Annotated in this window: 60 protein-coding genes (1 of these 60 running past the window's edge); 23 read left to right on the top strand and 37 right to left on the bottom strand. The window is 62.7% G+C overall.

Translation table 11 applies throughout. The features are described 5' to 3' along the window. Positions 1–86 precede the first annotated feature (86 nt). The 6 genes from IB277_RS32715 to IB277_RS32740 form a co-directional block, all read right to left on the bottom strand. Positions 87–509 carry a formyltransferase family protein gene (locus IB277_RS32715; RefSeq protein ID WP_192372762.1) on the bottom strand — a complete coding sequence of 141 codons (423 nt, stop codon included), beginning with the start codon at positions 507–509 and terminating at the stop codon, positions 87–89. A 452-nt stretch (positions 510–961) separates the two neighbouring features. Further along, positions 962–1,498 (bottom strand): OmpA family protein, encoded by a 537-nt coding sequence (locus tag IB277_RS32720; protein WP_192372764.1) that lies wholly within the window; start codon positions 1,496–1,498, stop codon positions 962–964. A 13-nt stretch (positions 1,499–1,511) separates the two neighbouring features. Continuing rightward, the gene (locus tag IB277_RS32725; RefSeq protein ID WP_034793947.1) at positions 1,512–2,189 is read right to left on the bottom strand and encodes a L,D-transpeptidase; all 678 of its coding nucleotides are present in this window, start codon (positions 2,187–2,189) and stop codon (positions 1,512–1,514) included. A gap of 260 nt (positions 2,190–2,449) precedes the next feature. Then, positions 2,450–2,764 carry a hypothetical protein gene (locus tag IB277_RS32730; RefSeq protein ID WP_051659302.1) on the bottom strand — a complete coding sequence of 105 codons (315 nt, stop codon included), beginning with the start codon at positions 2,762–2,764 and terminating at the stop codon, positions 2,450–2,452. 228 nt (positions 2,765–2,992) lie between these two features. Continuing rightward, positions 2,993–3,463, bottom strand: coding sequence for an aminoacyl-tRNA deacylase (locus IB277_RS32735; RefSeq protein ID WP_034794215.1), 471 nt, complete (start codon positions 3,461–3,463; stop codon positions 2,993–2,995). Positions 3,464–3,527: 64 nt separating this feature from the next. Further along, positions 3,528–4,088, bottom strand: coding sequence for a dTDP-4-dehydrorhamnose 3,5-epimerase family protein (locus IB277_RS32740; RefSeq protein ID WP_034794218.1), 561 nt, complete (start codon positions 4,086–4,088; stop codon positions 3,528–3,530). 191 nt (positions 4,089–4,279) lie between these two features. Here IB277_RS32740 and IB277_RS32745 point away from each other — a divergent pair, with 191 nt between their 5' ends. The 9 genes from IB277_RS32745 (at position 4,280) to IB277_RS32785 (ending at position 13,167) form a co-directional block, all read left to right on the top strand. Next, entirely contained in the window at positions 4,280–5,032 is a 753-nt protein-coding gene (locus IB277_RS32745; RefSeq protein WP_060518869.1) for a cephalosporin hydroxylase family protein, read from the top strand. A gap of 94 nt (positions 5,033–5,126) precedes the next feature. Next, positions 5,127–5,852: a WbqC family protein gene (locus tag IB277_RS32750; RefSeq protein WP_090298147.1), complete on the top strand. Its 726-nt coding sequence runs from the start codon at positions 5,127–5,129 to the stop codon at positions 5,850–5,852. Next, positions 5,849–6,706, top strand: a complete 858-nt coding sequence (locus IB277_RS32755; RefSeq protein ID WP_089045611.1) for a phytanoyl-CoA dioxygenase family protein — start codon at positions 5,849–5,851, stop codon at positions 6,704–6,706. Before IB277_RS32750 ends, IB277_RS32755 begins: the two co-directional genes overlap by 4 nt. Then, complete coding sequence (locus tag IB277_RS32760; protein WP_090298151.1) at positions 6,703–7,854, top strand: methyltransferase domain-containing protein; 1,152 nt, start codon at positions 6,703–6,705, stop codon at positions 7,852–7,854. Before IB277_RS32755 ends, IB277_RS32760 begins: the two co-directional genes overlap by 4 nt. Before the next feature lie 102 nt (positions 7,855–7,956). Next, a complete protein-coding gene (locus tag IB277_RS32765; protein ID WP_110819322.1) occupies positions 7,957–9,066 on the top strand; it encodes a DegT/DnrJ/EryC1/StrS aminotransferase family protein in 1,110 nt (369 codons plus the stop codon). A gap of 99 nt (positions 9,067–9,165) precedes the next feature. Next, complete coding sequence (gene rfbF, locus IB277_RS32770) at positions 9,166–9,933, top strand: glucose-1-phosphate cytidylyltransferase (RefSeq protein WP_034793969.1); 768 nt, start codon at positions 9,166–9,168, stop codon at positions 9,931–9,933. Continuing rightward, positions 9,930–10,997 (top strand): CDP-glucose 4,6-dehydratase, encoded by a 1,068-nt coding sequence (gene rfbG, locus IB277_RS32775; RefSeq protein ID WP_090298158.1) that lies wholly within the window; start codon positions 9,930–9,932, stop codon positions 10,995–10,997. Before rfbF ends, rfbG begins: the two co-directional genes overlap by 4 nt. An 8-nt stretch (positions 10,998–11,005) precedes the next feature. Then, the gene (locus tag IB277_RS32780; RefSeq protein ID WP_090298161.1) at positions 11,006–12,238 is read left to right on the top strand and encodes a class I SAM-dependent methyltransferase; all 1,233 of its coding nucleotides are present in this window, start codon (positions 11,006–11,008) and stop codon (positions 12,236–12,238) included. A 191-nt stretch (positions 12,239–12,429) separates the two neighbouring features. After that, on the top strand, positions 12,430–13,167 hold the full coding sequence (locus tag IB277_RS32785; RefSeq protein ID WP_226020614.1) for a hypothetical protein: 738 nt from the start codon (positions 12,430–12,432) through the stop codon (positions 13,165–13,167). A 69-nt stretch (positions 13,168–13,236) separates the two neighbouring features. On the opposite strand, the gene IB277_RS32790 is transcribed toward IB277_RS32785, so the two are convergent. From IB277_RS32790 to IB277_RS32815, 6 genes are read right to left on the bottom strand one after another with little or no spacing between them, the layout of a single operon-like run. Continuing rightward, complete coding sequence (locus IB277_RS32790; protein WP_034793978.1) at positions 13,237–14,004, bottom strand: ABC transporter ATP-binding protein; 768 nt, start codon at positions 14,002–14,004, stop codon at positions 13,237–13,239. Next, positions 14,001–14,834, bottom strand: a complete 834-nt coding sequence (locus IB277_RS32795) for an ABC transporter ATP-binding protein (protein ID WP_034793982.1) — start codon at positions 14,832–14,834, stop codon at positions 14,001–14,003. The genes IB277_RS32790 and IB277_RS32795 overlap by 4 nt, the downstream gene beginning before the upstream one ends. Beyond that, on the bottom strand, positions 14,831–15,763 hold the full coding sequence (locus tag IB277_RS32800; RefSeq protein WP_090298164.1) for an ABC transporter permease: 933 nt from the start codon (positions 15,761–15,763) through the stop codon (positions 14,831–14,833). The genes IB277_RS32795 and IB277_RS32800 overlap by 4 nt, the downstream gene beginning before the upstream one ends. Beyond that, positions 15,760–16,821 carry an ABC transporter permease gene (locus tag IB277_RS32805; protein WP_034793987.1) on the bottom strand — a complete coding sequence of 354 codons (1,062 nt, stop codon included), beginning with the start codon at positions 16,819–16,821 and terminating at the stop codon, positions 15,760–15,762. The genes IB277_RS32800 and IB277_RS32805 overlap by 4 nt, the downstream gene beginning before the upstream one ends. A 42-nt stretch (positions 16,822–16,863) precedes the next feature. Then, positions 16,864–18,504, bottom strand: a complete 1,641-nt coding sequence (locus IB277_RS32810) for an ABC transporter substrate-binding protein (RefSeq protein WP_090298167.1) — start codon at positions 18,502–18,504, stop codon at positions 16,864–16,866. Positions 18,505–18,552: 48 nt separating this feature from the next. After that, positions 18,553–19,608 (bottom strand): dipeptidase, encoded by a 1,056-nt coding sequence (locus IB277_RS32815; RefSeq protein ID WP_034794001.1) that lies wholly within the window; start codon positions 19,606–19,608, stop codon positions 18,553–18,555. A gap of 345 nt (positions 19,609–19,953) precedes the next feature. On the opposite strand from IB277_RS32815, the gene IB277_RS32820 reads away from it, so the two are divergent. Further along, a complete protein-coding gene (locus tag IB277_RS32820; protein ID WP_371589992.1) occupies positions 19,954–21,228 on the top strand; it encodes an alpha/beta hydrolase in 1,275 nt (424 codons plus the stop codon). On the opposite strand, the gene IB277_RS32825 is transcribed toward IB277_RS32820, so the two are convergent. The 6 genes from IB277_RS32825 to IB277_RS32850 form a co-directional block, all read right to left on the bottom strand. Continuing rightward, positions 21,225–22,268, bottom strand: coding sequence for a Gfo/Idh/MocA family protein (locus IB277_RS32825; RefSeq protein ID WP_090298331.1), 1,044 nt, complete (start codon positions 22,266–22,268; stop codon positions 21,225–21,227). The genes IB277_RS32820 and IB277_RS32825 overlap by 4 nt on opposite strands. Before the next feature lie 5 nt (positions 22,269–22,273). Then, complete coding sequence (locus tag IB277_RS32830) at positions 22,274–23,065, bottom strand: ThuA domain-containing protein (protein ID WP_089045619.1); 792 nt, start codon at positions 23,063–23,065, stop codon at positions 22,274–22,276. A 108-nt stretch (positions 23,066–23,173) separates the two neighbouring features. After that, positions 23,174–24,202, bottom strand: coding sequence for an ABC transporter ATP-binding protein (locus tag IB277_RS32835; protein ID WP_090298172.1), 1,029 nt, complete (start codon positions 24,200–24,202; stop codon positions 23,174–23,176). An 11-nt stretch (positions 24,203–24,213) separates the two neighbouring features. Next, positions 24,214–25,044, bottom strand: coding sequence for a carbohydrate ABC transporter permease (locus IB277_RS32840; RefSeq protein ID WP_060582429.1), 831 nt, complete (start codon positions 25,042–25,044; stop codon positions 24,214–24,216). Next, a complete protein-coding gene (locus tag IB277_RS32845; protein WP_034794007.1) occupies positions 25,044–26,027 on the bottom strand; it encodes a carbohydrate ABC transporter permease in 984 nt (327 codons plus the stop codon). The genes IB277_RS32840 and IB277_RS32845 overlap by 1 nt, the downstream gene beginning before the upstream one ends. 116 nt (positions 26,028–26,143) lie before the next feature. Then, a complete protein-coding gene (locus tag IB277_RS32850; RefSeq protein ID WP_051659303.1) occupies positions 26,144–27,406 on the bottom strand; it encodes an ABC transporter substrate-binding protein in 1,263 nt (420 codons plus the stop codon). A 363-nt stretch (positions 27,407–27,769) separates the two neighbouring features. Here IB277_RS32850 and IB277_RS32855 point away from each other — a divergent pair, with 363 nt between their 5' ends. Continuing rightward, complete coding sequence (locus tag IB277_RS32855; protein WP_110819520.1) at positions 27,770–28,789, top strand: substrate-binding domain-containing protein; 1,020 nt, start codon at positions 27,770–27,772, stop codon at positions 28,787–28,789. Positions 28,790–28,810: 21 nt separating this feature from the next. Here IB277_RS32855 and IB277_RS32860 read toward each other — a convergent pair whose 3' ends face one another. Together IB277_RS32860 and IB277_RS32865 are read right to left on the bottom strand one after the other, a co-directional pair. Beyond that, positions 28,811–29,152, bottom strand: a complete 342-nt coding sequence (locus IB277_RS32860; RefSeq protein ID WP_034794243.1) for a multidrug efflux SMR transporter — start codon at positions 29,150–29,152, stop codon at positions 28,811–28,813. A gap of 119 nt (positions 29,153–29,271) precedes the next feature. Continuing rightward, positions 29,272–29,832: a TetR/AcrR family transcriptional regulator gene (locus IB277_RS32865; protein WP_110819519.1), complete on the bottom strand. Its 561-nt coding sequence runs from the start codon at positions 29,830–29,832 to the stop codon at positions 29,272–29,274. A gap of 141 nt (positions 29,833–29,973) precedes the next feature. Here IB277_RS32865 and IB277_RS32870 point away from each other — a divergent pair, with 141 nt between their 5' ends. Together IB277_RS32870 and IB277_RS32875 are read left to right on the top strand one after the other, a co-directional pair. Then, entirely contained in the window at positions 29,974–30,366 is a 393-nt protein-coding gene (locus tag IB277_RS32870) for a group II truncated hemoglobin (protein WP_034794012.1), read from the top strand. Positions 30,367–30,368: 2 nt separating this feature from the next. Beyond that, positions 30,369–30,737 carry a DUF423 domain-containing protein gene (locus IB277_RS32875; protein WP_060582456.1) on the top strand — a complete coding sequence of 123 codons (369 nt, stop codon included), beginning with the start codon at positions 30,369–30,371 and terminating at the stop codon, positions 30,735–30,737. 89 nt (positions 30,738–30,826) lie between these two features. Here the strand turns inward: IB277_RS32875 and IB277_RS32880 are convergent, their stop codons facing one another. From IB277_RS32880 to IB277_RS32900, 5 genes are all read right to left on the bottom strand, one after another. Then, entirely contained in the window at positions 30,827–31,141 is a 315-nt protein-coding gene (locus tag IB277_RS32880) for an antibiotic biosynthesis monooxygenase (protein WP_110819518.1), read from the bottom strand. A 157-nt stretch (positions 31,142–31,298) separates the two neighbouring features. Then, positions 31,299–31,568, bottom strand: a complete 270-nt coding sequence (locus IB277_RS32885; protein ID WP_034794016.1) for a hypothetical protein — start codon at positions 31,566–31,568, stop codon at positions 31,299–31,301. 29 nt (positions 31,569–31,597) lie between these two features. After that, on the bottom strand, positions 31,598–32,011 hold the full coding sequence (locus IB277_RS32890) for a DUF2325 domain-containing protein (protein WP_034794019.1): 414 nt from the start codon (positions 32,009–32,011) through the stop codon (positions 31,598–31,600). A gap of 202 nt (positions 32,012–32,213) precedes the next feature. Continuing rightward, the gene (locus IB277_RS32895; RefSeq protein WP_060605125.1) at positions 32,214–33,119 is read right to left on the bottom strand and encodes an energy transducer TonB; all 906 of its coding nucleotides are present in this window, start codon (positions 33,117–33,119) and stop codon (positions 32,214–32,216) included. A gap of 78 nt (positions 33,120–33,197) precedes the next feature. Beyond that, positions 33,198–33,635, bottom strand: coding sequence for a hypothetical protein (locus tag IB277_RS32900; RefSeq protein WP_034794025.1), 438 nt, complete (start codon positions 33,633–33,635; stop codon positions 33,198–33,200). A gap of 251 nt (positions 33,636–33,886) precedes the next feature. Here IB277_RS32900 and hemP point away from each other — a divergent pair, with 251 nt between their 5' ends. The 7 genes from hemP to IB277_RS32935 all read left to right on the top strand — a co-directional run bounded on the left by hemP (position 33,887) and on the right by IB277_RS32935 (position 39,033). Next, complete coding sequence (gene hemP, locus IB277_RS39030; protein WP_034794249.1) at positions 33,887–34,024, top strand: hemin uptake protein HemP; 138 nt, start codon at positions 33,887–33,889, stop codon at positions 34,022–34,024. A 10-nt stretch (positions 34,025–34,034) separates the two neighbouring features. Next, entirely contained in the window at positions 34,035–35,096 is a 1,062-nt protein-coding gene (locus tag IB277_RS32910; RefSeq protein WP_162731805.1) for a hemin-degrading factor, read from the top strand. Between the two features lie 22 nt (positions 35,097–35,118). Continuing rightward, positions 35,119–36,069 carry a hemin ABC transporter substrate-binding protein gene (locus IB277_RS32915; RefSeq protein ID WP_113079589.1) on the top strand — a complete coding sequence of 317 codons (951 nt, stop codon included), beginning with the start codon at positions 35,119–35,121 and terminating at the stop codon, positions 36,067–36,069. Continuing rightward, positions 36,056–37,174 carry an iron ABC transporter permease gene (locus IB277_RS32920; protein ID WP_060605132.1) on the top strand — a complete coding sequence of 373 codons (1,119 nt, stop codon included), beginning with the start codon at positions 36,056–36,058 and terminating at the stop codon, positions 37,172–37,174. Before IB277_RS32915 ends, IB277_RS32920 begins: the two co-directional genes overlap by 14 nt. 8 nt (positions 37,175–37,182) lie before the next feature. Next, a complete protein-coding gene (locus IB277_RS32925; RefSeq protein ID WP_034794256.1) occupies positions 37,183–37,974 on the top strand; it encodes a heme ABC transporter ATP-binding protein in 792 nt (263 codons plus the stop codon). Positions 37,975–38,150: 176 nt separating this feature from the next. After that, positions 38,151–38,519 (top strand): DUF883 family protein, encoded by a 369-nt coding sequence (locus IB277_RS32930; protein WP_034794036.1) that lies wholly within the window; start codon positions 38,151–38,153, stop codon positions 38,517–38,519. A gap of 109 nt (positions 38,520–38,628) precedes the next feature. Continuing rightward, positions 38,629–39,033: a hypothetical protein gene (locus IB277_RS32935; protein ID WP_371813738.1), complete on the top strand. Its 405-nt coding sequence runs from the start codon at positions 38,629–38,631 to the stop codon at positions 39,031–39,033. A 52-nt stretch (positions 39,034–39,085) separates the two neighbouring features. Here the strand turns inward: IB277_RS32935 and IB277_RS32940 are convergent, their stop codons facing one another. The 3 genes from IB277_RS32940 to IB277_RS32950 all read right to left on the bottom strand — a co-directional run bounded on the left by IB277_RS32940 (position 39,086) and on the right by IB277_RS32950 (position 41,542). Continuing rightward, positions 39,086–40,588, bottom strand: a complete 1,503-nt coding sequence (locus IB277_RS32940) for a sensor histidine kinase (RefSeq protein ID WP_034794041.1) — start codon at positions 40,586–40,588, stop codon at positions 39,086–39,088. Between the two features lie 196 nt (positions 40,589–40,784). Continuing rightward, entirely contained in the window at positions 40,785–41,339 is a 555-nt protein-coding gene (locus IB277_RS32945) for an RNA polymerase sigma factor (RefSeq protein ID WP_034794051.1), read from the bottom strand. A gap of 8 nt (positions 41,340–41,347) precedes the next feature. After that, a complete protein-coding gene (locus IB277_RS32950) occupies positions 41,348–41,542 on the bottom strand; it encodes a NepR family anti-sigma factor (RefSeq protein WP_034794063.1) in 195 nt (64 codons plus the stop codon). Between the two features lie 153 nt (positions 41,543–41,695). Between IB277_RS32950 and IB277_RS32955 the strand changes: the two genes are divergently transcribed. Then, positions 41,696–42,490 (top strand): response regulator, encoded by a 795-nt coding sequence (locus tag IB277_RS32955; RefSeq protein WP_034794073.1) that lies wholly within the window; start codon positions 41,696–41,698, stop codon positions 42,488–42,490. A gap of 458 nt (positions 42,491–42,948) precedes the next feature. Here the strand turns inward: IB277_RS32955 and IB277_RS32960 are convergent, their stop codons facing one another. The 9 genes from IB277_RS32960 to IB277_RS33000 all read right to left on the bottom strand — a co-directional run bounded on the left by IB277_RS32960 (position 42,949) and on the right by IB277_RS33000 (position 52,978). Next, the gene (locus IB277_RS32960) at positions 42,949–44,532 is read right to left on the bottom strand and encodes an FGGY-family carbohydrate kinase (RefSeq protein WP_110819514.1); all 1,584 of its coding nucleotides are present in this window, start codon (positions 44,530–44,532) and stop codon (positions 42,949–42,951) included. A gap of 148 nt (positions 44,533–44,680) precedes the next feature. Next, on the bottom strand, positions 44,681–45,349 hold the full coding sequence (locus IB277_RS32965; RefSeq protein ID WP_060518898.1) for an HAD family phosphatase: 669 nt from the start codon (positions 45,347–45,349) through the stop codon (positions 44,681–44,683). A gap of 6 nt (positions 45,350–45,355) precedes the next feature. After that, a complete protein-coding gene (locus IB277_RS32970; RefSeq protein ID WP_192372766.1) occupies positions 45,356–46,840 on the bottom strand; it encodes a mannitol dehydrogenase family protein in 1,485 nt (494 codons plus the stop codon). Positions 46,841–46,880: 40 nt separating this feature from the next. Continuing rightward, a complete protein-coding gene (locus tag IB277_RS32975) occupies positions 46,881–47,654 on the bottom strand; it encodes an L-iditol 2-dehydrogenase (RefSeq protein WP_034794082.1) in 774 nt (257 codons plus the stop codon). Continuing rightward, positions 47,651–48,652, bottom strand: coding sequence for an ABC transporter ATP-binding protein (locus IB277_RS32980; RefSeq protein WP_034794095.1), 1,002 nt, complete (start codon positions 48,650–48,652; stop codon positions 47,651–47,653). The genes IB277_RS32975 and IB277_RS32980 overlap by 4 nt, the downstream gene beginning before the upstream one ends. Before the next feature lie 11 nt (positions 48,653–48,663). Continuing rightward, positions 48,664–49,494 carry a carbohydrate ABC transporter permease gene (locus IB277_RS32985; RefSeq protein WP_034794097.1) on the bottom strand — a complete coding sequence of 277 codons (831 nt, stop codon included), beginning with the start codon at positions 49,492–49,494 and terminating at the stop codon, positions 48,664–48,666. Between the two features lie 5 nt (positions 49,495–49,499). After that, a complete protein-coding gene (locus IB277_RS32990; protein ID WP_060518902.1) occupies positions 49,500–50,372 on the bottom strand; it encodes a carbohydrate ABC transporter permease in 873 nt (290 codons plus the stop codon). A gap of 142 nt (positions 50,373–50,514) precedes the next feature. After that, positions 50,515–51,825: a sugar ABC transporter substrate-binding protein gene (locus IB277_RS32995; RefSeq protein WP_060582418.1), complete on the bottom strand. Its 1,311-nt coding sequence runs from the start codon at positions 51,823–51,825 to the stop codon at positions 50,515–50,517. A gap of 199 nt (positions 51,826–52,024) precedes the next feature. Then, positions 52,025–52,978: a sugar-binding transcriptional regulator gene (locus IB277_RS33000; RefSeq protein WP_060518905.1), complete on the bottom strand. Its 954-nt coding sequence runs from the start codon at positions 52,976–52,978 to the stop codon at positions 52,025–52,027. 311 nt (positions 52,979–53,289) lie between these two features. On the opposite strand from IB277_RS33000, the gene IB277_RS33005 reads away from it, so the two are divergent. Beyond that, positions 53,290–54,651, top strand: coding sequence for an NAD(P)-dependent oxidoreductase (locus IB277_RS33005; protein ID WP_034794104.1), 1,362 nt, complete (start codon positions 53,290–53,292; stop codon positions 54,649–54,651). 20 nt (positions 54,652–54,671) lie between these two features. Further along, positions 54,672–55,238 carry the 5' portion of an NAD-dependent dihydropyrimidine dehydrogenase subunit PreA gene (gene preA, locus IB277_RS33010; RefSeq protein WP_034794108.1) on the top strand. 747 nt of this gene lie beyond the right edge of the window, so 567 of the gene's 1,314 nt are visible here — the first part of the coding sequence; its start codon is at positions 54,672–54,674; the stop codon falls past the right edge of the window.

The raw sequence follows: 55,238 nt of genomic DNA on the forward strand, positions 1-55,238 counted from the left end.
GCCGCCGTCAAAACCTCGAATGTTCGTGGCTGATTCACACTGTCGCTCATAGGATTCTCCGCATGATTCATGCACAAAATCCCCGATCAGCGCGCCAAATGATACGTGGGGGTCCCTACGCGCTTACGATGAAGCGAACAGCCGAGCAGGCGAGCCTTCGCTTCATAGGCGTCCTCCACGCCTCTCAACCCCTTGAACGCCGGCAAGGCTGCCGGATGGATGTTGAACGTATCGACGCTATCAAACAGTTCGCTCGAAACCAGACGGTCAAAGAACAGCAGTATATTGTTGACGCGCAGGTCTTGAAGGGCTGCGGCCACCTTGCTGGAAAACAGCTTCCTGTCTCGCTCTTCGATGCGGATGTGCTTCGCGTTGACGCGGCCGGCAACCACCTCCGCCCCACACCCTCTATCAGTGATCACCGTGAAATCGACGCCGTCGTGTCGAACAATGCGAGCCACCTGTTCAAACGCTGCCCCACCAGAAGATACAAGGACGGCGAGTTTCATGTCTTGCGCTCCGTAGATATTTTACCGCCCCGAGGAATGCCCCGACATGGCGCAGCTACCGCGTCGCACGTCTGGTGAGACGCTGAAAGCACTGTAGGTTTTCGAACTGCCACACTTTCCATCCGTGTGGATGCCATGAAAGGACGCATGACGCAGAGGCAGGCAGACGGAAGTATCAGATCACCCCCTGCTTTGAGAAGACTATGGCACTTGCGCTTCAACCGATTGATGCGGCGGCCGCCGTGCTCTGTCGTTCCGCGAAACACAGGGCAACATATTCGTCGACCGATGGGCCAACGAGAAAAGTACCGGGCTGCGCATAGCCACGCCCGCCCGTTGGTGGCTATGCGCCCTGGTCTTCTGTGCTGAACGACGCGCTGATGGCCAACACATGTAGTCCATTCCGCGTTGGCGGAAGCGACCGCCCACGGTCGTTGGAAGCCGCCGCCCGCTCAAGTCGCGTCGCGTTCCGTCCTGAGATTGGAGACGACGCGGCGGTTCTGGACCTTGCAGGAGCGCTCGGTGCAGTCGCGCACCTCGCGGTCGTCGCCGTAGCCTTTGGCCCACAAGCGATTGGGGTCCACACCCTTGGACACCAGATAGGCCATTACCGCATCGGCGCGTTTCTGAGACAGCGTTTCCATCTTGGAAACAGAGCCGCTGTCGTCGGAGAAGCCCTGTAGCTTGACCAGCCAGCGCGGGTTGCTGTTAAGCCAGATCGCCTGCTTGTCGAGTGTCGCCTTGGCGACGCTGTCGAGTGCGGAGGAATCCTGGGTGAAGTAGGTCCGGCGGCCGACATTGAGGATAAAGTCCTCTTCGGTACCGACCGATACGGTTTCGAAGCCGGGTGCCGGGTCGTCGGTTTTTCCGGTCATCGGCACGGCTGCGGGCTCTTCGACTGCGGCCATCTCGGTGGTGTTGCAGGAAGCAAACGTCAAGAGAATGGCGGCCGCGGAAAGCAGCCTCGTCAATCCGGTCATAGCGGGCATCGGGTGATATTCCTCATTCGACCGGAGTTGCGACCGGGGTTGCTTGGCTGACCTCGGGGGCCTTTTCGGCGATATGCGGCAGCACCTGCACCGCCGTGCCGATGGGGCAACGCTGGTAAAGGTCGATCGCATCCTCGTTGAACATGCGGATGCAGCCGCTGGAGGCATCCTTGCCGATGCTGCCCGGCTCCAGCGTGCCATGGAAGCGGTAACCGGTATCGACGCCGTCGCGCAGCAGGTACATGGCGCGGGGGCCGAGCGGATTTTTCGGCGAACCGCCCTCGACGAACTCAGGCAGTTCGGGGTGGCGCTCACGCATCTCCGGTGGCGGCGTCCAACGCGGCCACAGCGATTTCCTGTCGATCGTCGCCCGGCCGTACCATTTGAAACCCTCTTTCCCGACGCCGACGCCGTAGCGGATGGCCGTCTTGTTCTCCATGATCAAGTAGAGAAAGTGGTGCCTGGTATCGACGACGACGGTGCCGATCGGCTCGCTGCTGAAATACTTGACGACCTGGCGCTGCCATTTCCTGTCAATGTTGGCGAAATTGGTGCTCCGGTATGTCACGCCGTTGTCCACGGCCGGGCCGGAAAAATAGGCTGTCGCCTTTGCCAGTGCCGGGCTCTGAAGCGCATTGGCGCCAAGCAGCGCCAAACCACCAAGCATAGTCTCCCTGCGGGTCCACACCATCGGCAATATCCCCCGAAAGCCAATTAGCGAGGCTGCAGTAAATCAGATTTTTGAACTGCTACAACAGAAAATTCTCAAGCATCGATTCTTTCGCGACGACCGGACAATAGATTGGATCTTCTCGGCGTTCGTCGCAAACGAAAAGGCGGCAGACATCGCCAGCCCACCGCGGACGTGCCTTCGCCCGCCTCGCCGTTGCAACTGCGCGGCGCCGGCCGCGGCGCAAGCGTCAGCTGCGTTTACCGGCAATATGCGGCGAACTACTTGATATCGCGTGCCTGACCTGACGCCCTGAGCTCCGCGAGCGTCTTTCCAAGGCAACTCCCGCCGGCATCAGAGCCAACCGCCTTGGCCGCGCCGTCCAGAGTGATCGTACCGGCGAAGTTGTCAGAAGCCTGATAGGTTGCGGTTCCATCCGCCGTCACCTTGGACAAATAGAAGGCGTGCTGGGTGCCCTTGTATTCGCAGGCAACGGCAAACGGAAATTGATCGAACAGGACGCCTTCGGCACGTGCCGAGGTACCGAAGGACTGAACGCTGGTCGCAACCAGCAGCACTGCCAGAGACTTGGACATATTCGCAGAGCGTATGCGCACCATCGATCCCCCAACCCAGTTAGATAAAGGTATCCGTCGAGCGCGATGGTGCCGCCTAGCATGCGCTTTGACAAGCCCGACTGGCAGATTCAAGCACAGCAAATATCGACCAGCGGTTGGCCGCTCCTTCCCGCTTCAAGCGGATGGCGCCAAGGAACAGGCGGCAGGCGTCACGCCAGCGCAAACAAGATCGTTCTGAACGGCCAGTCACGCCGGATGGCTGAAGCGGGCGATCTGCGCGCCCCGCATCAGGTTGCGGAAATTCGCGCCGCTCATGTGCACCAGCGTCCGGTGATCGCCGCCTTCGAAATAGACGTCGCTGACATCGCCGAGGCTTTCGTCTAGCAGCACCGGCACGTCATAGGCCGAACCAACCGGCGGCACGGCGCCGATGTCGCAATCGGCAAAGAGATTGCAGACCTCCTCTTCCGAAGCGAGGCCGAGGCGGCGGTCCATTACGTCCTGCAGGGTCGAGAGTTCGACCCGGTGCGTGCTCGGCACGACGGCGAGCACGTAGCCCATTTCGTGGTGAACGACCACGGATTTGGCAAGCCGGCTGCCCGGCACATGCGCCGCCCGTGCCGTCTGGCTGGTGGTCGCGGTGCGGTGATGGTCGACGGTGTCATAGGCGACACCCGAACCGTCGATATAGTCCTGAAGTTTTCTGGCGATCGTCATCGTCGACACCCCTTCTCTCTCGTGGTGGCGCGGAGAGGTTATTGTCCTCCCATCCCTCACGAAGTCAACGACGGGCGGCGACGATCCTGTTCGGCAGCAAAGGGAGCGCCTGGTCGCGCGGCGACATTTGCGAGACCGGCAACGGCCAGGCGATCGCGAGCCCCGGATCGAGCGGGTTAAGCCCGCCTTCGGCCTCGGGCGCATAGGGCTTGTCGTGCAGATAAATCAGCTCGCAATCCTCGGTCAGCGTCTGGAACCCGTGGGCAAAACCGCCAGGGATCATCATCGAGCGACCATTGTCCGCACTCAGCACCTCCCCGTGCCATTGCAGATAGGTCGCAGAATCCGGCCGCAGGTCGACCGCCACATCGAAGACAGCGCCGGAAAGGCAGGAGACGAATTTCGCCTCGTCGTGCGGCGCCTGCTGGAAGTGCAGGCCGCGGATCGTGCCTGCTGCCTGCGTCAGGGTATGGTTGATCTGCGCGATCTTTCCATCGCCGCCGAAATCGGCCAGCGCCTCGCGACAGAAGAAGCGCGAGAAGAAACCGCGATCATCGCCCCTGCGTTGCCGCTCGACGACGATGAGACCCGCTATGGGTGTAGAAATTCGATCGAATCGCGACATGGTTCCTTCCGCCAGAGACCAAGGACTACCCGTCTTTTCGCCCTTAAGAAACCGGCCTTGACCGTATTTGCAATTGCCGACATGAAAGCGTTCACAGGAAAGCGTTGCGAATCGGCGAAAGCGCCAGGGATCGCGATTCGCGGTCGAGAGCGTATCCATAGGTTGTATCCGAAGAAGGGCATCAGACAGCAATGGCAGTGGAAGACGATCGTCTCGCATTCGAAGCCCACAAGACCGAAATGGCCCTTGCGCTCGGCAAGGATCAGGGCGCTTTCCAGCAGGCACACGACACTGTGGTAGCGCTCGACAAGTACGACTACTCCTATCTCTGGTCCTTCATGGGCGTGCCGATCATACAGATGCCGGCTGACGTCATGGCGACCCAGGAAGTCATCTGGAACACGAAGCCGGACATCATCATCGAGACGGGCGTTGCCCGCGGCGGCTCGATGATCTTCATGGCCGCAATGCTGCAACTGATCGGCAAAGGCAAAGTCATCGGCGTCGATATCGATATCCGCGCCCACAATCGTGACTCGATCGAAAACCACCCGATGTCCTCGCGCATCACGCTGATCGAGGGGCCGTCGACGACGGCCGAAACGCTGGCGAGGGTCGCGGCCGAAATCCCAGAGGGTGCTTCGGTCATGGTGGTACTCGACAGCGACCACAGCCGTGATCACGTGCTGGACGAATTGCGGAACTACGGACCTCTGGTGACCGAAGGGCAATATCTCGTGGTCGCCGACACGCTGCTTGGCTATGGCGACGCGTCTCAGACACCTACGAAGCGCTCGAAAATCTGGCATCCGGGCGATGAGCCCTACGCCGCGCTCAACGCCTACCTCAAGGAAACGGATCGCTTCGAAACGGACCCGGTTCTCAACGGCAAGCTTGTGCTTTCGAGCTCCCCCGGAGGCTATCTGAAGTGCGTGCGCAACTAGGAACCGGAGATATCCCAAGCGCGCTGTTCGAGGGTCCTTGCCACGACACGGATGGAGACCTCGACACCATCTTCGCGCCGGACGAGCCCCACGTATGACCGCCGTCGTCATCTCCCAGCCGATGCTTTTTCCCTGGCCGGGCTTTTTCGAACAACTGGCGCTTGCCGACGGCTACATCTACCTCGACGATGCCCAATTCTCGAAAGGCAGCTTCACCAATCGCATCCAACTCCTGAAAGGCAACGATCGTTGCTGGATGACGATACCGCTTGCGGGAAAAGGAAGCTTCCAGAAGATCCAGGATCTTTCGGCGACCGCCGACAACTGGCGCGCCAGCCATCGCTCGTTGCTGCGCCAGTCGCTTGATGGCGCGCCCTACATCGATGACGCGCTGGCAATCTTAGACGAGGTCTACGCCAACGACGGCCTATGTGATCTTCTGATTGCGAGCACCGAGGTCCCGGCCCGCTATCTCGGCATCGGCTTCGAACGCATCATCCGGCGCTCCTGCGACATGGCTTCGAATGGAACGTCCTGGCAGCGCGTGCTCGACCTGGTGCTTGAGGCGAACGGAACGCGCTATCTGACCGGACACGGCGCTGCCAACTATCTCGATCATCAGGCCTTCGAGGCTGCCGGTGTTTACGTCGAATACATGAATTACAGCTGCACGCCGTGGCCCCAGCCCCGCGAAACCTTCACGCCTTATGTTTCCGTCCTGGACCTCATTGCGCGCACTGGGCCCGATGCGCGCAAGCATTTGTTACCAAAAACCATTTCGTGGCGGGAATTCCTGAAGGAGGAAGCAAGCGTATCATGAAGAACGGCACCATCATTTCCGAAAGCGCGCGCCAGGAATTCGAGACCAAGGGTTATCACGTCGTACCCGGCTTCTACGACATTCAGTCAGAGATTGCCCCGATCCACGAAGGCATCCGCCAGACCCTCGAACTGATCTGCAACAAGTACGGCGTCGACGCCCCGACCGACACGGCGCACGAGGCGATGACGATCGCCTATCGCAAGCTGATTGCGGTCAATCGCTCCTGGGGCGGTGAAGTCTATGATGCGATAAAGCAGATTCCTGCCTTCATGCGGCTCGTCAGCTCGGCTGCCAACGACGAGGTCTTTAAGGCACTTCGGCCCGGCAGCATCCCGGGCATCGCAGCTGGCGGCTACGGCATGCGCATCGACAATCCCGGCGAAGAAAAGTTCCGCGCGCAATGGCATCAAGAATTCCCCTCGCAACTGCGCAGTGTCGACGGCATCGTTTTCTGGACGCCGCTTTTGCCGGTCACCGAAGACATGGGTCCGGTCCAGATTGCCGAGGGGTCGCAGGCCGAAGGTCTCGTTCCGGTCTATGAAGACGACGCCGGCGCTGGCAAGACCGGCGCCTATGCGTTGCATCTTCACAAGGGTGAAGAGCGACTTGCCCGCTACAAACACGTTGCTCCCTTGAGCAGGCCCGGCGATCTGATCCTGATGGACTTCCTGACCTTGCATCAGTCGGGTCACAACGTTTCGCAGACGCCGCGGTGGAGCATCCAGTTCCGCTATTTCAACTACGCCGAGCCGCTCGGCATCCGCATCGGCTGGAAGGGCTCGTTCGCCGCAGGCGTAAAGTTCGCCGAGGTTCTGCCGGAGCTGGTTGCACCGCAGGGAGAATTGGCATGACGAACTGCCGTGTGTGCGGCGGCCACATTGGCGCACCGACCTACGACGTGCCCGCGCCGGCGCTGACCTCGATCATGACGCTGCTCGACGTACCGACACGCGTCTTCGTCTGCGGCGCTTGTGGACATGCCCAAAGCGACGATATTCCCGATATCCAAGCCTTCTACGACACCGGCTACCGGATCTCGCTGACCAGCGAAAATCATGATCAGATCTTCGCGGTCGCAACCGATGGCACGATCACCTATCGCACCGATCACCAGGCCGCACTGGCGCTGCGGTTGCTCGATCTGCCCGAGGGCGCCTCAATCCTCGACTATGGTGCAGCAAAGGCAGTGACACTGCGCAAGATGGTTGCGAACCGCAGCGACTTGCGTCCGCACGTCTTCGACGTCAGTGCCGATTATGCGGCCGCCTGGCAGGGCTGGGTGCCGGAAGCGGCCCAGGCCACCTACGCCGCGCCCGAAGGCTGGCAGAACAAGTTCGACGCCGTCATGAGCCACTTCGTCATCGAGCACGTGGCCGATCCCGTCGGCTTCATGCGCGACGTGCGCAACCTCCTGCGGCCGGGCGGCAGCTTCCTGTTTTCCATGCCCGATGTCGCCGGCAACCCGGGCGACATGGCCGTCGCCGATCACGTCAACCATTTCAGCGAAGCCTCGCTTGCCCATGCCCTGGCAAGCGTCGGGTTCGAACTGCAGGTGATCGACTCGACCTCGTTCCCTGGCGCCTTCTTCGTCGTTGCAAAGCGCGCGGAAGCGACCGTCGAGGCCGCCCACACGTCGAAATCCGCCGCCGATGCGGCCAAGGAAGCCCGCGACATCTGCGCCTTCTGGGATCGGGCGTCGGAAACGCTCGCGAGCGGGGCAGATCGCTACGCCAAGCGCAAGGTCGCGATCTACGGCGCCGGTTTCTACGGAAGCTGGATCTACTGCCGGATCGGCCAGGCCGTCGATGTCGTGGCATTCCTCGACCGCAACGAGAACATGAAGGGCGCCACCCATTTCGGCATCCCGGTGCTTTCGCCTGAGGACCTGCCAGCGGAAGCCGAAGCACTGTTCATCGGTCTCAACCCGCTGAAGGCCCGCGCTGCGATTGCCGCGCAACCCTGGCTGCAGCGGCCTGGGCTCGACCACGTCTGGCTCTGACAAGAGCACACAGCAAGAAGCCGGAGCGGGACGAAATCTCGACAAAATCCCGCCCGGCATCCACGCCCCTTTCGAACTCCCGGTTCTCACCAAGCGCTCCCCATGAAACCCCGCATCCTCTACACCAAACCTTCGATCACCGACCGTGAAGTGACCTATGCGACCGATGCGGCGGCCAATGGCTGGGGCGAGCGCTGCTACGACTACATCAACCGCTTCGAGGCGGCCTTCGCCGCGCATCTCGGCACGACGCACGCGATCTCGACATCGAGCTGCACCGGCGCGCTGCACATGGGGCTTGCGGCACTCGGCGTCGGAGCCGGCGACGAAGTGATCCTTGCGGACACCAACTGGACGGCGTCTGCCGCGCCGATCGTTCACCTCGGCGCAAAACCGGTCTTCGTCGACGTGCTTGCCGACAGCTGGTGCATCGACCCGGAAAAGGCGGAGGCAGCGATCACGCCAAGAACCAGGGCGATCCTTGCGGTTCACATCTACGGCAATCTCTGCGACATGGACCGGTTGCTTGAGATCGGCGCCCGGCACGGCATTCCTGTTGTCGAGGATGCGGCCGAAGCGCTCGGATCCGAGTGGCGCGGCCGCAAGGCCGGATCGCTTGGTGCCTTCGGCGCCTTCTCCTTCCACGGCACCAAGACTGTGACGACGGGCGAAGGCGGCATGTTCATCACCAGCGACGAGACGCTCTACGAAAAGGTGCTGACGCTCTCCAATCACGGCCGCGCCCGCGGGCAAAAAAAGCAGTTCTGGCCGGACGAGATCGGCTTCAAATACAAGATGTCGAACCTGCAGGCCGCCGTCGGCCTCGCGCAGATCGAGCGCGTCGGCGAGCTGGTCGATCGCAAGCGAGAAATCTTCTACGCCTATCGCGAGCAGCTTGCAGGCGTGAACGCCATTGCCATGAACCCAGAGCCGGAGGGAACGAAGAACGGCTTCTGGATGCCGACCGTCGTCTTTGCGCCGGAAACCGGCGTCACCCGGGAGGCTTTGCAGAACGCCTTTGCGGCCGAGAACATCGACGCCCGTGTCTTTTTCTGGCCGCTGAGTTCGTTGCCGCCCTTTGACGAGGTGCCAGCGAACACCGTGGCCTATGACCTGCCCGGCCGCGCGATCAACCTGCCGAGCTATCACGACATGACATGCGACGAGATCGGCCGCGTGGTCGAGGTCCTGCGGGGCTGCCTCGCCGCCTGAGAGCAGGCGCGCGCAGACCACCTCCGCGCAAGGTCGCCAGGATATTAGGACTTTGCAATGCGCCATGCCGAGTGGCCGGCGCAAATACGGGGCGGTCGCATGAAAATCGTCATTCTCGCCGGTGGCTACGGCACGCGGATCTCGGAGGAGAGCCATCTCCGGCCAAAACCGATGATCGAAATCGGCGGGCGGCCGATTCTCTGGCACATCATGAAGATCTACAGCCACTACGGCTTCTCGGATTTCGTGATCTGCCTCGGCTATCGCGGCTACATGATCAAGGAATACTTCGCCAACTACGTGCTGCATTCCTCCGACGTCACCTATTGCATGGCGACGGGTGAAACCCTGTTCCATTCGAACAAGGCCGAGCCCTGGCGCGTGACGCTCGTCGATACCGGAACGGACTCCATGACCGGCGGGCGCCTGAAACGCGTGGCCGACCATCTCGGCGATACGTTCTGCCTCACCTATGGCGACGGCGTCGCCGACATCGATATCAAGGCGCTGACCGACTTCCACCGCCATCACGGCCGCCAGGCGACGGTCACCAGTGTGGTCCCGCCCGGCCGCTATGGCGCGCTTGCTGTCAGCGACGGGCGGGTCAGAAGCTTCATCGAAAAGCCGGCAGGCGACAACGGTCACATCAATGGCGGCTTTTTCGTCCTCAACCGTTCGGTGCTCGATCGCATTGAGGGCGATCAGACGCCGTTCGAAGCGGAGCCTCTGGAAGGTCTCGCCGCAGACGGCCAGTTGATGGCCTTCGAACACGCCGGTTTCTGGCGCCCGATGGATACGTTGCGCGACAAGAACCAGCTCGAAGACCTCTGGCAGAGCGGAGCGGCCCCCTGGAAAGTCTGGGCATGAGCAGGCTTGCGAACCCGTTCTTCTGGGCCGGAAAACGGGTGATGCTGACTGGTCACTCCGGCTTCAAGGGAAGCTGGGCCCGCCTGTGGCTGACACAAATGGGCGCTGAGGTGACCGGATACGGCCTGTCACCGGCGGCCACCCCCTCGCTGCACGCACTGCTCGGATCGGAATCGGCCACCAACGAACATTTCGCCGACATCCGCGACGGCGACACGCTCGCATCCGCCGTCCGCACTTGCGACCCGCAGATCGTCCTTCACATGGCGGCCCAGCCTCTGGTTCGCGAAAGCTACCGGACGCCGGTCGAAACCTTCGACGTCAACGTCATGGGCACGGCGCGCCTGCTGGAGGCAACACGCGCAGCCCCTGCCCTCAAGACCGTCCTTGTCGTCACCACCGACAAGGTCTACCGCAACGACGAAAGCGGCCGGCATTTTCCGGAAGACGCCGTGCTTGGCGGCCATGATCCTTATTCCGGTTCGAAGGCCGCCTGCGAGCTGGTCGTTTCGACCTGGCGGGATTCCTATCTGCGTGAGCGCGGCATAAGGGTGGCAACCGCCCGTGGCGGCAACGTGCTCGGCGGCGGCGATTTTTCCGCGGACCGGCTGGTTCCGGATATCGTTCGCGCTGCCCTTACGGGCGAGACGCTGGACATCCGCAGCCCGATGGCGACACGTCCCTGGCAGCACGTGCTCGACTGCCTCAACGGATACTTCGTCTATGCCGAGGCGCTTCATGGCGGCCAGACCGATGTGGCGGCGCTGAATTTCGGCCCGGCTCCGGACGAGCGACAGATCCCGGTTCGGGACGTTGCCGCCGCCATCCAGACCGCAATGGGCTTGCCCACGCGATGGCGTGACGCGTCATCCGAGGACCAGCCGCACGAAATGAAGACGCTCGGCCTCGATCCGGCACTTGCCGGACGGACGTTGTCATGGGCAACCCGTCTATCGCAGGACGAGGCGATCGCCTGGACCGCCCACTGGTATGACGGCTGGCGCCGCGGCGCTGACGCCCGTGATCTGACACTCGGCCAAATCGACGCATTCATGAGAGGCTAACGACTTCGATGTCCCACAACTGCCGTTTCTGCTCGACACCGCTCAAGACCGTCGTTGCCGACCTGGGCTCCACGCCCTGGTCCAATTCCTTTCTCGAACCGACGAAGGAAGCCATCGCCCGCGAGCGATCGTTTCCGCTGAAGGCGATGGTCTGCTCCGAGTGCCTGCTGGTGCAGACGACGGAAAACGTGCCGGCCGATGAAATCTTCACCGACGGCTACGCCTACCTCTCTTCCTTCTCCACAAGCTGGCTCGAACACGCACGCCGCTACGCCGAGAGCATGACCGAACGCTTCGCGCTCGATGACAATTCACAGGTCGTCGAGATCGCCTCGAACGACGGCTATCTGCTGCAGTATTTCGTCGCCAAGGGCATCCCGGCGCTCGGCATCGAACCGGCCGCCAATGCCGCGCGACTGGCCGAGGAGCGGCAGGTCCCGACCGAGGTCGCCTTCTTCGGACGGGAGACGGCAACCGAACTCGTCAAGCGTGGCATTCGCGCCGACCTCACGGCGGCCAACAACGTGCTCGCCCATGTGCCCGATATCGCCGACTTCGTCGGCGGCTTCGCCATCCTGCTGAAGCCCGATGGCGTTGCGACGTTCGAGTTCCCCCATCTGCTGCGTCTGATGGAAGGCGTGCAATTCGACACGATCTACCACGAGCACTATTCCTATCTGTCGCTGGCGGCCGTCGAACGCATCTTCGAAAGCTCAGGCCTCAAGGTCTTCGACGTCGAGGAACTGCCGACCCATGGCGGTTCGCTGCGCGTCTATGCGCAGCTGAGGTCCGGCGTGCGCGAGACCACGCTGGAACTCGAGCGGTTGCGAGCGACTGAGGCGCTTGCCGGGCTGATGCGGATGGAGACCTACACGGCATTCGACGACCGCATCGCCGCCGTCTGCAAGGATTTTCAGAATTTCCTGGCGAACGCCAAGGCGGAGGGAAAAATCGTAGCCGCCTATGGCGCCGCTGCGAAAGGCAACACGTTCCTCAATGTCTGCGGACTGTCGCCCAGCGAAATCGCCTTTGCCGTGGACCGCAATGACCTGAAGCAGGGCAAGCTTCTGCCCGGTACCCATATTCCGGTGCACGCGCCGACGGTCATCGAGGATGCAAAGCCCGATTATCTCGTCATCCTGCCCTGGAACCTGAAGACGGAAATCGTCGCCGACAACGAGGCGATCCGTGACTGGGGCGGCCGCTTCGTCGTCGCCATTCCGAAGCTGAGCGTCTTCTAATCCTAGACGCCAGGAAGTGTGGACAGTCCTCAACCAGATCGCGTTGAGCCGCCCAAAATCGACTTTATTGATCGCCTTAGGTCGCTTTGCCGTAAATTCGGTGACTTTGCCGTAAATTCGGCACGATCTAAGTGAACGTCAGGGTTGGCGTGGGTATTGACGGTTGAAAAAAATGCACCCAAGGAGGTGCTATGTCCACGATTGACCTATGCCTTGTCGCCACCCGGCGCCCGGACCTGCTTGCCCAGACGCTGGCGAGCTTCCGGGACAAAATCTTTTCCAGGCTCGACCTGCGCGGCGCCTATCTCAATCTCGATCCGGTTTTCGGATCGGAGGAGGATCATCGCGCCTGTGTCGAGATATTCCGCAACCATTTCCCCGACGGAACCGTGTTCCAGCCCGAGAGCCCGGGCTTTTGTGCGGCCGTCGCGAAACTCTGGTCGGCCACCAGCGCCGACTACGTCTTCCACCTGGAGGACGACTGGATCTCGCTGAGGGACATGGGCGAAGAACTGCTGGCGCCCTTCGCGGACCCGGCGATCAGCCAGGTCTCGTTCCACACGGCGGACCAGAACTGGAATATCCGCCGCAAGGGCCATTTCCATCGGCGCAACGAATACGCGTATCTGTTCGGGATCAAGATCCCGTTGTTTCGCACTTTCCCGAAATTCACGACGTCGCCGTCGATCCTTCGCGGCGACTTCGCGCGGCAATGCGCCGGCCTGATGGACCTCTCGCGTGATCCGGAAAAGCAGTTCTATTCGGGCGTCAACCCGGCGATGGAGGCCTATGTCGCCAGTCGCCGCAACTATATCTTCTCGCCCGAGGCGCAGCCGGTCATCAAGGATATGGGCCGGGAATGGCGCGAGCAACGCCGCATCCAGAAGGTGATCACCGACTCGACCTCGGTCTGGCGGCAAAGCGCCTAAGCGGCCGGACCGGATGGCTCGAAACGAAGCGATACAAGCGGGACGATGGCCCCGCTTGTATCGGTACCGTCACGCAGTCACGGCAGCGTCCTTGCGCTGAAAGCCCTTGCTCGCGACCATAAGGCTGCGCGTGTAATCTTCACCGATACGCCCGGCGACGAGGTCCGCCGAGGACAGGCGTTCGACGACACGTCCACCCTGCATCACCGCCAACCGATCGCACATATGGGTGACGACACCGAGATCGTGGCTGACCATGATGAAGGTCAGCTTATGGTCGCGCCGGACCTGTTCCAGGAGATTCAAGACTTCCGCCTGGACCGAGGCGTCGAGCGCCGAAGTCGGCTCGTCGAGCAGCAGGATCGATGGTTCGAGGATCAGCGCCCGGGCGATCGCAACGCGCTGGCGCTGACCGCCCGACAGCTGGTGCGGATAACGGAAGCGGAAACCCGACCCGAGACCGACCTCGTCAAGCGCCTTCAGGATGCGCCGCTCGCCGTCGGCCACGCCGTGGATCGCCAGCGGCTCCAGCAATTGCCGGTCGATCGTCTGGCGCGGGTGCAGCGAGCCATAGGGATCTTGAAACACCATCTGCACGGCGCGGTAGAAGGCCTTGTCGCGCTTTGCCCCCTGCAGAACACGATCGTGCACGCGAATGGTGCCGCCCGTGACGGGCGCGAGACCGGCGATCGCCCGAAGCAAGGTCGACTTGCCCGATCCGGACTCGCCGACGAGCCCGAAGGATTCGCCCGGCGCAATCTCGACGCTGACGTCGTTCAGCGCCTTGAACTCGTCATAGGTGACGGAAAGGTTCGAAACGGAAACGGCTGAGGTCATTGGGCCCACTCCGGCTTGCGGTCGAGAACCGGCAGAGGATGACGATCGGATCCGATCGCCGGCATGCAGTTCAGCAAACCTTGGGTATAGGGATGCTTGGCATTGGCAAGCTCGGACGCCGCCAGTTCCTCGACGATCCGGCCGGCATACATGACGATCACGCGGTCACAGAAGGACGACACGAGCCGCAGATCGTGCGACACGAAGACCAGACCCATGCCTCGATCGGCGACGAGCTTGTCGAGGATGCCAAGCACTTCGAGCTGTACCGTCACGTCGAGCGCCGAGGTCGGCTCGTCGGCGATCAAGAGTTCCGGCCCGGCAACCAGCATCATCGCGATCATCGCGCGCTGGCCCATGCCGCCCGAAACCTCGTGCGGGTAGAGATCGTAAACGCGCTTCGGATCACGGATCTGCACCGCGGCCAGCATGTCGAGTGCCCTCTCCCGGGCCTCGCCGCGGCTGACATTTTCGTGCTGCCGTAGCGTCTCGACGATCTGCCGGCCGATGCTCATCACCGGGTTCAACGAGTACTTGGGGTCCTGCAGGATCATCGCGATCCGCTTGCCCCTGAGATCCCGGCGGACCTTCGGCGATGCGGAGAGCAGGTCGATGCCGTCAAAGTTCAACTGCTTTGCCGTCACCTGCGCATGACCAGGCGTCAGCCCCATGATCGCCCGGCCGGTCTGCGACTTGCCGGAGCCGCTTTCGCCGACGATGCCGAGGCGCTCGCGGCCGAGCGTGAAGGAGACGCCGCGCACGGCCTCGACGAGGCCGGTGCGGGTCGGGAACGAGACCTTGAGGTCTTCAACGGTCAGAAGCGCACTCATTGGCCGCTCTCCCGCGGATCGAGCGCGTCGCGCAGACCGTCGCCGAGCAGGTTGAAACCGAGGCTGACGATCAGGATCGCGATGCCGGGCATCGTTGCCACCCACCACTGGTCGAGGATGAAACGGCGACCGGAAGCGATCATGGCGCCCCATTCCGGCAGCGGCGGCTGCGCGCCGAGGCCGAGGAAGCCGAGGCCCGCGGCCGTCAGAATGATGCCGGCCATGTCGAGCGTGACACGCACGATCAACGACGACATGCACATCGGCATCACATGGCGGAAGACGATACGGATCGGCGATGCGCCCATGAGCTGCACGGCGGCGATGTAGTCGGAGTTGCGCACCGTCAGCGTCTCGGCGCGGGCGATACGCGCATAGGGCGGCCAGGAGGTGATGGCGATCGCGATGACGGCGTTCTCGATACCCGGTCCGAGCGCTGCCACGAAGGCGAGCGCCAGAACCAGTTTCGGGAAGGCGAGGAAGATATCGGTGATACGCATCAGCACTGCGTCGACCCAGCCGCCAGCATAGCCGGCGACAGCGCCGACGATGAGCCCGACAGGTGCTGCAATGATCGCAACGAGAAGCACGACGGCAAGCGTCAGCCGCGAACCATGGATCAGCCGCGAGAGAATATCGCGGCCGAGATCGTCGGTGCCGAGCAGGTAGCCGGGGGTTCTCGGCGGCAGCAGACGGGCGTTGGCAAGATCCCCGATATAGGGCGAATGCGGCGCCAGGAAATCGGCGAAGGCGGCAACGAAGACCAACGCCAGCAGGATGAGCAGGCCGAGAACGGCGAGCTTGTTGGCGGCAAAACGCTGCCACGTCATATAGGCACGGCCAAGCCGGGCCTGGGTGCGCGACTGCGGGCGATCGGACAGCAGCCATTCGCGACGCGTCATCGCACGGGTTTCGGTAACGGTACTCATCGCTGGCGCGTCCTCGGGTCGAGCGTCCGGTAGAGAAGATCGGACAGGAGATTGATGCCGATGAAGACCGAACCGATGATGATGGTGCCACCAAGCACGGCGTTCATGTCGGCATTCTGCAGCGAGTTGGTGATGTAGAGACCGAGACCTGGCCAGGCGAAGACGGTTTCCGTCAAGACCGAGCCCTCGAGCAGGCCGGCATAGGAGAGCGCAATCACCGTCACGAGCGGCACGGCCGCGTTCCGGAGCGCGTGGCCCCAGATGATCCGGGTCTCGGACAGGCCCTTGGCGCGCGCCGCGACGATGTATTCCTGCTGCAGCTCGTTGAGCATGAAGCTGCGCGTCATGCGGCTGATATAGGCGAGCGAGAAGTAGCCGAGCAGCGAGGCCGGCAGAATGATGTGGCGGAACACATCCCAGAGCACGTCCCACTGCCGCTGCCAGAGCGCGTCGAACAGGTAGAAGCCTGTGATCGGCGTGAACGTGTACTCGAACACGATATCGATACGGCCGGGATAGGCGACCCACTTCAGCCGCGCGTAGAACACCAGCAGCGACAGGAGCGCCAGCCAGAAGATCGGCACGGAATAGCCGACAAGGCCGATGACGCGCACGATCTGGTCGGCAATGCTGCCGCGCTTGACGGCCGCAAGTACGCCGAGCGGAACGCCGAACAGGGCGCCGATGAGCGTGCCGAGCGTCGCGAGCTCCATGGTCGCCGGGAAGACGCGGCGGATGTCGGTCATGACCGGATTGGTCGTCAGCACCGAAACGCCGAAGTCACCGGTCAGCGCCTGGCGGACATAGATGAAGAATTGTTGGTAGAGGGGCAGATTGAGCCCCATCGCCTCGCGCGTCCTTTCGACGACATGCGTCGGCGCCCGGTCGCCGAGAACGGCCAGAACCGGGTCGATCGGGATTACCCGGCCGATGAAAAAGGTGACGGCCAGAAGGCCGAGATAGGTGGTGACGACAACGACAAGAAAGCGCAGCACCGCTGCCACGATCTTACCGGGACGGGCGCGTTTGCGCCCGCCCACTGTCCCTGTTGCGCTCATGCTCAAGGGAACGATCCTTTCGGTTTATTCCTTCGAGACGGCTTATTCTTTGGTGATGCCGGCGACGAAGTTGGTGTCGAAGCTCGGACCGAGCTTCAGGCCCTTGACGTTGCCGCGGTAGCCGGCGACTTCGGTCTGCTGGAAGATGATGACGAACGGGCTTTCGCCCAGCACCGTCTTCTGCAGTTCCTTGTAGGTCTCCGCACGCTTGGCGCTATCGCGCTCGAGCAGAGCGTCCTTGGTCTTCTTCGTCAGCTCCGGAACGTCCCAGGCATTGCGCCAGGCTAGGGTCTTGTTCTTGCCTTCGTCGGAGTTATCAGGGTTGCTGGTGAAGGTTTCGGCGTTCGAGTTCGGGTCGAAATAGTCCATGCCCCACTGACCGATATACATGTCGTGGTTACGGGCACGATACTTCGTCAGCGTCTGCTTGCCGTCGCCGGGGATGATTTCGAGCTTCACGCCGGCCTGGCCCAGCGTCTGCTGGAAGGACTCGGCAATGCCGGTGACCGGCTGGCCGTTGCGAACGTCCATGGTGACGGTGAAGCCGTCGGCAAGGCCGGCCTTGGTCAGCAGTTCCTTCGCCTTGGCAACGTCGAGCTTGTAGGGGTTCTCGTCGAGTGCACCCAGAACGCCCTTCGGCAGGAAGCTCTGGTGGATCTCGCCGATGCCCTTGATGAGGGTCGAGCCGATGGCATCGTAGTCGACCAGATACTTGAACGCTTCGCGCACTTCGGGCTTTGCGAGGTTCGCATTCTTCTGGTTGAGGCTGATGTAGTAGACCGTGCCCTTCGGCGCGTTCGTGGTGGCGAGTTCGGCATTCTTCGAAACGGCGTCGAAATCGCCCGGCTCGAGGTTGCGTGCCACGTCGATATCGCCCGCTTCCAGCGCCAGGCGCTGGCCCGAGCTTTCCTTCATGTGGCGATAGATGACGCGAGCAAGCTTTGCCTGTTCGCCATAGTAGTTCTCGTTGCGCTCGAGAACGATGACTTCGTTGGCGCGCCATTCGCGCAGCTTGAATGGGCCCGAGCCGGCATAGCCGGTCTTCAGCCATTCATTGCCGAAGTCGTTGTCATACTTGTACTCGTCCGTCGGCGTGACCGGCTTGACGTTTTCGAGCACGAGCTTCTTGTCGAGCACGGCGCCCACGGTTGCCGTCAGGCAGTTCAAGACGAAGCTCGGCGCATAGGCCTGATCGACGGTGAAGACAAAGGTCTGCGCGTCCGTTGCCTTGGCCTTTTCCGTCACGTTGTCGCCCGTAAGGCCGAACTGGGTGAGGATGAAGGCCGGGCTCTTGTCGAGCTTCACGGCACGCTCGAAGGACCAAGCGACGTCTTCAGCGGTCACCGGATTGCCGGAAGCGAACTTCAGGCCGGGCTTCAGCTTGAACGTATAGGTCAGGCCGTCGTCGGACACGGTCCAGCTGTCGGCGAGGTCGCCGACGACCTTGGTCGTGTCGTTGATGTCGAGGCGCACCAGCATGCTGTAGGTGTTGCCGGTGATTTCGGCCGCGGTCAGCTCGAAGGCTTCGCCCGGATCCATGGTAATCACGTCGTCGATCGCAAAGGCTTCGACCAGCGTGTCCTTCGGCGTTTCCGCAAAGGCCGGTGCGGTTGCAGCCATCACCATGGCCAGCGCCGCAGAAGCCGTCAGAAGACGAAGACGTCCATTGAGCTTGTGCATCATGTTTGCAGTTCCCTCGTTTGCGCCCTTTTGGGCCCCTTCTTCATGGGTTCAGGCGGCCTCGTGCCAAGCCTGTCCCAGAACTCTCCACCAGTTCTCCCGGCATATCTTTGCCAGTTCGGCATCACCATATCCGGCGCTTCTGAGCGCCGCAACGAGCGCCTGACTACCGGCCGCATCAGCAATCTCCTCGGGGATCGTTGCCCCGTCGAAATCCGACCCGAGTGCGACGCAGTCGATGCCCATGCGCTCGATGAGATAGTCGACATGGCGCACCATGTCGGAAAGCGGCGTTGCGGCATTTTCCTGGCCGTCGGCGCGCAGCATCGTCGTCGCATAATTGAGCCCCACGAGGCCCTTGCTTTCGCGGACGGCGTCGAGCTGCTTGTCGGTCAGGTTGCGCGCGACCGGGGTCAGCGCATGCGCATTCGAATGGCTGGCGACCAGCGGCTGGTCGGTGGTCTTCGCCACGTCCCAGAAGCCCTTCTCGGTGATGTGTGCAAGATCGATCAGAATGCCCAGACGGTTGCAGGTCCGCACGAGCTCGAAGCCGGCGTCCGTCAGTCCGGGTGCGGTGTCCGGAGACATCGGATAGGAGAACGGTACGCCATGACCGAAGACGTTGTGGCGGCTCCAGACCGGCCCGAGCGAACGCAGGCCAGCGGCATAGAACGTTTCGAGCGCGGAAAGATCGGCGCCGATCGCTTCGCAGCCTTCCATGTGGAGGACCGAGGCGAAGACGCCGGCCTCGACCGCTCTACGGATTTCGGCGGTCGACCGGCAGAGCTTCCACGCCCCTGCCCGGTCGAGGCGGACGGCGATATCGGCGAGCTCCATGGCGATCGCCAGCGACGGCAGGTGCTCGAGCGGTGCCGAAAGCGGTGTTTCGTAGTGACCGTTCTCGTTCGGCGGCTGCAGGACGAGATCTCCCGAGGGCACGTAGATTGCCGAGAGGCCACCAACGAGACCGCCCGCCTTGGCGCGCGGCGCATCAATATGGCCCTGGTCGATGCCGTCGACGAATTCGCGTACCGGGTCCTGGCCCTTCCGGGCGTTCTGCCACAGACGCAGAAGCACGTCGTTATGGCCATCGAAAACCGCCTGCATTCCTGAATTTCCTTATCATTTCAGGGAGATCGGACGGGCCGTTCGGGTCGCGTCCAGGGGAAAGTCGAAGCGATGCTAGTGAAAGCCCAAAGCCTTTTCAATGAATATCAGGGGGTTTTACCCAGGCCTGCCTGTAGCGAAATGTTGCATGATTGCCGCATAGCCGCTGGCAAACACGGTGCCGCAGGGCTTCGAACCCCAGCCAAGGGATGAAAACACAGCGTTTCTCATGCAAGGAGAATGGCTTGGGCCCACGGATCGGGCCGACATGCTGCATGATGCGGCACAGGGAGGTTGGTGGTGCGTTCGTTTTCTCTTGCGGGCTCGGAGAGGCCCTGGGGCCGCATCGCTGCGACGCTTCTCCTGGTGGCCACCCTTGCGGCCTGCGCCGGACGCCCCGTGGGCGTGCTCGTCCCTTCGGGCACGACGGGTGGCGCCTCCAAGGTCGATCTGCTGGTCGCAACCACCCGTGCCCCCTCCACCGAGCCGGGCGTGCTTTTTAGCGGCGAACGCTCAGCCGAGCTTTCGCTGACGGAAATTGCCGTCTCCATTCCGCCGGAAAAGAACCGCAAGGTCGGCCAGGTGCAATGGCCGACGAAGCTTCCCGCCAATCCGGAGCGGGATTTCTCCACCGTCAGCGTCACGCCGCTCAATCAGGGCAACGACGTGCAGAACTGGGTGAAAGGTCATCTGCCGAAAACCCGGCGCGTACTGATCTTCGTTCACGGCTTCAACAACCGCTACGAAGACGCCGTTTATCGTTTTGCCCAGATCGTGCACGACAGCGGCACCGATGTCGCGCCCGTCATCTTCACCTGGCCCTCGCGCGCCAGCATATTCGACTACAATTACGACAAGGAAAGCACCAACTATTCGCGCGACGCGCTGGAGGAACTGCTGCGGCGTGCCTCAAGCAATCCTGCTGTCGGCGAAATCACCGTCATGGCCCATTCCATGGGGTCGTGGGTGACGGTCGAGGCACTGCGCCAGATGGCGATCCGCGACGGACGCATCGCGCCCAAGATCACCGACGTCATCCTCGCGTCGCCCGACCTCGACGTCGACGTCTTCGGCCAGCAGATCCGCGCCATGGGTACGAAGCGCCCGAAGTTCACGCTGTTCGTATCGCGCGACGACCGGGCGCTGACCTTGTCGAGGCGTATCTCCGGCAATGTCGACCGCCTCGGCCAGATTGACCCGACCGCCGAGCCCTATCGCACGCAACTGGAACAGGCCGGCATCAGCGTCATCGATCTGACAGCGCTGAAGGGCGGCGACAAGCTCAACCACGGGAAGTTCGCCGAAAGCCCCGAAGTCGTGCGCCTGCTTGGCAACCGGCTGATCGCCGGCCAGACCGTGACCGATTCCGATGTCGGTCTCGGCGAACGCATCGGCGCCGTCACGCTCGGCGCCACGCAGACGGTCGGCAATGCCGCGAGCCTGGCGGTTTCGACGCCGATCATGATCTTCGATCCCAACACCCGCAGGAACTACGACGGGCAGCTGCGGCGTCTCGGCCAATCGATGGAAAACACCGTCGGCTCGGCAGTGACCCCTTGGACACCGCCGGAAAGCGGGGGAGCCGCGAAAAGCAACACCCCCGACCGTCACTCTCGTTAGACGGGCAGCTCGCGCCGCTCGGCTTCCGTCACCGTCGCGAGGTCGAGCACTTTCTGCAGGTTCGCCGCATGGCGGAACCCGGGCTCCTCCGTCTTGCCCTTACGGACGGCGGCCACGAAGCGCTCGTAGTTCGTCGCGACGGTGCCCGCATCGACATCGCGCCAGGTCGCGGTTTCGACGTCCGCCCCGAGGCAGGCACGCAGCGTCGATCCATCGGGCGTGTGCACCACTTCGAGGGCACCCTTGTCGCCGTGTAGCCTCAGCCGGAGTTCGTTCAGATGCCCGGTCGCCCAGCGGCTGGCATGGACGACGCCCATGGCGCCGTTGCCGAACTCGGCCGTCATGACGAAGCTGTCATTGGCGTCGAGATCATACTCGCCGATGCGGTTATCAGGCGCCTTGTCGAAGGTCTTCAGCCGCGCGAAGACCCGGGCGGCGTCCGTGCCCGCGCCATAGCCGGCAAAGTCGAGAATGTGGATGCCGACATCGCCGAGCACGCCGTTCGAGCCGTGCTTCGTCGAGAGCCGCCACAGCCATTGCGATTCCGTCGCCCAGTCGCCCCAGGCCTTGGAAACGAGCCAGCTCTGCAGATAGGACGCTTCGAGGTGGCGCAGCTTGCCGACCTCGCCGGCAAGCACCATTGCGCGTGCCTTCTGCAGCGGCGCGACGTTGCGGTAGGTGAGGTTGACCATGGTCACAAGGCCGGAACGCTCGGCCGCTTCCGCCATCTCTGCCGCCTTGGCATAATTCTCGGCGAGCGGCTTTTCGCACAGCACATGCTTGCCAGCGGCAATGAGCGCCAGCGTCGTCGGGTGATGCGCCTTGTCGGGCGTCACGTTCGTCGCCGCATCGAACTTGCCCCAGGCGATCGCCTCGTCGAGCGAGGTGAAGGTCGCGGCAATGCCGTGCTTGTCGGCAAAAGCCTTGGCCCGGGCGGGATCGACATCGACAGCGCCGACCATCTCGACGCCTTCGATCTTGGCAAAGGCCTGGGCATGGCTGTTTGCCATGCCGCCGGTTCCTACAATGAGAAGACGCATGATGCTCACCTGTATCCTGCTTCGCCGGCCTGGTGCAGCCTGGGGCCGCGCTCGACGATCGGTTCCAGCGCCTTTTCGACCGGTACGTTTGGTGCGTCGTGGATCGCCGTGTAGCGGTTGTCGGCGTTGTAGGCCCACTTCACCGAATTGCGCAGCACCTTCTGGACATTGGCGTCGTGATAGGTCGGGTAGGTTTCGTGGCCGGGACGGAAATAGAAGATGTTGCCGGCACCGCGGCGCCAGGTCAGCCCCGAGCGGAACACTTCCCCGCCGGCAAACCACGAGATGAAGACGGTTTCGAGCGGCTCCGGCACCGAGAACTGCTCACCGTACATTTCCTCGTTCTCGAGCACGAAGTTCTCCTCGATGCCTTCGGCGATCGGGTGACGCGGATTGATCGCCCAGACGCGCTCACGCTCGCCTGCTTCGCGCCATTTCAGCGCGCAGGGCGTGCCCATCAGCCGCTTGAAGATCTTGGAGAAGTGGCCGGAGTGCAGCACGATCAGGCCCATGCCCTCCCAGACGCGCTTGGCAACGCGCTCGACGATCTCGTCGCTGACGGCGCCGTGGTCCTTGTGGCCCCACCAGAGAAGCACATCGGTGTTGGCAAGGCGCTCGACGCTCAGGCCATGTTCCGGCTCCTGCAGCGTCGCCGTCGTCGCCTCGATCGCAGCTTCCGTATTCAGCGCCGCCGCGATCGTGTTGTGCATCCCGTTTGGATAGATGCTGCGGACGATTTCGTTGGTCTGCTCGTGAATATTCTCGCCCCAAACAACTGTTCTGATAGGCACGGCCATTCTCCTTGCGTGTTCGCCCGTTACGGGCCTGTCGTCTTACGATAGATGGGGCCGCCAGGAATTGGCGACCCCGAAGCTCTGGGTGTCTTCAGCTTGATCGAGGTCTGGTCAGGCAGCCCCTTTCATGGGTGCGCGGCCGAGAGCCTGCCCCGATGCATCGAAGCGGTGGATGTTGCCGCCGAGCGGCGCGATGTGAATTGTCTCACCCGGCCGGTGATGCGAGGTGCCACCTTCCCGGACGATGACCGGTTCGCCAGCGCCGATATCGAGATAAATGTAGCTGTCGGACCCCAGCATTTCGGAATGCACCACCGTTCCCGACCATTGACCCCCACTCGCCTTGATCTCCAGATGCTCCGCTCGGATGCCGATCGTATGGGCATCGTAGGGCGCAGCCAGTGCGCCGGACAGAAAGTTCATCTTCGGCGAACCGATAAAGCCGGCGACGAAGACGGAGTTCGGGCTTTCATAGAGTTCGAGCGGCGTGCCGATCTGTTCGACCCGGCCATCCCGTAGCACGCAAATCCGATCGGCCAGTGTCATCGCCTCGACCTGATCGTGGGTGACATAGATCATCGTCGTCTTGTGCATGCTGCGATGCAGCTTGGCGATCTCGATGCGGGTCGCAACGCGCAGCGCCGCATCGAGATTGGAGAGCGGCTCGTCGAAGAGAAAGACCTTGGGATCACGCACGATAGCCCGGCCGATCGCCACGCGCTGGCGCTGGCCGCCGGAGAGCTGCCGCGGCAGCCGCTGCAGATAGGGCGTCAGCTGCAGCATCTCGGCTGCCGCCTCGACGCGCTTCTTGCACTGCTCCTTGTCCTTGCCGGCAAGCTGCATGCCGAAGGACATGTTCTCGAATACCGTCATATGCGGGTAAAGCGCATAGGACTGGAACACCATCGCGATGCCGCGCTTCGACGGCGTCAACTGGTTGACCACCTGGCCGTCGAAGGACAGCGTGCCCGATGAGATGTCTTCGAGCCCGGCGATCAGCCGCAGCAGCGTGGACTTGCCGCAGCCGGAGGGCCCGACAAAGACCATGAATTCGCCGGCCCGGATATCCATGCTGACGCCCTTGATCACCTCGAAGGCGCCGAAGGACTTGCGGATGTTGCGCAATTGAAGCTCTGCCATATTTTCTCCCCTTATCCTTTGACGCCACCGGCGGTGAGCCCGGAGATGATCCGCCGCTGAAAGATCAGCACGAGAACAACCAGTGGCACGGTGACGATGATCGATGCGGCCATGATGTTGCCCCACGGAATTTCGTACTGGCTGTTTCCCGAGAGCAGCGCGATCGCGACCGGCACCGTGCGCTGGCTGTCCGATGAGGTGAAGGTCAGCGCGAACAGGAACTCGTTCCAGGCGGCGATGAAGGCGAGCAGCCCCGTCGTCACCAGCGCCGGCCACATCAGCGGCATGAACACGCGGGTGATGATCACCCAGGGTGTGGCGCCATCGACGATCGCCGCTTCCTCGATCTCCACCGGCAGATCGCGCATGAAGGTGGTGAGCACCCAGACCGTGAACGGCAAGGTGAAGATCATGTAGGAAAAGATCAGCGCCAGGGGCGTGTTGAAGATGCCGACCGAGCGGATGAGTTCAAAGAGGCCGGCAAGCACCGCGATCTGCGGAAACATCGACACCGACAGGATCGTCAGAAGCAGGAGCCCGCGACCGCGGAACCGCACTCGCGCCAACGCATAGGCAGCGGTGACGGCCAGGAGCAACGACACGGCAACGACGATCGTTGCGACCAGCAGCGAATTGGCGAGATTGCGCAGGAAGCCGCTGCTGGTGACGATGCCCGCGTAGTTGTCGAAGGAGATCTCGGTCGGCCAATAGTCGACCCGGAACAGCGCCGTCCCGGATTTAAAGCTCGTCAGCACCGCATAGTAGAACGGGAAGACGGCCATGACGATGATGGCGGCAACGAGGGCGTAGAACGCCGTGCGCTTGGCAAGGGTGGCAACCATCAGCGCTCTCCTTCGAGATTGACGCGGCCGAACCACATGTAGGCGACGGTGATCGCCGCGATGATCAGGAACAGCATCGTCGAGGCCGCGGCGCCATAGGCGAACTTGTCGAAGTCGAACAGGTTTTCGCGCGCGAGCACCGACATCGTCTTGGTCTTCGCGTTGTTGGGCGTCAGCACATAGATGAGATCGAAGATGCGCAGCGCATCGAGCATGCGGAAGATCACCGCCACCATCAGCGCCGGCCGGATCAAGGGCAACGTCAACCGCCAGAAGACCTTGAGCGGATGCACGCCATCGATCTTGGCCGCCTCATAGATATCCGACGGTACCATCTGCAGGCCGGCCAGCATCAGGAGCGCCATGAACGGCGTCGTCTTCCAGACGTCGACGATCAAAACGGCGACCATCGCGGTCTCCGGATTGGCGGTCCAGGCGACCTTCTGGCTGATGAGGCCGAGGCCGAGCAAAAGATCGTTCAGGATGCCGAACTGGTCGTTGAGCATCCAGGCCCACATCTTGGCGGACACGATCGTCGGGATCGCCCAGGGAATCAGGATTGCGGCGCGCACCAGCCCGCGGCCCGGGAAATTCGCATTCAGGACCAGCGCGACGATCAGGCCGAGCACCGTCTCGATGGTGACGGAAACGGCCGAGAACTTCAGCGTGTTCCAGACGGCGTTCCACCAGGCCGGATCGGCAAGCAGGCCGTTATAGACGGTGCGCCCGCTCTTCAGCGTGATCCAGGAAAGGTAGTTCTTGAAGCCGACGAACTCGGCGCCTTCGAGGTTGGTCAGCGACGCATTGGTGAAGCTGAAATAGACTGTGCGAATGAGCGGCCAGCCGGCGACGAGTGCCAGCACCAGAAGCGTCGGTGCGAGAAAGATCCAGGCGGAGCGGATGCGCTCGGCGTTGAGATCGGAGCGGATCCGGGCCTGCTGCCCAAGGGCGGAAGGCGGGTCTGCGACGGAAATGTCGGTCATGTCTGTACTCACCCTTGCCATTCGGCGCACGGCCGAGCGGTTGATCGGAGAGAAAAGGCGGTGGCTCGGTGGAGCGAAGGGAGGCTTGACAAGCACTCCCCTCGCCCCCGGGAGGATCACCAGTTGTCGCCCTTCATCTCGGTGAGTTCGACTTCGAGCAGTTCAAGATTTTCCGCTGCCGTGCCGTTGCCGGAAAGCGAGTTGTGCACCGCGTTCCAGAACTTGGCGGAAACCTCGTTGTATTTGACCTTGGTGACGGCCGACGGGCGCGGCACCGCGCTTTCGAAGATCGGTTTCCAGGCCGGCATGAACGGCTGGGCCTTGGCGACCTCCGCATCGTCGTAGAGTGCGGCAACCGTCGGCAGGTTCGAAAGCTCGATCGCCCGGCGCTTCTGCACCTCGGCGGACGACAGGAACTTGGCGAGCGCAATCGCCGCCTCCTGGTCGTCGGAATATTTGGAGACGGCGACGTTCCAGCCGCCGAGCGTCGAAGACGGCTGGTCACCATCGGTGGCCGTCGGCAGCGGCGCGACGGCAAACTTGCCCTTCACCGCGCTGTCATCGCCATTGCCGAGCGCATAGGCATAGGGCCAGTTGCGCATGAAGACGGAATTGCCGGTCTGCCAGACCCCGCGCGATTCCTCCTCCTGATAGGCAAGCACGCCCTGCGGCGAGATCGTGCCGACCCATCCCTTGATCCGGTCGATTGCGGCGGCCGCCTTCTCGTTGTTGATCGAGATCGTGCCGTCGGGCTCGACGATCTGGCCCCCGCCCGACGACTTGACCCATTCGAGTGCGTTGCAGGTCAGGCCCTCATAGGCATTGCCCTGGAAGACATAGCCCCAGAGATCGGCTTGGCCGGCGGCCCGCTCCTTCTCCTGGATTTCCTTGGCGGTCGCAGCCAGCTCGTCCCAGGTCTTCGGCGGCGTCTTGCCGTATTTTTCGAGCAGGTCCTTGCGATAGAACAGTGCCGGTGCATCGGTGAAAACCGGCAAGGCCACGAGGCGACCGTTCACCGTCTGCGAAGCGATGATCGACGGGAAGTGCTGGCCAACAACGTCCTTTGCCGCCTCCGTCAGATCGACGAACTGGTCGGCCAGTTGCGGCGCCCAGACGACATCGGTCTGGTAGACGTCGACATCCTTGTTTCCGGCGGCAAGCCACAGCCGGTACTGGCTGAACTGCTCGCTGCTCGATGGCGGCATGGTGACCAGGCTCACCTTGTGCCCGGTCTGCTTCTCGAAAATGTCCAGCTGTTCGCGAATGAAATGGACGTTCTTCCCGGTCGTGTTGGCGGCGAGCGAAAGCTCGGCGGCGCCAGCCGTCCCGGCTGCAACGATTGCGGCACAAAAACTCAGCACATTGAGCGTGGTTGTCATTGGGTCGACTCCTCCTGTTCCCCCTCCACCGCACGAAAGCTCCTCGGCAAATTCGAAAGCGGTTTGGATAAGAAAAAGTTGGCAGAAGACGGAAAAACTGTCAATCCACACACTTAGAAAAGTCCATTTGGCGTGGATTATTACAAATAATCTTTGTTTTTCAAACAAATAGCAATAGGAGAGAAAAATCGACCGCCCCTCACAGAACCCCATAAAATCAAAGGGGAACTGTATTATTTTAAAACGGTTTGGTAAAATCCGTACCCGGCCTGTAGAACCTGGCGTCCCCGACAAACCGATTGTTACGGGCAGCGAAGATGTATATTTCTGGGACCGGGCTAGGCTTGAGGAAACGCATTTCGAATGAAGCTGAGGGAGTTCGCACAACAACTGGGGCTTTCGCCGACGACGGTCAGCCGGGCGCTGAGCGGTTATCCCGAAGTCAGCGAAAAGACGCGCAAGCGCGTGGCCGAAGAGGCAACCCGCCTTGGCTATCGTCCGAACATCAATGCGGTGCGGCTCGCCACCGGTCGGGCCGGCGCGATCGGCGTGGTCATGGGCCGCTCCGGCGAGTTCCATTTTTCCGAGTTCATGGGTGGCCTGGCCGAACGGCTCGGCACCGAGGATATCGACATTCTCGTCAGCCCAATGGACGACAAGAACCCCACGGGCGAAATCCAGCTCTATAGCCGGCTCGCCGTCAGCGGCCGCGTCGACGCCGTGATCGTACACTCGCCCGAACCGAACGACGAGCGCATCGCCCTCCTCCACAAGCTCGGCATGCCCTTCCTCGTGCACGGGCGCTCCGATATCGACGTGCCGCACGCCTGGCTCGACATCGACAACGAAGGCGCGATCCGCCGCGCGACCTCGCATCTCATCGATCTCGGCCATCGCCGCATCGCCATGATCAACGGCCGGCAAGGCCGCACTTTCTCGCTTCACCGCGACAAGGGGTACCGCGACGCGCTGCAGGCGCGCGGCATCGCCTTCGATCCGCGCCTCGTCGCCCATGGCAACTTTACCGACGAACTCGGCTTCCGCTTCGCGCGCTCGTTCCTGGAGCAGACGCCCCGCCCGACCGCCTTCGTTGCCGGCTCGATGATGACAGCGCTCGGCATCTACCGGGCAGCACGGTCCATGGGCATGGAGATCGGCCGCGAGGTCTCGGTCATCGCCCATGACGACGTGTTCCCTTACCTAACGGCGGACAACATGGTGCCGTCGCTTTCGGCGACACGCTCTTCGATGCGTGCGGCGGGCGCGCGCTCGGCCGACCTCGTGCTGCAGCTTCTCTCAGGCCGGCCGACCGAAGAGGTTCACGAACTCTGGCCGGTGGAACTAATCCTCAGGGAATCGACCGCGCCACCGCAGGGCGCTTGAGGACAGGCGCTGCCGACCGCTTCAGTGGAAGGTCGACTTGGAAAAGAGATTGAGGACCACCACGCCTGCTATGATCAGCCCCAGTCCGAGGATCGCCGCCAGATCGAGCTTCTGCCCGAAGGCGAAGTAACCGACGAGCGAAATGAGCACGATGCCGAGCCCGCTCCACACCGCATAGGCGATGCCGACGGGGATGAAGCGCAGCGTATAGGACAGGAAGAAGAAGGCGATCGCATAGCAGACCACCATCATCACCGTCGGCCCCAGCCGGGTGAAATGCTGCGCGGCCTGCATCGCCGAGGTGCCGAGCACTTCGAAGACGATCGCGGCAACCAGGACGGTATAGAGCATGGCGGGGTTCATCGGGGACTCCATTCCGGACCAGAGCAGTTCCAGGAAAAGTGCAAAGCGGTTTCCGTCCGGACCTGCGTGATTTCAAAGACTTAGATCATTTCAGTGTTTCGATGAAACGATGAAGTGATCTATTGCGCCGAAAGCGCCTTGAGATTTTCAACGAGACCGGCTCGCGCGCCGGCATCGAGATCGTGGCTCTGCATCAGATCCGCGAGCCACAACCCGTCACAGGCAAAGCGGGCAAGCACGCAGCCGGCCGAACTGTCCGTTTCCGCGAACTCCACTGAACGCCGGCTGACCCAGTCGCGCCAGCGGCTCTTCAGATGCGGCTCGGCAATGAGCGCGATCGTCAGCATGCGCCAGCCCGGCACGTCGGTGGCCGGATCGAGCGCAAAGCAGACGTCGATATAGGCGCGGGTAAAGCGCCCCTTCGCCACCGGATCGCGCGCCATCGCCGCCTCGATCTCGCGATCGAACCGTGTCACCAAGTCGTCGAACAGCCCGTCGAGCAGCGCGAGCTTGTTCGGGAAATGGTGCAGCAGCCCGCCCTTGCTGACCCCGGCTGCCTGCGACACGGCATCGAGCGTGATGCCAGCCACGCCCTGCTCGTGCGAAAGGCGTGCGGCAACCTCCAGCAATTGCTGGCGCACCTGTTCCGGCTGTTTCTTGCGACGATGGGCTTCGGTCATGCATCCATAAAGATACCGTCTGGACGGTTTGTCAAGAGAAGTGTTGTTTGACCGCGATGAAACGCCGCAAATTCGCGTTCTGAAAACCGTTGTCCGCCCGGTCGCGGCGCGCTAGGACCGAACGAACGAAGGACGCAGAGCATGGCGGAACCGGAAACCACGACCCTCTACGAAGCCATCGGCGGCGACCCGACGGTCCGCGCCCTGACGCGCCGTTTCTATGAGCTGATGGACACGTTGCCGGAAGCGGCGCGCTGCCGTGCCGTGCATCCGCCCGATCTTTCCGGAAGCGAAGAGAAGTTTTACGAGTACCTGACCGGCTGGCTCGGCGGGCCGCCCATCTATGTCGAAAAGCGCGGCCATCCGATGCTGCGCCGTCGCCATTTCGTCGCCGAGATCGGGCCCGAGGAACGGGACGAGTGGCTGCTTTGCTTTACCCGCGCGCTTGAGGAAACGATCGACCATCCCAAGCTCCGGCAGATCATTCTCGACCCGATCACCCGCCTCGCCCTTCACATGCAGAACAAGGAATGACCATGTCGCACAGCGGATTTCGCGCCACGACGCTATTTGTTGCCGGTTTGATGGGCCTGACCGGCGTCGTCAGCGCGGCCGCCGCTTCGCATGGCGATGACCCGAGGCTGCTTGCCGGCATTTCGGCGATGTGCCTCGCCCACGCCCCGGCATTGGTGGCGCTCTACGCCGCCTGGCCGCACTTTCGAACGGCGGCCGTTGCCGCGCTCCTGATCGCGGTTGGCACCGCGCTGTTTTCGGCCGATCTCGCCATGCGCCATGTTACAGGCCACGGCCTCTTCCCGATGTCCGCTCCGCTCGGCGGCACGACGATTATGGCGGGGTGGCTCGCCGTTTCGCTCGGCGCCTTCCTGCCGAAGAAGACGGCCTGACCCCAAAAACAATTCGCCTCCCGGAGAGGTCCATCCGGGAGGCGAATAACACGCAAAATCAGGATCATATGTCCGCGCCGGCGCGCGGATCAGGCGCCTTCAACGGCCGAAAAACCCTCGAACTTCGGCGGACCGAGATACATCGCCCTGTTCTCGCCGGCGTTCTTGTGGGCCGCGCGAAAATTCTCCGACTTGGTCCAGGCTGAAAACGAATCCTTGTCCTTCCAGACCGAGTTCGAGACGAAGAGCGTGTAGCCCTCCTCCGGCACGCTGTCGCCGCGCAGCAGGTGGAAGGAAACGAAGCCGGGCATCTCCGACAGGCTGGAATCGCGCTCCTTCCACACCGCTTCGAAAGCCTCTTCGTGGCCGATGGCGATACGAAAACGGTTCATGGCAACAAACATCTTGGTCTCCTAGGTCCTTTCACCGATACGGCAAAACGATCCAACTCTTTGAATGGACGCAACCCCGCACGGAAAACCGCTTCGCACTTTTCCTGGAATTGCTTCCTAGCTTACGCATTTCCGGACGGAAAACCGCTTCGCACTTTTCCTGGAATTGCTAGGCACTTTCCTTCTTGAGGGCGGCATCGCTTGTGGCCCGTGGAAAGGCGAGGATAGTTCCTTCCTTCGGCTCCGCAAGCCCGAACGGGTCGCGCACCGGCGGGCGCGCCTGCCAGGTGGGGAACTCGGCGACATTGGTATTCTCTTCCACCATGCGCGCCCGTCGCGTCAGGATCTCGTAGAGCTCGGGCACCAGGCCGTCGCCCTGCTGGGCCGCCAGCTTGTGCAAGCCGATCATCATGGCGAGGTCGGGACGTTCTTCGTTCATTGCAAATTCTCGTCTTGTCTTTCAGAGGATTACCGCTCGTTGCGGCTGGTGGTCAGGTCCTGGAGCGCGCGTTCCAGGCTCGACTTCGAGCCGTTGCGCAGCGGCACGAAGGCCTTGCCCCACTTCTTGCAGCCGGTCTTCACGCGAAGACATGCGTCATGGCTGATGCAGTCGATCGGGCAGAAGACGCAGTCGACAGACGGCAGCACGCGGTCGATACGCGAAACGGCCTCACGCAGGCCACCGTCGTGGTGCAGCAACTCGGCGCCGAAGGAGCTGGCGATTTCGCGCAAGTGCGCCACCTGGCAATCACGGCCACCGACATAAAGGAAGCTGCGCCCTTCGAGCGTCGCCTTGCCGGCCTCCTGGCGGGCCTCGACCGGTTCCGAACCCGAGCGACCCTTGCCGTTCTTCGCCGCATTCTGGTGACGCTTGCCGCGCATGCAATCTTCTCCGTCTGGTCGCGCAACAAGGGCCTTTGTCAGGCAGCCGGTCGCATCGGGATATCCTCTCGACACACACCCTTCGGCTGCGTGACGAGGGCAACCTATTAAACTTGATAAACAGAGTAAAGTATAAACATGAGTTTTCTAATCATATTTTTTCTTGCAGCTTCTGCGCGAATCCCCCAGCAAGGGGAGAAGGTCAGCGGACGGTCGCAACCATCGGCACGATGAAGGATTCGGAGCTTGGCGCTCCGGCCGGAAACGCCGGGAATGGCGCAGCGCGGCGAACCGCATCAATGGCGGCCTCGTCGATCGCCGGCGAGCCGGAACTGCCCGCGAGGCTGACACGCGTCAGGTTTCCATTCGACGTCAAGGTGAAACGAACGGTCGCCGTGCCGGATACGCCGTCGCGTCTTGCAGCCGACGGAACCTTGAACCGGCGTGTGATCCGCTTGCGGATCTTGCCGCCATAATTCTCCATGTTGGCGTTGCCGACCTCGGACGCGCGGCTGTTGCCATTCGCAGCGGACGAACTGCCATTCTCCTGGCCGTCCTGCTTGCCCTTGACCTGATTTTGCGCCTGCTCGCCCTGATCGCCCGCCTTCTTGCGGGTGACCTTCTTCTTTTTCACCGGCTCCTTCTTCGGCTCCGGCTTTTCGACCTTTTCCTTCTTCGGCTCCTCGGGCTTTTCTTCCGGCACGACAGTCTCGACCGGCGCGACGCTCGCCGTCACCACAGCCTCGGCGACTTGCAGGGTAGGCATTTCCTCCGCCGGCAAGATCACGTCTGCCTCCGTCGCCGTCAGGTCGTGGGGTTGCTCTGCAGCGATCTCCTGCGTGGGGGCAACATCCTCGACCGGCTGGATCTCGGCGGGCTGAACCTCCTCGGGCAGATCTTCCGTGGGCTCGACGATTTCGGACACTTCACCCGACTGAAGCGTTTCCTCGAATGCATCGCCGAGAAGCGCCACTTCGACGCTTTCGCCACCCTGGATCAGATCCAGTTGCGTCTCGGGCGGGTTGCTACCAAACAGCGTCGCGAGCACGACGCCGTGTGTTGCAAGCGATAAGACGGCGGCCCCGCTCCAGATGACGATACGCTTCATTTCAGCCTTACCTTCGTCGCACCAGGGCGACGCAAACCTCATGCTCGGATAGCCGGACGCGCTAAGCCCCAGTCCCGCTCACCCCTTGAGTTCGACCGCCGACTTAGAGCCGGTCTTGATCCCGCTCATGCAGGCGCCCGGCTGAACCCCGTCGCCGACACAGGCCGGCGCGTCGTTGATCAGCAGGCTCTTCACCGCATCGCAGTTGGTGCCGGGCAGATCGAACTGGCGAACCTTGGTCTTGCCGGCGGGAAGGTCGCGGAAATCGAGCACGGCCATGCGTTCGACCAGCCCCTTCTGGTCGAAAATGACGAACTCGAAGGAAACCTTGCTCAACGACTGCGCGAATTCGTTGCCGGCAACGAAGGTGAGCTTGCAGCCCTTCTGGGACGGCGCCACCTCGTTGAGCTCGATCGTCAGCCCCCCAGCCGCTGCGGTCTCCTGCGCCTTGGCAGCGGTTGCGGCAACGAGAGCCGCAAGAGCAACGGAAACAATCGGAAGGCTGGGAAACTTCATGACGACACCACTCCAAAGGATCGAGCACACCACCGAACGCCGGCCGCACGCCCTTGTCCACAAGCCGGCAGCAACTAACTTGAGTTTATAAGTCCGGTATTGCGTCCATAAATAAATATGAGTAATGAAGTCAAGATAGTAATCGAATTGCACGGCGGGAAATGCGGGGAAATCAGCGCGGCCTGCCCACTCGAAACGGCCGAAACACAGTGACCAACGACAACAATCTCGCACGCCCCTCGGAGCCTCCGGTGCTGACCGGACGGGCGCAACGGATCATCGAAAGTCGCGAGCTCTTCGGCACCGAAAACGAGATTCTCATTTCCCACGACGGCGCGATCTACCGCATGAAGATCACCCGCCAAGGCAAGCTGATCCTGAACAAATAGGCAGATGAAAATGACCGAGAGCCTTCGCCCCACTCCCGTTGAAATCCGCGCCTACCGCGCCGAAAACCCGAAGTTGCGCGAGCGTGATATCGCAGCCCAGCTCGGCGTTTCCGAAGCCGCGCTGGTCGCTGCCGAATGTGGGCTGACCGCCGTGCGCATCGATGCCGACGCCAACCGCTTCCTGTCGCGGGTCGAAGAGCTCGGTGAAGTCATGGCGCTGACCCGCAACGAAAGCGCCGTCCACGAAAAGATCGGCGTCTACGAGAAGATCACCACCGGCGAGATGGCGAGCATCGTGCTTGGCGAACAGATCGACCTTCGTGTTTTCCCGAGCGCCTGGGCACACGCCTTCGCCGTGACGAAGACGGACGACAAGGGCGAAGTCCGCAAGAGCCTGCAGTTCTTCGACAAGTGGGGCAACGCCGTGCACAAGGTACATCTGCGCGCCGCATCGAACGACGCGGCCTATGAAAAGCTCGTCGCGGATTTCCGCCTCGACGATCAGACGCAAGAGTTTGTCGCCGACACCAGCGTTCAGCCGACCGACGACAAGCCGGAAACCGTCGTGGACGTCGTCGAGCTGCGTGAGCGCTGGACGAAGATGACGGACACCCATCAGTTCCACGGCATGTTGCGCAAGCTGAAGATCGGCCGCCGCCAGGCGCTGAGCAACATCGGCGACGATTTCGCCTGGCAGCTCGACCCGCAGAGCGTCGAAGCGATGATGCAGGCAAGCGCCGAAGTCGAACTGCCGATCATGTGCTTCGTCGGCAACCGCGGCATGATCCAGATCCATTCCGGCCCGATCGCCAAGATCGCCACGATGGGCCCCTGGCTCAACGTCATGGATCCGACCTTCCACCTGCATCTGCGCACCGACCACATTGCCGAGCTCTGGGCCGTGCGCAAGCCGACAGCCGACGGCCATGTCACCTCGATCGAGGCGCTCGACGCCAAGGGCGAAATGATCATCCAGTTCTTCGGCAAGCGCAAAGAGGGCCTTGCGGAACGTCCCGAATGGCGCTCGATCGCCGAAGGCCTGCCGCGCCTCGATACGACGGTTGCCGCCTGAGCGAGAGAATAGGATACGCAAGATGATCAACGGTCTCGACTTCCGTCGCCTTCGCCGCTCGGGGCTGGCGCTCGGCGCCTTCGCCCTTTCGGCGACCTTCCTGCTGCCGGCAGTGGCACCCGATGCCCCCGCCTTCATCCGGACGGCCATGGCCGAGGACACGCAGAAGGCCGACGTCTCGCGCGTCGTTTCGGTCGGCGGCGCCGTCACCGAGATCATCTATGCGCTCGGCGAAGAAGGCCGTCTCGTCGGGCGTGATTCCACCAGCACCTATCCGGAAGCAGCAAAGACGCTTCCGGATGTCGGCTATATGCGCCAGCTCGCGCCCGAAGGCATCATTGCGGTCAATCCGAGCGCCATCGTCGCTGTCGAAGGCAGCGGCCCGCCGGAGGCGCTGGCGGTGCTGAAGGAGGCCAACATCGCCTTCACCAGCGTGCCCGAGACCTTCGACAAGGCCGGCATTCCCGCCAAGATCCGCGCCGTTGGCGCTTTTCTCGGCGTCGAGGACAAGGCTGAAACGCTCGCCAAGAGCGTCGAAGCCGACCTCGATGCAGCCGTGGCGGAGGGTGCCGCGCGCGCCGACAGTGAGCGCAAGCGCGTGCTGTTCATCCTGAGCACCCAGGGCGGCAAGGTCATGGCCTCCGGTCAGGGTACCGCCGCCAACGGCATCATCGAACTCGCCGGCGCGGTGAACGCCGTCGGCACCTTCCCCGGTTACAAGGCACTCACCGACGAAGCGATCGTCGAAGCCAAGCCCGACGTCATCCTGATGATGGATCGCGGTGGCGAACACGCCGCCAAGGCGGAAGAGCTCTTCGCCATGCCGGCATTGAGCCTGACCCCTGCTGCCCAGAACAAGGCGCTGGTGCGCATGGACGGCCTGCACCTGCTCGGCTTCGGCCCGCGCACAGCAAGCGCCGTTCGCGAACTGAATGCCGCCATCTACGGGAAGAAGGCCAATGCCTCGCAGTGAGGCATTGGGCCGCGGCATGCGCCTGACCGGATTGGCCGCCGACATCCGCAACGAATGGCGTGCGGGCAACCGCTCGCGGCTGGCCCGGCTTCTCGTCGTCGCCCTCGTGGTAATCGCCATCGCCACCTTCGTCGGCTCGATCATGACCGGCGCGGCCGACGCGTCGCTCGCCAATGTCTGGCGCTGGCTGATCGGCGAGGCCGACCAGGCCCTGAGCATCCGCGACCGCATCATCATTCTCGATATCCGGCTCCCTCGCGCCGTGCTCGGCATGCTCGTTGGCGCGTCGCTTGCAGTTTCCGGCGTGGTCATGCAGGGGCTCTTCCGCAATCCCCTGGCCGATCCCGGCCTCGTCGGCGTTTCCTCGGGCGCGAGTCTTGGCGCCGTGCTGCTGATCGTGCTTGGAACCGCCGCCTTCGGGCCGCTGTTTGCCCTGTTCGGTTTCTACGCGCTGCCGGTCGCTGCCTTCTTCGGCGGCCTCGTCACGACGCTTTTGCTCTACCGCATTGCCACGCGCGGCGGGCAGACCTCGATCGCCACCCTGCTTCTGGCCGGCATCGCGCTTGGCGCGCTGACCGGCGCCGTCACGGGCGTGCTCGTCTTCATGGCCGACGACAAGCAATTGCGCGACCTCACCTTCTGGGGCCTCGGCTCACTTGCCGGCGCCAACTGGACGAAGATCCTGGCCTCGGCGCCGATCATTCTGCTTTCGCTCGCCGTCACCCCTTTTCTCGCCCGCGGCCTCAATGCGATCACGCTCGGCGAGGCGGCAGCCTTCCACATGGGCATTCCGGTCCAGCGGCTGAAGAACGTCGCGATCGTCAGCGTTGCTGCGGCGACCGGCGCGTCGGTTGCCGTCAGCGGCGGCATCGGCTTCGTCGGCATCGTCGTGCCGCATCTGCTGCGCCTCGTCATCGGTCCCGATCACCGCTACCTGCTGCCGGCCTCGGCTCTGCTCGGCGGCACGCTGTTGATCCTTGCCGACATGATCGCCCGCACCATCGTTTCCCCGGCGGAACTGCCGATCGGCATCGTCACCGCTTTTATCGGCGCACCGTTCTTCCTCTGGATCCTGCTGCGCGGCCGTTCGAACATGGGATTGTGAGCGAAGCCATGATCAACGTTTCCAATCTCTCCGTCCGCCTCGGCGGGCGACCGGTCATCCATGGCGTTTCGCTCGAGGCCCGACCCGGCGCGCTGACGGCGATCGTCGGCCCGAACGGCTGCGGCAAGACCACGACGCTGAAGGCCATTTCCGGAGAGCTTGCACCAGCAGGCGGGACGATCCGCATCAACGGCCGCGACCTGCGCGGCCTGAAGCCCTGGGAACTCGCGTCGATGCGCGGCGTGCTGCCGCAATCGACCGTCATCTCCTTCCCGTTCACGGTGCGAGAAGTGGTTCGGCTCGGGCTTGCCGCCGGCGCAAACGCCGACGCCGCCCTGCACGACCGGATCGCGGCAGAAGCGCTCGAAGCGGTCGATCTCGGCGGCTTTGCCGGGCGTTTCTATCAGGAACTGTCCGGCGGCGAGCAGCAGCGCGTGCAGCTTGCCCGCGTGCTTTGCCAGATCTCAGAACCCGTTACCGATGGCCAACCGCGTTACCTTCTGCTCGACGAGCCCGTCTCCAGCCTCGATATCCGCCACCAGCTGGGCATCATGCAGCTCGCGCGCAACTTTTGCGAACGCGGCGGCGGTGTGGTCGCCGTCATGCACGACCTCAATCTCACCGCCATGTTCGCCGACCATATGGTGATGATGAAGGCCGGCAAGGTCCGCGCCAGCGGCGCGCCGGCCGAGGTACTGACGGACGAGACGATGGAAGCGGTCTTCGGCTGCCGCATGCGGGTGGGCGTGGCTCCGCCAGCGCCGGTGCCCTTCGTGCTGCCGCAAACCGCATCGCTCTGACGCAAGCGCACGTCCGGATTCTTCCGAGAGCCAACACCAAGATTTATCGAAACAATTTCCGCACTTGCGCGTTGTTCTCCCGAAGCGCCGGCGTAGGCCTGCAGTTGTGCCCGCCGGTTTGATCAGGAAGCGCCGACCGTTCGCGGCCGGCGCATGTGTGAAAGGGAGTATTCGTCATGGCGTCAGGCCTCTTCTCCGGTTCGAGCTCGCGTTCGACAAAAAGCAACGGCAAGCTCGCCGACATCTCCATCGAGGAACAACTGGGCGAATTGCGCAATGATGTGGCGACGCTTGTCGCCCTCTTGGCCGATCGCGGATCGACGGCTTCGCAGCAGGCGCGCAGCAAGGCACAGGATGCCCGCGAACAGGCTGAAGCGGGCCTCAGCGAACTGTTGGCAAGCGGTGAAGATCTGCTGGCCGAGCTCCGTGATCGCTACGCCGGCACGGAAAAGCAGGTTCGGCACGCCGTGCGCGAACATCCTGTCGCAACCCTCGGCGCCGCCGCCCTGATCGGTCTGGCCATAGCCGCGCTTCTTCGTCGCTGAAGAAGATGCAAGCCGGTGAGGCGGATGGGTTGCGCCCATCCGCTGAGATCGAGGGGAAGATGATCGGGGGCAATTCATGGGACCATTGACGGCAGCCCTGACCGCGCTCATGAGCGCCGATATCGGCGCGGCCACTGCGCGCGTGAAACGCAATGCGATCTTATGGGGCATTATAGGATTGCTGCTTGCCACGGCCTATGTCTTCGGCCTCGCAGCCGCGTTCCTGTATCTCAGCGCACTTTACAGTCCGGTCACAGCCTCCGCCGCGATCGCGATCGCGTTTTTCGTGACCGCGCTGGTGCTGTTCGGCATCATTGCGATGCTGCAAGGACGCGACCGCCGCCTGGCCGAGGAGCGTCGCCGCCGCCGACAAGTGCAGACCAATCTGACACTGCTTGCCGCGGCGGGCATCCTGCGCAAACAGCCGCTGCTTGCGGTCGCCACCGCTCTGGCGATCGGGGCACTCGTGGGAACTGGCAAACGGCGCGAGCGGCGACGGACGACTGACGCTTAAGCAAGGTCCCAAACCAGTTACGGACTCGTCCGCCGCGATTGCGATCGACGCCTTATAGTGGCAGGCGGATCAGCGCCGTGACGCCGGCCGGCAGATATTCCACCTTGACCGAGCTGCCCAAGACCTTGTCGAGGCTCCGCTCGATCAGGATCGAGCCGAAGCCGCGCCGTTTTGGCTCGCGCACCGGCGGCCCGCCGACTTCGGTCCAGGTGAGATGCAGAACGTTGTCGCCATCCTCGATCATGTTGCGCGCCGTCAGAACCACCTTCCCCTTCGGCACCGACAGCGACCCATATTTGACGGCGTTGGTGGCAAGCTCGTGCAGAACCAGACCGAGGCCGACCGCCTGGTCAGGCCCGAGCGATATCTCGTCCTTGTGGATCTCGATCTGCTCGGCATAGCAGTTGACATGCGGCAGCAGCTGCTTGGCGATGAGGTCGGCGAGCCGGATGGTGCCCCATTCGTGATCGGAAAGCAGGCCGTGCGCTTCGGAGATCGCCTGCAATCTCCCGGCAAAGGCGGTCATGAATTCCGCCGGATCGCTGGTCTGGCGCAAGGTCTGACGGGCGAGCGACTGCAGCATCGCGAGCGTGTTCTTGACCCGGTGGTTGAGCTCCTTCAGCAACAGCCGCGTGCGCTGCACCGATGCCTGCTGATCGGTGACATCGATCGTGACGCCGATGAACGTCAACGGATTGCCCTTGCTGTCGCGATCATGCACACGGCCGCGCCCGAGCAGCCAGCGGCCGGTGTCGCCGACGCGGAACATGCCGTCGTACTCGTCGTCGGCCTTCATCGCCTGGCGTAGCTTGGAAAAAGTCGCGCCGCGATCGTCGATATGGATCGCTCCGAAGATCTCGCGGGCGCCGACGAAGCTGTCGGCCGGCAGTCCGAACATGCGTTTCATCGCGCTGTTACCGGCAATGACCCCGGAGCGGATATCCCACAACCAACTGCCGATGTTCGCTGCTTCGAGCGCCATTGCGTGGCGCTGCTCCTCGCGTGATAGTGCCGCCTCTTTCAGCGCGCGCCGGCGCGCTTCGTCCTTGATCTTGAAGAGGGAAGCGGCCAGCCCGGCGAGCCGGCTCAGCTGGTCCATCAGCGCCTGTGGCACGTCGGCGCGCGGCTTGTCGTCGAGAACGCAGACCGTGCCGACGGCCTGCCCGTCGAGCATGATCGGCGCGCCGGCATAAAATCGCAGGAACGGCGGCCCTACGACCCGCGAACGTCGCATGAACCGTGGATCAGTCGATGCGTCGAGCACGACGAGACTGGCGTCGGCTTCGGCCGCCACCTGCACGCAGAAGGACTCCTCCGACGACGCCCGGCTCTCCGTGGTTCCGACGGCCGCCTTGAACCATTGCCATTCGCGGTCGATCAAGGTCACCAGCGCAATCGGCGCGTCGAAGAGGCCGGCCGCAATTTCAACGATGCCGTCGAAGTCCCGATCCGGCACCGCCATGTCGGGCACGGTCGCGTGCAAGACGCTCAGACGTTCAGGCGCGTCGAGCAGCGTCATGACGGGCGGGTCTGTCCTTTCAGTCCTCATGCGCATTCGGTCTCAATTCCCAATCTGAGCGGCTTGGGGAGCCCTTGCAGGCTGCACCCGCATCTCGCTCGGTTCTGGGCATATCGACCCAAAATCGTCATGATTGCGCTCTGCCTCCACCACCCGCCTGCCCCTCGGGCACAGGCGTCAGTGAAAGCAGGACACCGCCGATTTTGCAACGGTGTCCGGCTCGAAACTTTCCTCAGGAAACAAAGGCGCGCGACGTGATCGGGGCCGACGTCTCGTCGGGGCCGTAGTCGTTTTCGCCCTTTACCTGAAGAATGTCCTGCAAGCGCTGGCGCGCCCGGTTGACACGGCTCTTGATCGTTCCGAGCGCGCAGCCGCAGATCGTGGCCGCTTCCTCGTAGGAAAAGCCGGAAGCGCCCACGAGGATGATCGCTTCACGCTGGTCGGGCGGCAACATCTCCAGCGCCTTGCGGAAATCCTGCAGGTCCAGCGAGCCGTATTGTTCAGGATGATGGGCGAGAGACTCGGTGAAATGTCCGTCGCTGTCCTGAACTTCGCGTCCGCGCTTGCGCATCTGGCTGTAGAGTTCGTTGCGCAGGATGGTGAAGAGCCAGGCCTTCATGTTGGTGCCCATCTCGAAGTGGTCCTGCTTCGCCCAGGCCTTCATGATCGTGTCCTGAACCAGGTCGTCGGCACGGTCGTGACGTCCGATCAGCGACATGGCGAAGGCACGCAGACTCGGCAACGCGGCCAGCATCTCACGCTTGAAATCATTCTTTTCGGATGACATTCCGGTACTTACTCCCTGCCCTGCAGCGCCGATTGCTGCTCGGCCGCGTCGAGTTTTTCCAGAAGATCGAGAAAACGCGCGGGTATCGCCTCTTCCTGCACGGACTGATAGAGCGCCTTCAGCTTCGCTGCAATTTGCGCATTTGGATCTTCTGTCCATAAGGTCGTGCCGGTGGTCCGCCCTGCCCCTGTTTTATGTTTCATTTTCAAACTGTCGCCTTCAAGTGTCGAAATCGCCAAAACTGTCCATAGCCGCCATAACGCTGTTGAAAATTGAAATGTTCCCTCGCGGAACCTTTTTTTACGCGGAGCGTTCTCGCAACGTCACCGTAAAACGATTTTCGAGGGAGTTCCTCTATGACTTTGTCCACGCGGATCGCACCGCTCCTGCCGTATCTGCGCCGCTACTCACGCGCGCTAACCGGCTCGCAGACATCAGGCGACGCCTATGTTGCCGCCGTTCTCGAAGCGCTGATCGCCGACACGTCGATTTTCCCCGAAGCAAGCAATGATCGCGTTGGCCTGTTCCGCCTGTTCACCTCGCTCTTCGGCTCCTCGTCCGTGCTCGTGCCTGAACCAGTTTCTCCGTTTGCCTGGGAGCAGCGCGCGTCGATCAATCTCGCAACCGTCTCGCCGCTTGCCCGCCAGGCATTCCTTCTGGTCTCGGTCGAAGGCTTCCGGCCGGAGGAAGCGGCCGAAGTTCTCGATGTCAGCATCGACAAGGTCGGTGGCCTGCTCGATCGCGCCTCGCAGGAAATCTCGCGCCAGGTCGCGACCGATATCATGATCATCGAGGACGAACCGCTGATCGCCATCGATATCGAGCAGATGGTCGAGAGCCTTGGCCATCGCGTCACCGGGATCGCCCGCACGCGCGACGAAGCGATCGCGCTCTACAAGAAGACACGGCCGAGCATGGTGCTTGCCGATATCCAGCTTGCCGATGGCAGCTCCGGCATCGACGCGGTCAACGACATCCTGAAGACGAGCGCCATTCCGGTGATCTTCATCACCGCCTTCCCGGAGCGGCTCCTGACCGGCGAACGGCCGGAACCGACCTTCCTGGTCACCAAGCCGTTCAACCCGGACATGGTCAAGGCGCTGATCAGCCAGGCTTTGTTCTTCAACGAATCCACCAAGGCGGCGGCCTGAGCGCGACTGCATGTTTCCCTCGACTGTAAGCAGTCGAGGGGGCATGCGCCGATCCAGATCTTGCAGCGGCCCGCGTCTTACGGCGCGTAGGCCGCTGCAGGTCGTTTCGGGGGTTGTTTGGCAAGATTGCCGGAACGTCCCGACGAGCACTCTCTGAGCTGACATCAGCAATTTCGTCACTGGACCTGCGCATTCACCGGCGGCTTCTGCCAATCTGCGCGTACCACCACACTTGGCTAGGTTTCTCGCAAAGGAAGCCCCGTGAAAACACAACAGCCAGTGCCGAGGGAAGGCACTGGCTGGTATGTGCAACTCACTCGGGGAGTGTGAGTTGTAGGCCGGCGGTCTGCCTCCGGCGCCGCATTGGGGGCTATGCGCGCCACCGTCCGGTCAACAACAGAATGCGCGACACGGAAAAAGGTTCCATGACCCCGCAACAACCTTTTCGGCAGCAGCCGTCACGCCATCTTGTCGAGCTCGTCACGGTGGCGATAGAGCGCCAGGAAGCGGCGATAGTCGCGATCATAGGCGTCGCGAACCGCCGTGTTCGGCAGGCGCTCGTGCCCACCTGACGCCATTTCGGCGCCGGCCGCGGCGAGATCCGCGTGCATGCCGCCGGCAACCGCTGCCGCCATTGCCGTTCCGAGCAGGACGGCATCCGGCGCTTCCGGCGCCACAACCCGGCAGCCGGTAACGTCACAATAGAGTTCCATGAGCAGCGCATTGCGCACGTGGCCACCGGTGACGTGTAGTGTGTCGAGTTGGTAGCCGACCTCGCGCATCATCTCCAGGATATGGCGGATGCCGAGCGCGATCGCGACGCAGGTGCGCCAGTAGAGCCGGCAGAGCGCGTCGAAGGAGGAATCAAGCGGCAGGCCGCTGATGACGCCGAGGCCATGCGGATCGGCGAGCGGCGAGCGGTTGCCGTGGAAATCCGGCAAGACATGCAGGCGATCGGCAAAGGCCGCGCCCTGCTCGGCGCGCAGTTCCTGCACCCGGGCGATGATCCGGCCATGGGTTTCAGCGGTCGGTTCGAGACCGCCGCCATGGAGCCGCACGATATGGTCGAGCAGCGCGCCGGTCGCCGATTGCCCGCCCTCGATCAGCCAGGCGCCGGGCAGCACCGCCTCGTAATAGGGGCCCCACATGCCGAAACCCGGCTTCATGTCCTTGGAAAAGGCGACGATGCAGCTCGACGTGCCGGCAATCAGGGCCAGCTGTTTTTCGAGCTTCTCCGGCTTGCCGATGAAGCCGCCGACGACTCCGAGCGCGCCGGCATAGGCATCGATCATGCCGGGAGCTACCTGGCAGGCCTCGTCGAGGCCAAGCTCGGCGGCGGCCGCAGCGTTCAGACGGCCGACAGAGCTTCCGATCGGCAGGGTCTCTTCCGGCAGCCCGCCGCGCTCAATGAGATCCTCGAGCCCGATCTTTGCGAGATAGTCCGGCTGCCAGCCGCGCTTCTCATGCGCCAGGTAATTCCACTTGGCCGTCAGCGTGCAGCGCGAACGCGCAGCACTGCCGCTCGCCCGCCAGGAAAGATAGTCGGCAAGATCGAAGAAGAAGCCAGCCTTCTGCCATTGCTGCGGCAGATTGCGCTTCAGCCACATGAGCTTTGGCATTTCCATTTCCGGCGACATCACGCGGCCGGAGAAGTCGAGCACCGGATGGCCGGTCGCCGTGCAAAAATCCGCCTCGGCGAGCGCCCGGTGATCGAGCCAGACGATCGTGTCCCAGCGCGCCTCACCCTTGCGATTGACCGAAAGCGGCTTGCCCTCGCGGTCGCGCACCACCAGCGAGCAGGTGGCATCGAAGCCGATCGCTCCAATATCCTCCGCAGCGATCCCGGCCTTTTCCTTCGCCGCTTTGACGGCGCCGCAGACGGCGCGCCAGATATCTTCGGAATCGTGCTCCGCGTGGTTTTCTTCCGGCCGGTTCATGGCGATCGGCAGGTCGGCACGCGCAAGCAACCTGCCCTTGCCGTCAAAAATACCGGCGCGCGCACTGCCGGTACCGACATCGACCGCAACGACGAATTCACGCATCAAAGAAAGTCCCCGCCCCCAAGATCACGATGATTTAGGATCTGCCCGACCCAATCACAACCGCGATCGATTGTCATGAAGGAGAGCGGACGTGCGGGCGGAAAACCGCACACATGTTCCTCGTCCCGCTCCCGTTTCGTCCCTGCTGCTATCGGCCGACAAACTGTAGCAATTCGCCCATGTCGTCAAACAGCGCGTCGGGACTGAGAGCGGCAAGACTCTGCCGGTGCTTGTCGGTGCGCGCGTGGCTGCCGCCGGCAAAGGCAAAGACCCGCATGCCCGCCGCCTTCGCCGCTTCGATGCCGGCCGGACTGTCCTCGACGACGACGCAGTCGTGGGGATCGAAGCCCATCTGGCGGCTCGCGTGGAGAAAGAGATCCGGTGCCGGCTTGCCGTGTTTCACCATGGTGGCGGAGAAGATGTTGGGCTCGAAGAGGTCGATGAGCCCCGTGACGGTCAGCGACAGGCGGATGCGCTCGGGCTGGCTGGAAGAGGCGACGCAACAGGCGCCCTTCAGGCCTTCAACGGCGCCCCGGATGCCGGCGATCGGCTGGAGTTCGGTGCGGAAACGGTCGTAAAGCCGGAGGCGCATGCCTTCGAGAAACGCATCGTCGGTGGCAAGCCCGTATTCGTCGTGCAGGATCGCCGACATGCTCTTGAGGCTGCGTCCGAGAAAGCGTTCGGTCGCCTCCTCGGTGGTCATCGAGACGCCGGCGGCCGAGAGCACGTCCACCAGCACCTCCAGCGAGATCGGCTCGCTGTCGACGAGTACCCCGTCGCAGTCGAAGATCACCAGCCCGGACGCCGCATCCGCCATCGCATTTTATCCCTCAAGCTTGCCATCCAGATAAAGCTGGAGCGTAGCGCGCGTACCCTTTTCCCAGAGGGTTTTCAATGCATCGGCGAAACGACGTCGGAAGAGATCGGAGCGAGCGACGTCGCCGAAGATGTCGCCGAGCGCCAGGAAGGCCATGGGATCGTCCTTGGCGGCAAGCGCTGCCTTGTTCAGCCGGTCGGCGCTCTGGTCGTTGAAGACGATCGTCTTGCCGCTGTCCGACGTGCCGGCAAAGTATCGGCACCAGAGCGCTGAAACGAGCGACAGCCCGACGACATCCTCGCCGCGCGCCAGCCGATCGGCCGTCGAAGGCAGGATGAACTTCGGCTGCCGGTTGGAGCCGTCCTGGGCCAGCCGCGGGATCGTGTCGCCGATCTTCGGATTGGAAAAGCGCGTCTCGATCAGCTTGTAATAGTCGCCAAGATCGGTGTTCGGCACCGGCGGAATGACCGGGATGATCTCGTCATGCTCCAGCTTGGCAAGGAAGGCGCGGATCAGCGGCTCCTCCATCGCCTCGTGGACAAAATGAATGTCGAGCAAGGCGGCGGGATAGGCGATCGCCGCATGGCCGCCATTGAGAATGCGGATCTTCATGTGCTCATAGGGCGCCACGTCAGGCACGAACTGGACGCCAACCTTCTCCACGGCCGGGCGACCGAGCGGGAAGTGATCTTCGAGCACCCACTGCTTGAATTCCTCGCAGAACACCGGCCAGGCATCCTCGATGCCGTAGTCGTCGGCGACGATGCCGATCTCGCGCGCACCGGTTGCCGGCGTGATCCGGTCGACCATGCCGTTCGGGAAGGCGACATTGGCGTCGATCCAGTCGGCAAAGGCGGGATCATGGAGACGGGCCAGCCCCGAAACCGCCGCATGGGTAACCTCGCCGTTGCCCGGGATGTTGTCGCAGGACATCACGGTGAACGGCGGCACGTTTTTGCCGCGGCGCGCCTTCAGCCCGGCAACGATCAGCCCGAACACCGTCTTCGGAGCCGCCGGGTTCTGCGCATCGGCAACGATATCGGGGTGGGTCGGGTTGAACACACCCGAGGCCGGATCGATGAAATAGCCGCCTTCAGTGATGGTCAGCGAGACGATGCGGATCGAGGGATCGGCGAGCCTGGCAACGATCCCGGCGACGTCGCCCGGTTCCAGATAGTCGATCATTGCGCCTGTGACATGGGCGCCTGTGCGGTTGTTGTCCTGCTCGACGACGGTCGTCAGGAAATCCTGCGCCGCGAGCTTGGCCCGCATCGTTGCGTCGGAGGGAAGGACGCCTGCACCGATGATCGCCCAGTCCCTGTCGTGGCCGGCGTTGAAGAGATCGTCGAGATAGACGGCCTGGTGCGCCCGGTGGAAGTTGCCGACGCCGAAATGCACGATGCCCGCCGTCAGTTGCGACCGATCGTAGGCAGGCACGCCGGCTTTGGCCTTGATCGTGTCGAGGGCGGCAATTGAGAGTTTGGTCTTCATGATCCCGTATCCTTTCGAGGCTTCACCGACTGGCGCCGGTTCAGCTCATCCAATTGCCGCCATCGACGTTGTAGGTCTGCGAGACGACGTAGTCGCTCTCGGCTGACGCGAGGAAGATCGCCATGCCCGTCAGGTCCTCTGCCGTTCCCATCCGGCCGAAGGGCACCTCGGCGCCAACGAGCTTCTTCTTTTCGCCGCGCGGGCGGTTCTCGTATTTGGCAAACAGCGCATCGACGCCGTCCCAGTGTTCGCCATCGACCACGCCGGGCGCGATCGCGTTGACGTTGATGCCGTGCTTGATGAGGCCGAGGCCGGCCGACTGGGTGAGACTGATGACCGCCGCCTTGGTGGCGCAATAGACGGCGACCAGCGCCTCGCCGCGCCTGCCTGCCTGGCTTGCCATGTTGATGATCTTGCCGCCCCTGCCCTGATCGATCATCTGCCTGGCTGCGGCCTGCATCGTGAACAGCGTGCCCGATACGTTGATCGCAAACAGCCGGTCGTAGCTCTGACGGCTGATCTCGACGATCGGCGCAAGGTCGAAGAGCGCGGCATTGTTGACGAGGATGTCGAGCCCACCCGCTTGCCGGACGACGGCGGCGATCGCCTCGTCGATCGACGCCTGTTGGGTCACGTCCATCTCCACCGCATAGGCGCCGGCGCCGATCTCGGACGCTGTCTCACGCGCCCGCTCGATGTTGATGTCGGCGATTGCGACCGTGGCGCCCTCGCGGATATAGGCCTCCGCGAAGGCACGACCGATCCCTCGCGCAGATCCGGTGATCAGCGCGCTCTTCCCGTCGAGCCTCTTCATCGAACCGCCAGCCCCTTTTCGTCGAACCTGTGGACGCGCTGCGGATCGGGCGTCAGGAAGACCCGGTCACCATGGGTCACGGCGAAATCGCCGCTGACCCGCGCCGTCACCGTGCCGACATTGTCGACATTGACGTGCAGGAAGGTGTCGGAACCGAGATGCTCGGCAACACCGACCGTGCCCTGCCAGGTTCCGCTTTCCTTCGAAAGCGCCAGATGTTCAGGCCGAATGCCCATCGTGTGCGCCTGATAGGCGGAAGCCGCCGCACCGCTGACGATGTTCATGCGCGGCGAGCCGATGAAGCCGGCGACGAACAGGTTGTCCGGCTTGTGGTAGAGGTCGAGCGGCGAGCCGACCTGCTCGATGCGACCACGATTGAGCACCACGATCTTGTCGGCCATGGTCATCGCCTCCACCTGGTCGTGGGTGACGTAGATCATCGTCGTCTTCAGGTCCTGGTGCAGTTGGCTGATTTCAAGCCGCATGTTGACGCGCAGCGCCGCGTCGAGGTTCGACAGCGGCTCGTCGAACAGGAACGCCTTCGGCTGGCGCACGATCGCTCGGCCGATCGCGACGCGCTGGCGCTGGCCGCCCGAAAGCTGACGCGGCTTGCGGTCGAGATAGTCGGTGAGGTTCAACACGCGGGCTGCATCCGACACCTTCTTGTCGATGACGGCCTTGTCCTCGCCCGCCATTTTCAGGGGAAAGGCGATGTTGGAACGCACGCTCATATGCGGATAGAGCGCATAGGACTGGAACACCATCGACAGGCCGCGCTGTGCCGGTGGCAGTTCGGTGGCGTTCTTGCCGTCGATGACGATGTCGCCGTCACTGACGTCTTCGAGGCCGGCAATCAGCCGGAGCAGCGTCGACTTCCCGCAACCGGACGGTCCGACGAAGACGACGAACTCGCCATTGTTGATGTCGAGGTCGATCGAGGGGATGACGGCATGGGCGCCGAAGACCTTCGAAACCTTGCTGAGTGTAATGCTTCCCATTGTCGTATCCCTTATTTGACCGCGCCGAAGGTGAGGCCGCGTACGAGCTGCTTCTGCGAGAACCAGCCGAGTATGAGGATGGGGGCGATCGCCATGGTCGAGGCGGCCGAGAGCTTGGCGTAGAACAGGCCTTCAGGGCTCGAATAGGAGGCGATGAACGCCGTCAGCGGTGCTGCCTTGGCGGCACTGAGGTTGAGCGTCCAGAACGCCTCGTTCCAGGCGAGGATGATGTTCAAGAGCAGCGTCGAGGCGATGCCCGGGATCGCCATCGGCGTCAGCACATAGATGATCTCCTTGGAGAGCGATGCACCGTCCATGCGCGCGGCCTCCAGGATCTCGCCGGGGATTTCCTTGAAGTAGGTGTAAAGCATCCAGATGATGATCGGCAGGTTGATCAGCGTCAGCACGATCACGAGGCCGGTGCGGGTGTCGAGCAGGCCGGTGTTGCGGAACAACAGATACATCGGCACCAGCACACCGACCGACGGCATCATCTTGGTGGAGAGCATCCACATGAGCACGTCCTTGGTGCGCTTGGTCGGCGAGAACGCCATCGCCCAGGCGGACGGGATGGCGATGATCAGGCCGATCAGTGTCGAGCCGAAGGAGACGACGACCGAGTTCATGAAGTGCAGGAAGTAGTTCGAGCGGCTTTGCACCTCGTGATAGTTCTCCGTCGTCCAGTCGAAGAAGAACAGCGACGGCGGCGATGCGATCGCCTCGGCCTCGGTCTTGAAGCTCGTCAGGAACGTCCAGAGGATCGGGAAGAAGATGAGGATGCCGATCGTCCAGGCGACAACGGTCACGACGATCTTTCTTTGGGTGGAGACGTTGCGTGCCATGGTTCTCAAGCCTCCAGCGTCTTGCCGATCATGCGCATCAGGAAGAATGCGACGATGTTGGCGAGGATGACCGCGATGATGCCGCCGGCCGAAGCACCGCCCACGTCGAACTGCAGCAGGGCCTGCGCATAGACGAGGAAAGTCAGGTTGGTGCTCTGCGTGCCCGGGCCGCCATTGGTGGTGACCAGAATTTCGGCAAAGACCGAGAGCAGGAAGATCGTCTGAATGAGGATGACGACGGTAATCGCGCGAGAAAGATGCGGCAACACCAGGTAGATGAAGCGGCTCAAGGCGCCGGCGCCGTCCATCTGCGCGGCTTCCTTCTGCTCCTCGTCGAGCGATTGCAGCGCGGTCAGAAGGATCAGTGTCGCGAACGGCAGCCACTGCCAGGCGACGATCAGGATCACCGACATCAGGGGCGCATTGGCGAGAAAGTCGAAAGGCTGCAGCCCGAAGAGCTTGGCGATCCAGGCAAAGAGCCCATTGACCGGGTTCATGAACATGTTCTTCCAGACGAGTGCCGCGACCGTCGGCATGATCAGGAACGGCGCGATGACCAGAATGCGCACGATCCCCTGCCCGAACATCGGCTGGTCCAGCAGAAGCGCCAGCGCGATGCCGCCGATGACAGTGATGAACAACACGCCGAGCACGATCGCCAGCGTGTTGAAGAGCGCCTGGAAGAAAGCGGGATCGGTCAGGAAGTAGCTGTAGTTGGAAAAGCCCGCGAACTCCTCCATCCCCGGCATCAGAAGATTGTAGCGCAGGAACGAGAAGTAGATCGTCATGGCCAGCGGAACGATCATCCAGGCCAGAAGCAGAAGCACCGAAGGCGCAATCATCAGACGCGCGGCGGAGCGGGTGTGCAAGGTCGCCATGGCGTCCCCCCAAATGACGGAATTCAACGCTGTTTCGAGATCGGGTCGGGCGGCGCGTTTTTCCGCGCGAGCCCTGCGGCTACCTTCGGGATTTACCGGGGTGCCAGCCATTTGCGGCCAGCACCCCGGGCCCTTGGGAGCCTTACTTGATGTAACCGGCCTTGGTCATTTCGCGTTCGGTCAGCTTCTGGGCGCTGGCAAGCGCGTCGTCGACGCTCATCTGGCCGGCAAGAGCCGCCGAGAACTGCTGGCCGACCGCCGTGCCGAGACCCTGGAATTCCGGGATCGCCACGAACTGCACGCCGACATAGGGAACCGGCTTGACCGCCGGGTTCTTCGGGTCGGCCGCGTTGATCGAGTCGAGCGTCATCTTCGCGAAGGGTGCTGCCTTCTGGTACTCGGGGTTGGCGTAGAGCGAGGTGCGCGTGCCCGGAGGAACGTTCGCCCAGCCTTCCTTGTCTGCCACGAGCTTCAGATAGTCCTTGCCGGTTGCCCAGGAGATGAACTTCTCGGCCGAGGCGACCTTCTGTGAGCCCGCGGGGATCGCAAGGTTCCAGGCCCAGAGCCAGTTGCCGCGTTTGCCGAGGCCGGTGTCCGGCGCGAGCGCGAAGCCGACCTTATCGGCAACGGTCGATTCCTTCGGGTTGGTGACGAAGGAAGCGGCCACGGTCGCGTCGATCCACATGCCGCACTTGCCGGTCTGGAACAGCGACAGGTTCTCGTTGAAGCCGTTGGAGGATGCGCCGGGCGGTCCGGCGTCGTTCATCAGCTTGACGTAGAAGTCGAGCGCGTTCTTCCATTCGGGCTGGTCGAACTGCGGCTTCCAGTTCTCGTCGAACCAGCGGGCGCCAAAGGCGTTCGCGGTCGCCGTCAGGAAGGCCATGTTCTCGCCCCAGCCGGCCTTGCCGCGCAGGCAGATGCCGTAGACTTCGGCGTTCTTGTCTGTGATCTTACGTGCCGCGTCGGCGATGAAGTCCCAGGTCGGCGCGTCGGGCATGGTCAGACCGGCCTTCTCGAACAGGTCCTTGCGGTACATCACCATCGAGCTTTCGCCGTAGAAAGGTGCCGCATAGAGCTTGCCGTCGATGGTGAGGCCGGAGCGGATCGCCGGCAAGAGGTCGTCGACATCGTAGTCGGCGCCGAGATTGTCGAGCGGCAGCAGCCAGCCCTGCTTCGCCCAGATCGGCACTTCATAGGTGCCGATCGTCATGATGTCGTACTGGCCGCCCTTGGTGGCGATATCGGTCGTCACGCGCTGGCGCAGCACGTTTTCCTCAAGCGTTACCCACTCGAGCTGAATGTCCGGATTCTTGGACGTGAAATCTTCCGTCAGCTTCTGCATCCGGATCATGTCGCCGTTGTTCACGGTCGCGATCGTCAGGGTTTCTGCTTGGGCCAGACCCGACAGTGCGACTGCCGAGCACGTGCCCAGCAGGAAAGTTCTCAAGTTCATCGACTTCCTCCCAGAAGAAATTGAGCATTTGCCTCGCTCATGGGCAATTACTCACTTCTCATGACGAATTGTCAATGCGCATTCGTTGCTGCGGCGCACACAGAAACATTAGAAGATTGTTTTGATTGCCGATTTTTTCGTTTCGCAAATGCGAAAGGCCGGCGCTGGGGCCGGCCTTTTCAATCGTTTCGCATAACGATCATGCGTTGAGCAGATAGCTCGCCGTCGCCTCATCGGTGATAAGGCCGTTGATAATGCCGCCCTTTACGGCCGCCCGCAGCGCCTCATACTTGCGCTGCCCCTTGGCAAGTCCGATGACAGACGCCCGGTCGCGCGGCGGCAAGGGAACGGAGGCGACGCGCTCGTTGAAGCTGCCCGAGAGCAACGCGCCATCATGATCGAACATCCAGCCACAGATCTCGCCCGCGGCACCCGCCTTGGTCAGACCGGCCATCTCGTCCTGGGCGAGGAACCCGTCCTGGCAGAGCGGCGCGTCCGGGCCGAGCTCGCCGACGCCGACGAAGGCGACATTGGCTTCGGCGCCTAGCTTCAGAGCCACCTGCACCAGGCTCTGGCTGTGCAGCACCTCCCGCTCCTCGGCCGAAGCGGCGAGCACCGGCAGCGGCATCGGAAAATGCCGGGCCTTGACCGCATCGGCCATGCTGAAGATGACGTTGTAATAGGCGGCCGAACCATCAAGGCCGATATTGCCCGTGAGCGACACGATGCGGTGCTGCGGACATTCCATCGGCGGCAACTGATCGACCGCCGCTTTCAGCGTGCGCCCGGTACCGATCGCCAGCACCTGCGGCTCGGACGATTTCAGCCAGCGCTCGATCTCGGCGGCCCCGGCTTCCGCGATGCCAACGGTCGTCGAGGTCGAACCGGGATCGCTCGGCACCACCTCCACATGTTTCAGTCCGTATTTGTCGCGAAGACCTGCGGCCGCCTCGAGGCAGGCGGCAATCGGATGGTCGAGCCGAACCTTGATCAGCCGCTCGGACATGGCGAGCGAAACCAACCGCTGCGCCGACTGGCGCGAGATTCCCATGACGGTGGCGATCTCATCCTGGGTGCGGCCAGCGACATAGTATAGCCAGCCTGCCCGGGCAGCATCGTCAAGCCTGTTGTTCGCCTCGCCCCTGCGTGCCATCGCTGTTCTCCATCCCCCCCGATCACGATACTTTTGGATCCTGTCGATCCAAAAGTATCGTGATCGATCTTCATAAGCAGAGCGGGGTGCGGGCGGAAAACCGCGCACACTTTTCCTCACCCCGCTCTGATCTGCTGCCACTATTGCCCCGCCCTGTCAAACATCGGCCAAGAACAAGGGCTTGGCAGGTCTGCCGCAAGGCCCGGGATCACAAGGCTTTTCGGCCGTTTCGACCTTAAATTTTTACCGTTTGATAAAAAAATAAAGCGTGTTACCGTTCCATCATCCTGAGAAAACATTGGGAGCCAAAAATGGGAACGACACAATCTGGGATCCTCGGCGGCCGCCTGCCGCTCGGGGAGTACGAGAGCAATTTCTCCGACCTGCATCCACCGCTCGACAAGCACGAGGCCCTCGTCGCTTCCGACCGCTGTTATTTCTGTCATGACGCGCCGTGCATGACGGCCTGTCCCACCTCCATCGATATCCCGCTGTTCATTCGGCAGATATCGACCGGAAACCCGATCGGATCGGCCAAGACGATCTTCGATCAGAACATCCTGGGCGGCATGTGCGCCCGCGTCTGTCCCACCGAAACGCTGTGCGAACAGGCTTGCGTTCGCAACACCGCCGAGGAGCGCCCGGTCGAGATCGGCCGCCTGCAGCGCTATGCGACCGACGTGGCGATGAAAGAGAACAAGCAGTTCTACACCCGTGCTGAAACCTCCGGCCGCAAGATCGCCGTCGTCGGCGCCGGCCCGGCCGGCCTTGCTGCTGCCCATCGGTTGGCCGTCAAGGGCCACGACGTCGTGATCTACGATGCCCGGCCGAAGTCCGGCGGCCTCAATGAGTACGGCATTGCCGCCTACAAGTCGGTCGACGACTTCGCGCAGAAGGAAGTCGACTACGTGCTGGCGATCGGCGGCATCGAAGTGCGCCAGGGCCAGGCGATCGGCCGCGATTTCACCCTCGCCGACCTCTCGGAACAGTATGACGCCGTCTTCCTCGGCCTCGGCCTTGCGGGCGTGAACGCGCTGCGTCTCGAAGGCGAAAGTGCCGAAGGCGTTGACGATGCCGTCGACTTCATCGCCGCCCTTCGCCAGTCGAAGACCAAGGCCGATATCCCGGTCGGCCGTCGCGTCGTCGTCCTCGGTGGCGGCATGACCGCAATCGATGCGGCCGTGCAGGCAAAGCTGCTCGGCGCGGAAGAAGTGACGATCTGTTATCGCCGCGGCAAGGAGCACATGAACGCCTCCGAGTTCGAGCAGGACCTGGCGGCCTCCAAGGGCGTCACCATCCGCCACTGGCTGCAGCCGAAGCGCATCGCCGAGAAGGACGGCAAGGTCGCCGGCATCGAGCTGGAATACACCACGCTCGAAGACGGAAAGCTGACGGCGACCGGCGAAACCGGTATCATTGCTGCCGACCAGATCTTCAAGGCGATCGGCCAGAGCTTCCTCGGAGCAGGCCTCGGCGCGCTGCAACTCGAAGGCGGCCGCATTGTTGCCGACGCCGAAGGGCGCACGTCGCTGCCCAACGTCTGGGCCGGCGGCGACTGCGTGCTCGGCGGTGAAGACCTCACGGTCTCGGCCGTCGCCATGGGCCGCGACGCGGCTGAATCGATCAATCGGGCCTTCGCCGCGGCAGCGCCGCGCGCGAGCGCAGTTGCCTAAGGGATCGGGAGGAGAAACCAATGGCTGATCTTCGCAATAATTTTGTCGGCATCAAATCCCCGAACCCGTTCTGGCTGGCATCCGCCCCACCGACGGACAAAGCTTACAACGTCGAGCGCGCCTTCAAGGCGGGCTGGGGCGGCGTCGTCTGGAAGACGCTCGGCGAGGAAGGCCCGCCGGTCGTCAACGTCAACGGCCCGCGCTACGGCGCGATCTGGGGCGCCGACCGCCGGCTGCTCGGGCTGAACAACATCGAGCTCATCACCGACCGCGACCTCTATGTGAACCTGCGCGAAATGAAGCAGGTGAAGATGAACTGGCCGGATCGCGCCCTGATCGCCTCGATCATGGTGCCCTGCGAGGAAGAGGCGTGGAAGGCGATCCTGCCGCTGGTCGAGGAAACCGGCGCCGACGGCATCGAACTCAACTTCGGCTGTCCGCACGGCATGTCCGAACGTGGCATGGGTGCTGCGGTCGGCCAGGTGCCGGAATACATCGAGATGGTCGTGCGCTGGTGCAAGCAGTACACGCGCATGCCTGTCATCACCAAATTGACGCCCAATATCACCGACATCCGCAAGCCGGCG

Source organism: Ensifer sp. ENS07 (assembly GCF_014852185.1).
Lineage (GTDB): Bacteria > Pseudomonadota > Alphaproteobacteria > Rhizobiales > Rhizobiaceae > Ensifer > Ensifer adhaerens.

Bases quoted from the DNA above. Each gene is read 5' to 3' on its own strand.
- IB277_RS32935 (WP_371813738.1), top strand. From the start codon at position 38,629: ATGAGCGCCGATATCGGCGCGGCCACTGCGCGCGTGAAACGCAATGCG.
- IB277_RS32945 (WP_034794051.1), bottom strand. From the start codon at position 41,339: ATGTCATCCGAAAAGAATGATTTCAAGCGTGAGATGCTGGCCGCGTTG.
- IB277_RS32850 (WP_051659303.1), bottom strand. From the start codon at position 27,406: ATGACAACCACGCTCAATGTGCTGAGTTTTTGTGCCGCAATCGTTGCA.
- IB277_RS32750 (WP_090298147.1), top strand. From the start codon at position 5,127: ATGACCGCCGTCGTCATCTCCCAGCCGATGCTTTTTCCCTGGCCGGGC.
- IB277_RS32880 (WP_110819518.1), bottom strand. From the start codon at position 31,141: ATGTTTGTTGCCATGAACCGTTTTCGTATCGCCATCGGCCACGAAGAG.
- IB277_RS32975 (WP_034794082.1), bottom strand. From the start codon at position 47,654: ATGAAGAGGCTCGACGGGAAGAGCGCGCTGATCACCGGATCTGCGCGA.
- IB277_RS32815 (WP_034794001.1), bottom strand. From the start codon at position 19,608: ATGCAGGCGGTTTTCGATGGCCATAACGACGTGCTTCTGCGTCTGTGG.
- IB277_RS32735 (WP_034794215.1), bottom strand. From the start codon at position 3,463: ATGACGATCGCCAGAAAACTTCAGGACTATATCGACGGTTCGGGTGTC.
- IB277_RS32765 (WP_110819322.1), top strand. From the start codon at position 7,957: ATGAAACCCCGCATCCTCTACACCAAACCTTCGATCACCGACCGTGAA.
- IB277_RS32855 (WP_110819520.1), top strand. From the start codon at position 27,770: ATGAAGCTGAGGGAGTTCGCACAACAACTGGGGCTTTCGCCGACGACG.
- IB277_RS32995 (WP_060582418.1), bottom strand. From the start codon at position 51,825: ATGAACTTGAGAACTTTCCTGCTGGGCACGTGCTCGGCAGTCGCACTG.
- IB277_RS32795 (WP_034793982.1), bottom strand. From the start codon at position 14,834: ATGAGTGCGCTTCTGACCGTTGAAGACCTCAAGGTCTCGTTCCCGACC.
- IB277_RS32780 (WP_090298161.1), top strand. From the start codon at position 11,006: ATGTCCCACAACTGCCGTTTCTGCTCGACACCGCTCAAGACCGTCGTT.
- IB277_RS32985 (WP_034794097.1), bottom strand. From the start codon at position 49,494: ATGGCACGCAACGTCTCCACCCAAAGAAAGATCGTCGTGACCGTTGTC.
- IB277_RS32890 (WP_034794019.1), bottom strand. From the start codon at position 32,011: ATGCGCGGCAAGCGTCACCAGAATGCGGCGAAGAACGGCAAGGGTCGC.
- IB277_RS32895 (WP_060605125.1), bottom strand. From the start codon at position 33,119: ATGAAGCGTATCGTCATCTGGAGCGGGGCCGCCGTCTTATCGCTTGCA.
- IB277_RS32955 (WP_034794073.1), top strand. From the start codon at position 41,696: ATGACTTTGTCCACGCGGATCGCACCGCTCCTGCCGTATCTGCGCCGC.
- IB277_RS32990 (WP_060518902.1), bottom strand. From the start codon at position 50,372: ATGGCGACCTTGCACACCCGCTCCGCCGCGCGTCTGATGATTGCGCCT.
- IB277_RS32870 (WP_034794012.1), top strand. From the start codon at position 29,974: ATGGCGGAACCGGAAACCACGACCCTCTACGAAGCCATCGGCGGCGAC.
- IB277_RS32760 (WP_090298151.1), top strand. From the start codon at position 6,703: ATGACGAACTGCCGTGTGTGCGGCGGCCACATTGGCGCACCGACCTAC.
- IB277_RS32965 (WP_060518898.1), bottom strand. From the start codon at position 45,349: ATGGCGGATGCGGCGTCCGGGCTGGTGATCTTCGACTGCGACGGGGTA.
- rfbG (WP_090298158.1), top strand. From the start codon at position 9,930: ATGAGCAGGCTTGCGAACCCGTTCTTCTGGGCCGGAAAACGGGTGATG.
- IB277_RS32825 (WP_090298331.1), bottom strand. From the start codon at position 22,268: ATGCGTCTTCTCATTGTAGGAACCGGCGGCATGGCAAACAGCCATGCC.
- IB277_RS32875 (WP_060582456.1), top strand. From the start codon at position 30,369: ATGTCGCACAGCGGATTTCGCGCCACGACGCTATTTGTTGCCGGTTTG.
- IB277_RS32715 (WP_192372762.1), bottom strand. From the start codon at position 509: ATGAAACTCGCCGTCCTTGTATCTTCTGGTGGGGCAGCGTTTGAACAG.
- IB277_RS32830 (WP_089045619.1), bottom strand. From the start codon at position 23,065: ATGGCCGTGCCTATCAGAACAGTTGTTTGGGGCGAGAATATTCACGAG.
- IB277_RS32960 (WP_110819514.1), bottom strand. From the start codon at position 44,532: ATGCGTGAATTCGTCGTTGCGGTCGATGTCGGTACCGGCAGTGCGCGC.
- IB277_RS32940 (WP_034794041.1), bottom strand. From the start codon at position 40,588: ATGCGCATGAGGACTGAAAGGACAGACCCGCCCGTCATGACGCTGCTC.
- IB277_RS32885 (WP_034794016.1), bottom strand. From the start codon at position 31,568: ATGAACGAAGAACGTCCCGACCTCGCCATGATGATCGGCTTGCACAAG.
- rfbF (WP_034793969.1), top strand. From the start codon at position 9,166: ATGAAAATCGTCATTCTCGCCGGTGGCTACGGCACGCGGATCTCGGAG.
- IB277_RS33005 (WP_034794104.1), top strand. From the start codon at position 53,290: ATGGGAACGACACAATCTGGGATCCTCGGCGGCCGCCTGCCGCTCGGG.
- IB277_RS32725 (WP_034793947.1), bottom strand. From the start codon at position 2,189: ATGGTGTGGACCCGCAGGGAGACTATGCTTGGTGGTTTGGCGCTGCTT.
- IB277_RS32845 (WP_034794007.1), bottom strand. From the start codon at position 26,027: ATGACCGACATTTCCGTCGCAGACCCGCCTTCCGCCCTTGGGCAGCAG.
- IB277_RS32980 (WP_034794095.1), bottom strand. From the start codon at position 48,652: ATGGGAAGCATTACACTCAGCAAGGTTTCGAAGGTCTTCGGCGCCCAT.
- IB277_RS32805 (WP_034793987.1), bottom strand. From the start codon at position 16,821: ATGAGCGCAACAGGGACAGTGGGCGGGCGCAAACGCGCCCGTCCCGGT.
- IB277_RS32915 (WP_113079589.1), top strand. From the start codon at position 35,119: ATGATCAACGGTCTCGACTTCCGTCGCCTTCGCCGCTCGGGGCTGGCG.
- IB277_RS32925 (WP_034794256.1), top strand. From the start codon at position 37,183: ATGATCAACGTTTCCAATCTCTCCGTCCGCCTCGGCGGGCGACCGGTC.
- IB277_RS32800 (WP_090298164.1), bottom strand. From the start codon at position 15,763: ATGAGTACCGTTACCGAAACCCGTGCGATGACGCGTCGCGAATGGCTG.
- IB277_RS32910 (WP_162731805.1), top strand. From the start codon at position 34,035: ATGACCGAGAGCCTTCGCCCCACTCCCGTTGAAATCCGCGCCTACCGC.
- IB277_RS32900 (WP_034794025.1), bottom strand. From the start codon at position 33,635: ATGAAGTTTCCCAGCCTTCCGATTGTTTCCGTTGCTCTTGCGGCTCTC.
- IB277_RS32860 (WP_034794243.1), bottom strand. From the start codon at position 29,152: ATGAACCCCGCCATGCTCTATACCGTCCTGGTTGCCGCGATCGTCTTC.
- IB277_RS32810 (WP_090298167.1), bottom strand. From the start codon at position 18,504: ATGATGCACAAGCTCAATGGACGTCTTCGTCTTCTGACGGCTTCTGCG.
- IB277_RS32835 (WP_090298172.1), bottom strand. From the start codon at position 24,202: ATGGCAGAGCTTCAATTGCGCAACATCCGCAAGTCCTTCGGCGCCTTC.
- IB277_RS32740 (WP_034794218.1), bottom strand. From the start codon at position 4,088: ATGTCGCGATTCGATCGAATTTCTACACCCATAGCGGGTCTCATCGTC.
- IB277_RS32785 (WP_226020614.1), top strand. From the start codon at position 12,430: ATGTCCACGATTGACCTATGCCTTGTCGCCACCCGGCGCCCGGACCTG.
- IB277_RS32970 (WP_192372766.1), bottom strand. From the start codon at position 46,840: ATGAAGACCAAACTCTCAATTGCCGCCCTCGACACGATCAAGGCCAAA.
- IB277_RS32730 (WP_051659302.1), bottom strand. From the start codon at position 2,764: ATGTCCAAGTCTCTGGCAGTGCTGCTGGTTGCGACCAGCGTTCAGTCC.
- IB277_RS32920 (WP_060605132.1), top strand. From the start codon at position 36,056: ATGCCTCGCAGTGAGGCATTGGGCCGCGGCATGCGCCTGACCGGATTG.
- IB277_RS32840 (WP_060582429.1), bottom strand. From the start codon at position 25,044: ATGGTTGCCACCCTTGCCAAGCGCACGGCGTTCTACGCCCTCGTTGCC.
- IB277_RS32950 (WP_034794063.1), bottom strand. From the start codon at position 41,542: ATGAAACATAAAACAGGGGCAGGGCGGACCACCGGCACGACCTTATGG.
- IB277_RS32720 (WP_192372764.1), bottom strand. From the start codon at position 1,498: ATGCCCGCTATGACCGGATTGACGAGGCTGCTTTCCGCGGCCGCCATT.
- IB277_RS32865 (WP_110819519.1), bottom strand. From the start codon at position 29,832: ATGACCGAAGCCCATCGTCGCAAGAAACAGCCGGAACAGGTGCGCCAG.
- IB277_RS32755 (WP_089045611.1), top strand. From the start codon at position 5,849: ATGAAGAACGGCACCATCATTTCCGAAAGCGCGCGCCAGGAATTCGAG.
- IB277_RS32790 (WP_034793978.1), bottom strand. From the start codon at position 14,004: ATGACCTCAGCCGTTTCCGTTTCGAACCTTTCCGTCACCTATGACGAG.
- IB277_RS32745 (WP_060518869.1), top strand. From the start codon at position 4,280: ATGGCAGTGGAAGACGATCGTCTCGCATTCGAAGCCCACAAGACCGAA.
- IB277_RS33000 (WP_060518905.1), bottom strand. From the start codon at position 52,978: ATGGCACGCAGGGGCGAGGCGAACAACAGGCTTGACGATGCTGCCCGG.
- IB277_RS32930 (WP_034794036.1), top strand. From the start codon at position 38,151: ATGGCGTCAGGCCTCTTCTCCGGTTCGAGCTCGCGTTCGACAAAAAGC.